At 41.1% G+C, this 57671-nt stretch carries 54 protein-coding genes and 1 pseudogene (2 of these 55 running past the window's edge); 33 read left to right on the top strand and 22 right to left on the bottom strand.

The annotated features are described in order from the left end of the window. A protein-coding gene (gene epmB / locus P3L37_RS16310) for an EF-P beta-lysylation protein EpmB (protein WP_110731654.1) crosses the window boundary here: on the bottom strand, positions 1-151 show its start. It extends 878 nt beyond the left edge of the window; only the first 151 of its 1029 coding nucleotides appear in the window; it begins with the start codon at positions 149-151; its stop codon lies beyond the left edge, outside the window. 43 nt (positions 152-194) lie between these two features. Here epmB and efp point away from each other — a divergent pair, with 43 nt between their 5' ends. Then, entirely contained in the window at positions 195-761 is a 567-nt protein-coding gene (efp, locus tag P3L37_RS16305; protein ID WP_004258667.1) for an elongation factor P, read from the top strand. A gap of 78 nt (positions 762-839) precedes the next feature. Here the strand turns inward: efp and P3L37_RS16300 are convergent, their stop codons facing one another. The 3 genes from P3L37_RS16300 to P3L37_RS16290 form a co-directional block, all read right to left on the bottom strand. Next, the gene (locus P3L37_RS16300; protein ID WP_004908094.1) at positions 840-1037 is read right to left on the bottom strand and encodes a YbdD/YjiX family protein; all 198 of its coding nucleotides are present in this window, start codon (positions 1035-1037) and stop codon (positions 840-842) included. Positions 1038-1285: 248 nt separating this feature from the next. Next, positions 1286-3379: a pyruvate/proton symporter CstA gene (gene cstA, locus P3L37_RS16295; protein ID WP_004908095.1), complete on the bottom strand. Its 2094-nt coding sequence runs from the start codon at positions 3377-3379 to the stop codon at positions 1286-1288. A 339-nt stretch (positions 3380-3718) separates the two neighbouring features. After that, on the bottom strand, positions 3719-4627 hold the full coding sequence (locus tag P3L37_RS16290) for an EamA family transporter (RefSeq protein ID WP_109911641.1): 909 nt from the start codon (positions 4625-4627) through the stop codon (positions 3719-3721). 269 nt (positions 4628-4896) lie between these two features. Between P3L37_RS16290 and sugE the strand changes: the two genes are divergently transcribed. Beyond that, on the top strand, positions 4897-5211 hold the full coding sequence (gene sugE / locus P3L37_RS16285; protein ID WP_110731655.1) for a quaternary ammonium compound efflux SMR transporter SugE: 315 nt from the start codon (positions 4897-4899) through the stop codon (positions 5209-5211). 111 nt (positions 5212-5322) lie between these two features. Here sugE and P3L37_RS16280 read toward each other — a convergent pair whose 3' ends face one another. Beyond that, positions 5323-5532 carry a helix-turn-helix domain-containing protein gene (locus tag P3L37_RS16280; protein WP_004908101.1) on the bottom strand — a complete coding sequence of 70 codons (210 nt, stop codon included), beginning with the start codon at positions 5530-5532 and terminating at the stop codon, positions 5323-5325. A gap of 206 nt (positions 5533-5738) precedes the next feature. Here P3L37_RS16280 and P3L37_RS16275 point away from each other — a divergent pair, with 206 nt between their 5' ends. From P3L37_RS16275 to P3L37_RS16255, 5 genes are all read left to right on the top strand, one after another. Continuing rightward, complete coding sequence (locus tag P3L37_RS16275) at positions 5739-6500, top strand: hypothetical protein (protein WP_109911642.1); 762 nt, start codon at positions 5739-5741, stop codon at positions 6498-6500. Between the two features lie 39 nt (positions 6501-6539). Further along, positions 6540-7733 carry an MFS transporter gene (locus P3L37_RS16270; RefSeq protein ID WP_110731656.1) on the top strand — a complete coding sequence of 398 codons (1194 nt, stop codon included), beginning with the start codon at positions 6540-6542 and terminating at the stop codon, positions 7731-7733. A 15-nt stretch (positions 7734-7748) separates the two neighbouring features. After that, positions 7749-8513 (top strand): helix-turn-helix transcriptional regulator, encoded by a 765-nt coding sequence (locus P3L37_RS16265; protein WP_109911644.1) that lies wholly within the window; start codon positions 7749-7751, stop codon positions 8511-8513. A gap of 162 nt (positions 8514-8675) precedes the next feature. Then, positions 8676-9458 (top strand): helix-turn-helix transcriptional regulator, encoded by a 783-nt coding sequence (locus P3L37_RS16260; RefSeq protein WP_109911645.1) that lies wholly within the window; start codon positions 8676-8678, stop codon positions 9456-9458. 51 nt (positions 9459-9509) lie between these two features. Continuing rightward, positions 9510-10694 (top strand): MFS transporter, encoded by a 1185-nt coding sequence (locus P3L37_RS16255; RefSeq protein ID WP_109911646.1) that lies wholly within the window; start codon positions 9510-9512, stop codon positions 10692-10694. 139 nt (positions 10695-10833) lie between these two features. On the opposite strand, the gene P3L37_RS16250 is transcribed toward P3L37_RS16255, so the two are convergent. After that, positions 10834-11415, bottom strand: a complete 582-nt coding sequence (locus P3L37_RS16250; protein ID WP_110731657.1) for a TetR/AcrR family transcriptional regulator — start codon at positions 11413-11415, stop codon at positions 10834-10836. A 77-nt stretch (positions 11416-11492) separates the two neighbouring features. Further along, positions 11493-12689 carry a Tet(A)/Tet(B)/Tet(C) family tetracycline efflux MFS transporter gene (gene tet / locus P3L37_RS16245; protein WP_196718241.1) on the bottom strand — a complete coding sequence of 399 codons (1197 nt, stop codon included), beginning with the start codon at positions 12687-12689 and terminating at the stop codon, positions 11493-11495. Positions 12690-12770: 81 nt separating this feature from the next. Between tet and tetR the strand changes: the two genes are divergently transcribed. After that, entirely contained in the window at positions 12771-13370 is a 600-nt protein-coding gene (gene tetR / locus P3L37_RS16240) for a tetracycline resistance transcriptional repressor TetR (protein WP_109911649.1), read from the top strand. Between the two features lie 63 nt (positions 13371-13433). Here the strand turns inward: tetR and frdD are convergent, their stop codons facing one another. From frdD to frdA, 4 genes are read right to left on the bottom strand one after another with little or no spacing between them, the layout of a single operon-like run. Continuing rightward, a complete protein-coding gene (frdD, locus tag P3L37_RS16235; protein WP_004258620.1) occupies positions 13434-13787 on the bottom strand; it encodes a fumarate reductase subunit FrdD in 354 nt (117 codons plus the stop codon). A 15-nt stretch (positions 13788-13802) separates the two neighbouring features. Continuing rightward, the gene (gene frdC / locus P3L37_RS16230) at positions 13803-14198 is read right to left on the bottom strand and encodes a fumarate reductase subunit FrdC (protein WP_109911650.1); all 396 of its coding nucleotides are present in this window, start codon (positions 14196-14198) and stop codon (positions 13803-13805) included. Positions 14199-14212: 14 nt separating this feature from the next. Next, entirely contained in the window at positions 14213-14947 is a 735-nt protein-coding gene (locus P3L37_RS16225) for a succinate dehydrogenase/fumarate reductase iron-sulfur subunit (RefSeq protein WP_004258616.1), read from the bottom strand. Beyond that, complete coding sequence (gene frdA / locus P3L37_RS16220; RefSeq protein WP_004258614.1) at positions 14940-16736, bottom strand: fumarate reductase (quinol) flavoprotein subunit; 1797 nt, start codon at positions 16734-16736, stop codon at positions 14940-14942. Before frdA ends, P3L37_RS16225 begins: the two co-directional genes overlap by 8 nt. Positions 16737-17539: 803 nt before the next feature. Between frdA and epmA the strand changes: the two genes are divergently transcribed. Then, on the top strand, positions 17540-18517 hold the full coding sequence (epmA, locus tag P3L37_RS16215) for an elongation factor P--(R)-beta-lysine ligase (protein ID WP_004908119.1): 978 nt from the start codon (positions 17540-17542) through the stop codon (positions 18515-18517). Positions 18518-18616: 99 nt separating this feature from the next. On the opposite strand, the gene glpQ is transcribed toward epmA, so the two are convergent. After that, on the bottom strand, positions 18617-19690 hold the full coding sequence (gene glpQ, locus P3L37_RS16210) for a glycerophosphodiester phosphodiesterase (RefSeq protein WP_004908121.1): 1074 nt from the start codon (positions 19688-19690) through the stop codon (positions 18617-18619). A gap of 103 nt (positions 19691-19793) precedes the next feature. Continuing rightward, on the bottom strand, positions 19794-21143 hold the full coding sequence (glpT, locus tag P3L37_RS16205; RefSeq protein WP_109911651.1) for a glycerol-3-phosphate transporter: 1350 nt from the start codon (positions 21141-21143) through the stop codon (positions 19794-19796). Between the two features lie 435 nt (positions 21144-21578). Here glpT and glpA point away from each other — a divergent pair, with 435 nt between their 5' ends. Genes glpA through glpC form a run of 3 tightly spaced genes read left to right on the top strand, consistent with a single transcriptional unit; the run spans position 21579 to position 25709 of the window. Further along, a complete protein-coding gene (gene glpA / locus P3L37_RS16200) occupies positions 21579-23234 on the top strand; it encodes an anaerobic glycerol-3-phosphate dehydrogenase subunit A (RefSeq protein ID WP_004908124.1) in 1656 nt (551 codons plus the stop codon). Further along, complete coding sequence (gene glpB, locus P3L37_RS16195; protein ID WP_109911653.1) at positions 23224-24519, top strand: glycerol-3-phosphate dehydrogenase subunit GlpB; 1296 nt, start codon at positions 23224-23226, stop codon at positions 24517-24519. Before glpA ends, glpB begins: the two co-directional genes overlap by 11 nt. Beyond that, a complete protein-coding gene (glpC, locus tag P3L37_RS16190; protein WP_109911654.1) occupies positions 24516-25709 on the top strand; it encodes an anaerobic glycerol-3-phosphate dehydrogenase subunit GlpC in 1194 nt (397 codons plus the stop codon). The genes glpB and glpC overlap by 4 nt, the downstream gene beginning before the upstream one ends. A gap of 91 nt (positions 25710-25800) precedes the next feature. Here the strand turns inward: glpC and P3L37_RS16185 are convergent, their stop codons facing one another. Further along, positions 25801-26469: a 7-cyano-7-deazaguanine/7-aminomethyl-7-deazaguanine transporter gene (locus P3L37_RS16185; RefSeq protein WP_004908130.1), complete on the bottom strand. Its 669-nt coding sequence runs from the start codon at positions 26467-26469 to the stop codon at positions 25801-25803. Positions 26470-26637: 168 nt separating this feature from the next. Between P3L37_RS16185 and tusA the strand changes: the two genes are divergently transcribed. Beyond that, the gene (gene tusA / locus P3L37_RS16180; protein ID WP_004908132.1) at positions 26638-26886 is read left to right on the top strand and encodes a sulfurtransferase TusA; all 249 of its coding nucleotides are present in this window, start codon (positions 26638-26640) and stop codon (positions 26884-26886) included. 50 nt (positions 26887-26936) lie between these two features. Here tusA and P3L37_RS16175 read toward each other — a convergent pair whose 3' ends face one another. The 3 genes from P3L37_RS16175 to P3L37_RS16165 all read right to left on the bottom strand — a co-directional run bounded on the left by P3L37_RS16175 (position 26937) and on the right by P3L37_RS16165 (position 31249). Further along, the gene (locus P3L37_RS16175; RefSeq protein WP_110731659.1) at positions 26937-27863 is read right to left on the bottom strand and encodes an Rpn family recombination-promoting nuclease/putative transposase; all 927 of its coding nucleotides are present in this window, start codon (positions 27861-27863) and stop codon (positions 26937-26939) included. Positions 27864-28061: 198 nt separating this feature from the next. Continuing rightward, positions 28062-30461, bottom strand: coding sequence for a zinc/cadmium/mercury/lead-transporting ATPase (locus P3L37_RS16170; RefSeq protein WP_110731660.1), 2400 nt, complete (start codon positions 30459-30461; stop codon positions 28062-28064). 158 nt (positions 30462-30619) lie between these two features. After that, entirely contained in the window at positions 30620-31249 is a 630-nt protein-coding gene (locus P3L37_RS16165; RefSeq protein ID WP_004908138.1) for a lysoplasmalogenase, read from the bottom strand. A gap of 121 nt (positions 31250-31370) precedes the next feature. On the opposite strand from P3L37_RS16165, the gene P3L37_RS16160 reads away from it, so the two are divergent. Next, complete coding sequence (locus tag P3L37_RS16160) at positions 31371-31724, top strand: DUF2500 domain-containing protein (RefSeq protein WP_109911656.1); 354 nt, start codon at positions 31371-31373, stop codon at positions 31722-31724. 5 nt (positions 31725-31729) lie between these two features. On the opposite strand, the gene P3L37_RS16155 is transcribed toward P3L37_RS16160, so the two are convergent. Both P3L37_RS16155 and rsmD read right to left on the bottom strand, forming a co-directional pair. Further along, the gene (locus tag P3L37_RS16155; protein WP_004908141.1) at positions 31730-32026 is read right to left on the bottom strand and encodes a DUF1145 family protein; all 297 of its coding nucleotides are present in this window, start codon (positions 32024-32026) and stop codon (positions 31730-31732) included. 10 nt (positions 32027-32036) lie between these two features. Next, entirely contained in the window at positions 32037-32618 is a 582-nt protein-coding gene (gene rsmD / locus P3L37_RS16150; protein WP_164529175.1) for a 16S rRNA (guanine(966)-N(2))-methyltransferase, read from the bottom strand. 276 nt (positions 32619-32894) lie between these two features. On the opposite strand from rsmD, the gene ftsY reads away from it, so the two are divergent. The 4 genes from ftsY to rpoH all read left to right on the top strand — a co-directional run bounded on the left by ftsY (position 32895) and on the right by rpoH (position 37490). Further along, complete coding sequence (gene ftsY / locus P3L37_RS16145) at positions 32895-34712, top strand: signal recognition particle-docking protein FtsY (RefSeq protein ID WP_110731661.1); 1818 nt, start codon at positions 32895-32897, stop codon at positions 34710-34712. A gap of 6 nt (positions 34713-34718) precedes the next feature. Next, on the top strand, positions 34719-35384 hold the full coding sequence (gene ftsE, locus P3L37_RS16140; RefSeq protein ID WP_004908148.1) for a cell division ATP-binding protein FtsE: 666 nt from the start codon (positions 34719-34721) through the stop codon (positions 35382-35384). Beyond that, positions 35377-36354 carry a permease-like cell division protein FtsX gene (ftsX, locus tag P3L37_RS16135; protein ID WP_109911659.1) on the top strand — a complete coding sequence of 326 codons (978 nt, stop codon included), beginning with the start codon at positions 35377-35379 and terminating at the stop codon, positions 36352-36354. The genes ftsE and ftsX overlap by 8 nt, the downstream gene beginning before the upstream one ends. Positions 36355-36611: 257 nt before the next feature. Continuing rightward, complete coding sequence (gene rpoH, locus P3L37_RS16130) at positions 36612-37490, top strand: RNA polymerase sigma factor RpoH (RefSeq protein WP_004908152.1); 879 nt, start codon at positions 36612-36614, stop codon at positions 37488-37490. Positions 37491-37599: 109 nt separating this feature from the next. Here rpoH and P3L37_RS16125 read toward each other — a convergent pair whose 3' ends face one another. Both P3L37_RS16125 and panM read right to left on the bottom strand, forming a co-directional pair. Continuing rightward, positions 37600-37986, bottom strand: coding sequence for a VOC family protein (locus P3L37_RS16125; RefSeq protein ID WP_004908154.1), 387 nt, complete (start codon positions 37984-37986; stop codon positions 37600-37602). Next, complete coding sequence (panM, locus tag P3L37_RS16120; RefSeq protein WP_109911660.1) at positions 37983-38387, bottom strand: aspartate 1-decarboxylase autocleavage activator PanM; 405 nt, start codon at positions 38385-38387, stop codon at positions 37983-37985. The genes P3L37_RS16125 and panM overlap by 4 nt, the downstream gene beginning before the upstream one ends. A 379-nt stretch (positions 38388-38766) precedes the next feature. On the opposite strand from panM, the gene P3L37_RS16115 reads away from it, so the two are divergent. The 12 genes from P3L37_RS16115 (at position 38767) to P3L37_RS16060 (ending at position 53614) form a co-directional block, all read left to right on the top strand. Then, positions 38767-39876, top strand: coding sequence for a branched-chain amino acid ABC transporter substrate-binding protein (locus tag P3L37_RS16115; protein WP_004908157.1), 1110 nt, complete (start codon positions 38767-38769; stop codon positions 39874-39876). A 102-nt stretch (positions 39877-39978) separates the two neighbouring features. Next, positions 39979-40905 (top strand): high-affinity branched-chain amino acid ABC transporter permease LivH, encoded by a 927-nt coding sequence (gene livH, locus P3L37_RS16110; RefSeq protein ID WP_109911661.1) that lies wholly within the window; start codon positions 39979-39981, stop codon positions 40903-40905. Further along, positions 40902-42173, top strand: coding sequence for a high-affinity branched-chain amino acid ABC transporter permease LivM (locus P3L37_RS16105; RefSeq protein WP_109911662.1), 1272 nt, complete (start codon positions 40902-40904; stop codon positions 42171-42173). Before livH ends, P3L37_RS16105 begins: the two co-directional genes overlap by 4 nt. After that, positions 42170-42949, top strand: coding sequence for a high-affinity branched-chain amino acid ABC transporter ATP-binding protein LivG (gene livG / locus P3L37_RS16100; RefSeq protein WP_272667408.1), 780 nt, complete (start codon positions 42170-42172; stop codon positions 42947-42949). Before P3L37_RS16105 ends, livG begins: the two co-directional genes overlap by 4 nt. Then, positions 42949-43650, top strand: a complete 702-nt coding sequence (livF, locus tag P3L37_RS16095; protein ID WP_004258508.1) for a high-affinity branched-chain amino acid ABC transporter ATP-binding protein LivF — start codon at positions 42949-42951, stop codon at positions 43648-43650. The genes livG and livF overlap by 1 nt, the downstream gene beginning before the upstream one ends. 636 nt (positions 43651-44286) lie before the next feature. After that, on the top strand, positions 44287-45954 hold the full coding sequence (hutU, locus tag P3L37_RS16090; protein ID WP_004908165.1) for a urocanate hydratase: 1668 nt from the start codon (positions 44287-44289) through the stop codon (positions 45952-45954). A 56-nt stretch (positions 45955-46010) separates the two neighbouring features. After that, positions 46011-47195: a CaiB/BaiF CoA transferase family protein gene (locus tag P3L37_RS16085; protein ID WP_004908167.1), complete on the top strand. Its 1185-nt coding sequence runs from the start codon at positions 46011-46013 to the stop codon at positions 47193-47195. Then, positions 47192-48331, top strand: coding sequence for an acyl-CoA dehydrogenase family protein (locus P3L37_RS16080; protein WP_004908169.1), 1140 nt, complete (start codon positions 47192-47194; stop codon positions 48329-48331). Before P3L37_RS16085 ends, P3L37_RS16080 begins: the two co-directional genes overlap by 4 nt. 275 nt (positions 48332-48606) lie before the next feature. Continuing rightward, positions 48607-50046: a purine-cytosine permease family protein gene (locus tag P3L37_RS16075; RefSeq protein ID WP_004908172.1), complete on the top strand. Its 1440-nt coding sequence runs from the start codon at positions 48607-48609 to the stop codon at positions 50044-50046. Positions 50047-50198: 152 nt separating this feature from the next. Continuing rightward, positions 50199-50954: an electron transfer flavoprotein subunit beta/FixA family protein gene (locus tag P3L37_RS16070; RefSeq protein WP_272667407.1), complete on the top strand. Its 756-nt coding sequence runs from the start codon at positions 50199-50201 to the stop codon at positions 50952-50954. A gap of 15 nt (positions 50955-50969) precedes the next feature. Next, positions 50970-51920: an electron transfer flavoprotein subunit alpha/FixB family protein gene (locus tag P3L37_RS16065; RefSeq protein WP_004908175.1), complete on the top strand. Its 951-nt coding sequence runs from the start codon at positions 50970-50972 to the stop codon at positions 51918-51920. Positions 51921-51931: 11 nt separating this feature from the next. After that, positions 51932-53614 (top strand): electron transfer flavoprotein-ubiquinone oxidoreductase, encoded by a 1683-nt coding sequence (locus P3L37_RS16060; RefSeq protein ID WP_110731663.1) that lies wholly within the window; start codon positions 51932-51934, stop codon positions 53612-53614. A gap of 89 nt (positions 53615-53703) precedes the next feature. Here P3L37_RS16060 and P3L37_RS16055 read toward each other — a convergent pair whose 3' ends face one another. Further along, complete coding sequence (locus tag P3L37_RS16055; protein WP_004908180.1) at positions 53704-54417, bottom strand: UTRA domain-containing protein; 714 nt, start codon at positions 54415-54417, stop codon at positions 53704-53706. Positions 54418-54693: 276 nt separating this feature from the next. Here P3L37_RS16055 and P3L37_RS16050 point away from each other — a divergent pair, with 276 nt between their 5' ends. From P3L37_RS16050 to P3L37_RS16040, 3 genes and pseudogenes are all read left to right on the top strand, one after another. Continuing rightward, on the top strand, positions 54694-55947 hold the full coding sequence (locus P3L37_RS16050) for a hypothetical protein (protein ID WP_164529171.1): 1254 nt from the start codon (positions 54694-54696) through the stop codon (positions 55945-55947). Beyond that, a complete protein-coding gene (locus P3L37_RS16045; protein WP_110731664.1) occupies positions 55944-57071 on the top strand; it encodes a hypothetical protein in 1128 nt (375 codons plus the stop codon). The genes P3L37_RS16050 and P3L37_RS16045 overlap by 4 nt, the downstream gene beginning before the upstream one ends. A 537-nt stretch (positions 57072-57608) precedes the next feature. Next, positions 57609-57671: pseudogene (locus P3L37_RS16040) on the top strand (CsgG/HfaB family protein) (it continues 614 nt past the right edge of the window).

The raw sequence follows: 57671 nt of genomic DNA, 5'->3' as shown, positions 1-57671 counted from the left end.
ATAATTTACGTGCCTCACTGCCTTCTTTCGATAAAAGATGATTTTCTAGGTTAAGTATTTGCAGCAATTCATCTGGATTAGTGATTGCTTCAGCAAGTTGTTGTATCCAGACTTCTCTGGATGAGGTATTTTGAGTTACAATATCGACCATTTTTTGGCTATGCCATTTTTAGTTTATAAATTAGAGGATCACCATGGCTACTTATAGTACCAATGAATTCCGCTCAGGTCTTAAAATCATGTTAGATGGCGAGCCTTGTGTCGTTTTAGAAAGTGAATTCGTCAAACCGGGTAAAGGTCAAGCATTCGCACGTGTGCGTATCCGTAAACTGATTTCTAACAAACTGTTGGAAAAAACATTTAAGTCTACTGACTCTGTTGAAGGTGCAGATGTCATGGATATGAACTTAACTTACCTATACAACGACGGTGAGTTCTGGCATTTCATGAACAACGAAACTTTTGAACAGTTAGCAGCGGACGAAAAAACCGTTGGCGATAACGCGAAATGGTTAGTTGACCAAGCAGAATGTATTTTAACACTGTGGGACGGCCGTCCTATCGCGGTAACTCCACCTAACTTTGTTGAGTTAGAAATTACCGATACTGACCCAGGCCTGAAAGGGGATACCGCAGGTACAGGTGGTAAACCTGCAACACTGAGCACTGGCGCAGTGGTTAAGGTTCCTCTGTTTGTTCAGATCGGTGAAGTTATCCGTGTTGATACTCGTTCAGGTGAGTATGTTTCACGCGTAAAATAACGGTTGATCCTATACTGAATCGTTAAAAATAAAAAGCCGTGGTACTCGACCACGGCTTTTTTTGTCTATTTTAAGTGATTAACAGCACTTAAACCCACCTTTGCCACCGTAACGTGCGTCTTGACGCTCTTTGAAAAATTCTTCATAGGTCATAGGCGTTTGGTCAGGGTGTGTTCTTTGCATATGAGCGACATAGTTGTCGTAATCGGGAACGCCAACCATCATTTTTGCCGCTTGGCCTAGGTAGCGGGCCGCTTTTCCCAGTTCTCCAAACATAAATCCTCGTCATATTTTGTGTTGTAGCGGTGTTGGCTTCACTTGTTAACCCTAGTCACATACTGTTATGTATGCTCCTAGTTTCTCCTTCATACTTCACGCTGTTGCTGCGTTGGCTTCATCCGCTAACCCTAGTCACATACTGGAGTATGCTCCTAGGGATTATCTTCTTTGCCGCCTTGCTCCAACGTGAATTATTTTGGAGAAAGAGTATATGTCCTAAACAGTGACAAGCTTTTCCGCGAAAATCAATGATGGCGCGTATTTGCCACGATTTCTTCATAGTTGGCTGGCATGGGTTCATATGGTACTTCATTCGCAGTTGGTTGGTCAGATTTTAATGCCTTCAACGCGGTGCGGATGGAGAATAGAGCCAGTAATACCACGACAATCATAAAGAAAATAGTTAACCCTGCATCTAAGCGGTTATTGAAAATTAACTGAGTTAATTGAGACTCTGTATATTGAACAGGAATATTGCCGCTATCAATCATCGCTTGGAATTTATTTGCTACAGCTAAGAAACCGACGCGGGCATCTTCACTGAAGGTTTTTTCCCAGCCTGCAGTCATCGTGCAGATTAACAGCCATGCTGTTGGTACTAAAGCGACCCATGCATATCTTTGGCGCTTCATTTTGAACAGTACCACAGCACACAGCATTAATGCCATACCTGCTAACATTTGGTTCGCGATACCAAACAATGGCCACAAGGTGTTAATACCACCAAGTGGGTCGACAACGCCTTGGTGGAGGAAATAACCCCAAGCTAGCACACACAGTGCAGTTGCTATCAAGTTGGCGGGTAGCGAATCCGTACGTTTCAAAGATGGAGACACCACTCCCAGTAAATCTTGTAGCATAAAACGTGCTGCTCGGGTTCCTGCATCCACCGCGGTTAAAATAAATAATGCTTCAAATAATATGGCAAAGTGGTACCAGAATGCCACATTCATCAAGCCGCCAAGCGCACCGTGAAGAATATACGCCATCCCAACTGCCAGTGTTGGCGCACCGCCTGCCCGTGAAATAATACTGGTTTCACCCACGTCATTCGCAATGCTGTTGAGCTGCTCAGGAGTGATTTGGAAGCCCCAACTACTGACAACTTGGGCCGCAGAGGCGACCACATCTTGCGTACCTGCGGGAGCTAACATCGCCATGGGACTATTCATGGCAAAATAAACACCCGGGTCAATCACACAAGCGGCAACCAATGCCATAATTGCTACGAAAGATTCCATTAACATGCCACCATAGCCAATAAAGCAAGCTTGGTTTTCATTAGCCAACATTTTTGGTGTGGTGCCTGATGAAATCAGTGCATGGAAGCCAGAAACGGCGCCACAAGCAATCGTAATAAATAAGAATGGAAACAAATCACCTGCCCAAACTGGGCCTGTACCATCAATATATTTCGTTAACGATGGCATCTGTAAGTTTGGATTGAGAATTAAAATACCAATTGCCAATCCAATGATAGTCCCGATTTTTAAAAAGGTTGATAGATAGTCGCGGGGAGCGAGTAATAGCCAAACTGGCAAAACGGCAGCAACAAAGCCATAACCGACTAACATCCAAGTGAGTTGAACACCTGTATAGTCAAAGTAAGGTGCCCAAGTTTCGCTTTCAGCAACCCAACCCCCTGAGATAATTGCAAATACAAGAAAAACTAGCCCAATAATAGAAACTTCACCAATGCGTCCTGGGCGGATATAACGGGTATAAATACCCATAAAAATCGCTAAAGGAATAGTAAAGGCAACCGTATAAGTTCCCCATGGGCTATGAGTGAGGGCTTTTACGACAATCATGGCAAGTACGGCTAAGATGATTACCATAATCATAAAACAAGCGATTAAAGCCAGCACCCCTGCGGTATTGCCCATTTCTTCTTTGACTAATTCACCCAGTGAGCGGCCATCTCGACGTGTTGAGACAAACAGCACCATAAAATCTTGTACGGCACCAGCTAGCACAACCCCAGCGAGTAGCCACAGCATACCGGGTAAATAGCCCATTTGTGCGGCAAGAACAGGGCCAACCAGTGGGCCGGCGCCTGCGATAGCGGCAAAATGGTGACCAAATAATACTTTTTTATCTGTTGGTACGTAATCTAAGCCATCATTATGACGAATTGCAGGCGTCATTCGAGTTGCATCGACTTGGAGTACTTTTTTAGCAATAAAAAGCCCGTAATAGCGGTATGCAATCAGATAAATACATACGGCAGCGACAACGATCCACAAGGCATTGATTTGTTCGCCACGATATAAAGCGATGTAGCCAAGTGAAAAAGCACCGAGCAGAGCGAGCACAATCCAAATAAATTGTTTACCCATAGCCATCCCCATCTGTTCAATGAATGATATTTGTTATTTATTTAAGTGAAACTGAGGAAGATATAGCCATAGTTAAGTTAAAGAAAAAGTAGCTAAAACGAGACACCTAATTGAAATTTGAGATAAATTTAATAATTGTTGTCAGTATCACTAATTTAGGATTATTTATTGGATTTTATCTGGTTTTGAGCTAGCGATTATTTGATGAATTGGTTTTTTATCTGGGTTTTTGATGTTTTTTAGTGATAATGTCTGTTGCGGTGTTTTTGTTGATACGAGAATGGTTAAAGAAAAGAAAATAATCGGAAGCTAAAAAACTCCCGACTATTAATTGGTTAACTAGGCTCGTCTTAATTGTTGGATTATTTTTTTACCAAAAAGCGTGGTAATTAGGCCAAACATGATCAAAACGAGGCCAGCAACTTGTACGCCATTTATATGCTCTCCAAGGAATAAAGCACTGCTGCTTAAACCAAAGACTGGAACCAACAATGAAAAAGGAGCAACACGCCAAGCTTCATAACGGCCGAGCAGGACTCCCCAAAGCCCATAGCCGACAAATGTTGATAAATAAGCTAAATAGATAATGACACCAAAGACTGACCAATTAAAGCCTGATAGCCCTTCAACAATGGCTTCTTCACCTTCTAAAACCCATGAACTAATCAAAAAGGGAATGATTGGGATCAGCGCGCTCCAACTGACCAATGATAGGGCACTGCATTTCTCAGCACCTTCCTGTTTCATTATGATTCTATTGGTAATGTTGCCGCAAGCCCATGATAAACCAGCAATTAAAGTAAATACTAACCCGAGTAATGGAATATCATCTAGCCCACCGACGGTGGCGCCATTGGCTAACACGGTCAGCCCTGCAATTGCGATAAACATACCAAGAAAGTGAGTCGGCTGTAATGATTCTTTTAAAATCATTGCGCCGAGCAATAAGGTAAAAAAGGCCTGAGATTGCAAGATAACAGAGGTAATCCCCGCTGGCATCCCCACTCTAATCGCGCAAAATAAGAAGGCAAATTGACCAAAGCTGATGGTGAGCCCATAGAGAAGCAATAATTTGAACGGAATTTTGGGGCGCTTAAAAATAAAAATAGCAGGAAAGGCTACAAACATGAAACGTAATGCGCCTAATAATAACGGCGGAAGTGCGGTAACGCCGAGTTTAATGATAACGAAGTTAACCCCCCAAATTACGACTACACAAAGGGCGAGTAAGATGTCTCTGAGACTCATGCTATTTTCTCGATGAACTTGCCAGATTAGACATCTACTTTACATGTGTATAATTTTGAGTGCGATGGTTATGATGCTTAATAATAAAAAACGGTATAAAAAGGTTAAATTTTATGGTTGATTTGCGCTTATTTGTTATTTTTCGTTGCTTGAGTCTGGGTCTGTGAATATTTATAATGTATTTATACATCATACGTATTCAGGACGGCCTGAATCAACGTCATTTAAATATGGGGACGACCCCGAGTAATTAACGGGAGCAAGCAATCATGGCTTGGATCGTTCTTTTTTTTGCAGGTTTATGCGAAGTGGTATGGGCTGTAGGTTTAAAATATACTCATGGTTTTACCCGTTTAACACCGAGTATTATTACTGTTGTCGCTATTATTACCAGTATGGGGTTGTTAGCCTACGCCATGCGTGATTTACCGGTCGGCACGGCTTATGCCATTTGGACGGGGATTGGGGCTGTGGGCACAGCAATTGTTGGGATTATTTTCCTTGGTGAGTCAGCAAATATGTTCCGCTTGTTAAGCCTTGCTTTGATTATTACCGGGTTAATTGGTTTAAAAGTATCAAGTTAATTTTCAAATTAATTATTATTTAATTAAAAATGAATAATAAGCGGGAGACAGAGAAAGTTACCCGCTTTATCTTCTTGATATTTTATTGGCATAAAGAAAACTATTCTTATGTTATTTTTCGTTATAACGCGATGGCCAAATTTCAGATGGTGCAACACCCAAAAACTCGGCAATAATACGCTCTCCTTTAGGCCAACGTCTTGACAAGGCGTTATTTAATGTTGATGAGTTTAACCCTGCTGAACGTGATATTTGTGAAAGAGAAGAACCTTTTTTCTTTATCGCTGCAATAATATCAGCCGAGTGCCAATCTTGTTTCATACGATCTCCAATAGTGAATATATAAATATAATTGAAATTATTTAAGTTAGCTGGAACTAAATTTAGATATCAAGATAAAAAAATAATTCTTAATTTTAAATCCCTTTAAATTTTGGTCTTTGAATATTTATTTTTATGTGCTAAAGATATGGGTTAAACGCTTTTATTATCTTTATTTTTATTTAAATAACTATAAGGTGATTTTTATGGATATAGAAAACAATAAGATGGAAAAAATAAGCACTAGAGTAAAGTTAGATCTTTGCAATTATTTTAATTGGAATGATATTGATATCCATTATACGATTATTAATGTTGATGAGGAAAAGATATACACATTATCTAGTAATTATGAGTGGCAGTTAATTTATTGGCATCATGATATGGATTTATCATTAAAAGAACGGTTATTCTCTGGGGTGCAATATTGGAGTAATTATTCAGATGCATACCAGAAAATATTAACCAAACTCGATAAAGGAAATAAAAAAATTGATATTTGTAATAGGTACAATAATTTATTTGAGATATTTTCACTCAATGGAAACCATAAAGTCTCATATGAGTACTTACTTTCATTATATCAATGGCGTTCAATAGTTTCTGATTATGCATATGAAAAATGGTCTGAAAATAAAACGGTGGCATTACCGTTACGCCAAAAAATTGAATTAGATGAACCTGTACCTATTATTTGTAGAAGTAAGGAAACCCCTAATTTTATACGTTTTGGTCAGTTATCATTTTCAAACAAAGAAGCATTAACCATCCGCTTGTTGCTTTCCCACCGAAATATCAAGGAAATTAGCCGTATTCAAGGCTGTTCGGAAGAGGTGGAATATATAAGAGTTAAAAACATCAAGAAAAAATTAAACTGTGAAATGGTCTCTCAAAAGGAATGCTTTTCGGTAATGGAAGGTCACGGCATTACATTAACAAGTTTAGAAAAATTAATGCCTATTAATTAATTTAACTATTGGTTTTCTATAGGGACATGGGATCATTTTATGAAATGGAAATTACGTTTTGGTGCTGTCGCAGGGCATACCTTAGAATTTTATGATGTTGCAATTTTTGCTGCAATTTCATCATATTTAAGTGCAGAATTAACCCGCCTAGGTTATCAGCAAGCAACGGAGCTGGTGTGGGGGATTTTTGCTTTACGTTTTCTTATTCGGCCATTAGGGGGGTATGTAATTGGCCGTTATGCGGATAAAGTCGGTAAAAAACTGGCAATGATTTTGGTCAGCATTCTTACCGGTAGTGCCACATTGTGTATGGCATTTCTGCCTATTGAATTATTAGGGATATATACACCTTTAGCCATCCTATTTCTTCAAATGTTGCTATCTTTTAGTTTTGCGGGTGAAAGCCCATCACTGTCTACCTATTTATATAAAGATTCTAAACCCCAAGAACGAGGTCGAATTTCAGCGTTGTTAACTGGAAGTGCGGTTGTTGGCGTTATTGGCTCGTTAGGAATTGTGTTAATTCTTGAAAATATATTAACCCCTGAAACCATGCAAAGAGTGGGATGGAGAATACCACTGCTATTAGGTTTAGGTAATATACTGATCTGTTTCTGGTTTCGCTATCGCTTACCAGACCAACCCATTGAATATGATGGGCGCCAAAGAATAGATTGGCTTAAGGCATTTAATATTTTACTGATTGTTATTCCTGGTTCGGTTGTTTTTTATACCTTAAATTTTTCATCTTCGTTTTTACTTAAGGAGCTAGAACTAGAAGAATTTAAAAGCATATATTCAATGATATCATCAACGTTATTATTGGTTTTAATGGCAATAGTTGGTTGGCTAACAGATAAATACAGCTACTCTGAGCGGGTGTTTAACTTAGGGGTAAAGCTCGCTGCGATATTATCAATTCCTATTTATTACCTAATGTCTACTAAGGTTTTATCATTAGTACTTATCTCCCAATCGTCAATTATTATTATTTCAGCGATGGTGTTATGCAATTGGAATTATGCGATGGCAAAACCAGCCAATGGGCAAGTTACGACGTTAAGTATGGGGTATAACCTTGCATCGACGATTATAGGTGGGTTAACGCCATTAATTATCAATTACTTAGTCCTCATTGATGTTTCCTTGGTGGGTGTTTTTGTTTCATTGAGCTCGTTAACGCTATTTGCGTCATTTTTATTGAATAAAAAACAAAGGTTATTAACTGCTTAAATTTAAGGGGGATGTATGAATATTGAAAATAAACACTTAGAACTGTCTTGTTCTGGTTTTGGTGATAAGTTTTTAAAATATTTCGATTGGAATGATATGGATGTGACTTACAGTAGAGTGGATGTAACAAATAACGTGGTAAAAGTTATTTCAAATCACTATGAGTGGGTTTTAATGTTTTGGGATGATGACCTAGATAAAAAAGTAAAGGAACGATTAACCCCCGGTATTCAATATTGGAATAATTACTCTGCCGCATTCCAAAAAACATTATCTAAAACAGATAAGAAAGAAATGAAGGTGGATTTTTGTACCCAATATGGTGGTATATATGAAATTACCTCAATAAATTCAAGAAAAAAATTTACAAGTAATGAATTATTAGAACTCTATAAATTAAGAGCAGTTATTTCTGATTACTCCCAACATGCCTGGAAAGATAATGAAAATATTATTTTACCACTTAGGGCTGACATAAGCTTATCTCAAAAAATTGAAGATAATAACCGAGATATTTTAGATGCTCACCACTACATGCGTTTTGGTAATATTCGTTTTACCCGTAAAGAAATGATGACTATCCGATTACTATTATCACATTGCCGGGTAAAGGAAATTAGTTATATCCAAGGTTGTTCGGAAGCGACTGAAAATAAACGTATTCAACGTATTAAGGAAAAATTAGGTTGCTCTTATACTTCACCTAGCGGTTTATTTCAGGCATTAAAAGAAAATGGCATTACCCTTGCTTGTCTGGAGTCTCTGGTAAGTTACCCTTAATTTAAAATATCTATTTTAACGTATTGAATTATTAACCAAATTGAGAGTAGGGATGTGGAGCCTTTAATTCATTAACTTCCAGATACTAATAAGTATACTGTTTTTTAAAAGTATTAATTTTAATCTAATAATTTAAAAAAATAATCAAATTAAGGATAGTGTATGGATATAGAAAATAATTTATTAGAAAAATCCTGTTCTAATTTAAAAAGCCTTTTTTCAAAGTATTTTGATTGGAATGATATAGATTTGTCCATAACCAGAGTTGATCTTAGTAATAAGCAAGTGAGTATTATGTCAAATAATTACGAATGGCTGCTCATATATTGGAATGCTGATTTAGATTTACGTTTAAGTGAACGGTTATCTCCAGGGATTCAATACTGGAGTAATTACTCAGAAAGCTTTATAAACACATTAGCAAAAACTAAAAAAAGAAAATTGAAAATTGATTTTTGTGCGAAGTATGGAAACATGTATGACATTGTCTCCATTAATTCTAGGAGGATAATTTCACTCAACGATATGATATCACTTTATAAGTGTAGGCCAACGATTATAGATTTTGCGTATGAATCATGGAAAAAAGGCAAAGATAATTATGCTATTTTACCCTTGCGCGAGGAAATTAAGTTTCCACAGAATAGAGTTTATAAGCTTAGTGAACAAGAGCTTGAACCTTTAGATATTCATCCTTATATGCGTTTTGGTAATATTCGTTTTACTCGTAAAGAAATAATTAGTATTCGATTGTTATTATCACATTGTCGTGTAAAAGAAATCAGTTATATCCAAGGTTGTTCAGAAGCGACAGAAAACAAACGTATTCAACGTATTAAAGAAAAATTAGGTTGCTCTTATACTTCACCTAGCGGCTTATTTCAGGCATTAAAAGAAAATGGCATTACCCTTGCTTGTTTGGAGTCTTTGGCTAGTTATCCCTGAAGGCCAGAATATTTTGCTACAAGGAAAGTCATTAATAGAAAAGGGACAAAAATGAAATGGAAATTTAGATTTGGTGCAGTTGCTGGTAATGCTTTGGAATACTATGATATTGCAGTTTTTGCAGCTATATCTACTTATTTAAGTATTGAATTAACTAAATTAGGTTATTTTCAAGCGACAGAAATAGTATGGGGTATCTTTGCATTACGTTTTTTAATCCGCCCTTTAGGCGGATATGTTATCGGTCGCTATGCTGATACGGTAGGAAAAAAGTCAGCCCTAGTATTAACAAGCTTGATAACCGGTACGGCAACATTAATGATGGCACTGTTACCCATTGAATTATTAGGGAACTATACGCCATTAGTGATATTAATTTTACAATTGACTCTTTCTTTTAGCTTCGCAGGTGAATTTCCTTCTCTAATTACATATTTATTTAAGGATTTAGATGGAAATATTCGATCTAGAGTTTCGTCAATTATTGTTGGTAGTTCTTTGTGTGGAGTCATTGCATCATTAGCTATCGTTTTCATACTAAAGAATACGTTATCTGAAGATACTATGCAGTCAATTGGATGGAGAATTCCATTGTTAATTGGTTTGGTTAATATTTTTATTAGCTTTTGGTTTAGAGCTAAATTACCTAATTATAAAAATGAGTTAGATAAAAAAGCGATATTTAGTTGGTATCATGTATTTTGGGTGTTCTTATTTACCATTCCAGGTACTGTCACTTTTTACTCTCAAAGTTTGTCAACCTCACTAATTATTCAACAATTAAAGATAGATGAGATAAAAAATTATTATGAAATATTTTCATCCGGTTTATTGCTAGTTTTTATGATGATATGCGGTTGGCTAACAGACAAGTATAGTTCGGCTAAATCTGTTTTTGATATGGGCGTTAAAGGGATGGTGTTGTTTTCAGCGCCACTTTATTTTTTATTACAAATAGATAGTTTGCTTCTAGTCTTTTTTACTCAAGTTGTTATGTCCGCATACTCAGCGATGATATTGTGTAATTTATCAGCGGTACTGATGGGCAAATCTAATGGGCAGGCAACAATATTAGGTGTTGGTTATAATAGCGCAGCTGCCTCTATCGGTGGGATCACCCCTCTGATTGTCAGTTATTTAGGTCACTTTAACCTAGGTTATGTTGGGCTATTTATTACGGTTTGTGGGCTTTTTTACTTTGTATCTGCTTGTTTGCCAAAACCAAACCCTGCTTAGTGTTAACCATGATTTAATCCCCCCGTTAGGGGGGAAATCATCATAAATTATAGAGCTATAGTAATAGAAAATAAGATTGCCACCCTATTGGGTATACAAAAATTTTGCGGATGAAAAATAAAACCCAGTATTAAATGTGTTATTTGATGAGTTGGCTGAAACGTTGGTATAGGATCTCGCCCAGAGTATGTTGATCATACTCAGTACTATTGGCTAAATTATCAACAGCAGCATGCATGGAGTGATAAATCATTGTCGCCATCAATTCATGTGGCAATTCTGGCCATGCTTTGTTTTGCTCACCAAAAGCTAAAATAGCTTTAATCTGTTCAACTGCACGGGTTTCATGATCATTACTGCGGCCGTGGTATTCGTCATGAAATAGCATGTCGTGAATATTTTGTTTTTCAACATAGTATTTGACGCTATTTTCACACCACGATTTCAGCTTGGCAGTGGCACTTTTTTGTGAATCTAAAGCAGATTGAATGTAGCCTAAATACCAGTCCATGTAGCGTGTGCGTAAGGCTTCCATAATGTCATTTTTGGATTGGAAGTAGTGATAAAAAGTACCTTTTGCGACATCGGCAGCGATGACAATTTCACTGACAGTTGTATTGACAAACCCTTTAGAAAGAAAGAGTTTTTCCGCTGCATTCATCAGGTCATCTAACCTTTCTTCCGCAGGTTTCGTTCTTGGCTTTTTAGGTGGTGTTGTCATTGAGTTTTTCTCTTAATGTTCTTTTCACAACAAAGGTTATTCAGGCATCATAGCATTTAAATGAGTTACCCTAACATTTAGCCTGCCGATAGTTTTATTTCTTTTGTTTCTAAAGCTTTTTTAGCACAAAAAAGTAAATAAATGACGATAAGTAACGCATAAAGCATAGCCCCAATCATCCACACCCAACCGTCCCATATCAGCAATGTTTGGCCAAAAATAACGCTAAATAGTAATGGGCCAATTACCCCTGTGGCATTGGTTAAACTCACTAATACTCCTTGTAATTTACCTTGATTAGCGTGATTGACGTGAGCTGACATCAACCCTTGTAGTGCTGGTAATGCAATACTACCACCGGCGAGTAAGATTAATGTAGGGTAAATCATCCAACCTTCGGTGAGTAATGACAAAATAATAAATGCGCTTCCGTCTGCGACAAAGCCGACAATGATTGTTACCTTTTCATTGAATTTTTTGGCAATGGCTCCAGCAATAAAAGCTTGGAATAGGGCATGCATAACGCCTAAGCCCGCCAAAGATAACCCAACTTGCACACTATTCCATTGGAAGCGATTTTCGGTAAATAGCACCCAGGTTGTTGCAGGGATCTGACCAATTAACTGTGCCATAAAAAAGACAAAAAGTAGCAAAATAATGGGTTTTATCAGCTGTATGAAGGGAACTGACAGCTCTACAGTTTCATTTTGATCATTCTGTATGGCATTTTTATTTTTAAAAATAAGCCAGATCACGACAAAAGAGCACGCATTCAAAATAGCCGCAATAACAAAAGGTAAATGTGGGGAAAATTGCCCTGCAAAACCCCCAATCGCAGGGCCGGCGATTAACCCCACGCCAAATGCTGCGCCTAATCGCCCAAACCACTTAGTGCGTTCTTGTGGCGCAGTGTTGTCGGCAATAACAGAAGCCGCTACGGCGCCTGTTGCGCCAGTGATCCCTGAAATTAAACGGCCTAAATACAGCATCCAAAGTGAGCTCGATAAAGCCAATAAACTGTAGTCCAGTACGGCTCCTGCAAGGGAGATCAACAAAATAGGCTTGCGACCGAATTTATCAGACCATCTGCCCAGTATTGGGGCAAAAAATACCTGCATGATGGCGTACAAAGCCAGCAAGATACCGTAATGATTTGCCAAGTTTTCTAGCGTCACATACTCGCGGAGTAAGGCAGGTAAAACAGGCATGATCAAACCGATCCCCATAGCATCAAGGGCGGTGATCGTTAATGCAGTGATCGCAAATTTATTCATTATTCATTTCTCTATCATTGATAGATTTGGAGTGTATCCCTATCAGTGATAGAGTGTCAATAGAAAATTAAGGGGAAAGCGATGGCAAGATTGGATAAAGAAACCATTATTACGGCTGCACTAGATTTGCTGAATGAAGTGGGAATGGAAGGACTGACAACGCGAAAATTGGCTCAAAAGCTCGGGGTTGAGCAACCCACACTGTATTGGCATGTAAAGAACAAGCGCACATTGTTGGATGCATTATCGGTTGAAATGCTAAAACGACATCATGACCATCCATTACCTGTTGAAGGTGAAACGTGGCGGGAGTTCTTGCGCCATAATGCACTAAGTTTTCGTCGAGCCTTACTTAGCTACCGTGATGGGGCAAAGGTACATTTAGGCACGCGGCCTAGTGCAGAGCAATACGCCACGGTGGAAAAACAATTGCAGTTTATGATTGATAGCGGTTTTTCATTAAAAAGTGGCCTTTACGCAGTGAGTGCAGTGGGGCACTTTACATTAGGTTCAGTACTTGAGCAGCAAGAACATTTGGCAGCAATGGGTGAGAGAGATGTTGAACAAGACGGAGCGATGCCATTGTTATTAAAAGAAGCTATTCAAATCATGGATAATGATGATGGAACAGATGCATTTTTGTTTGGTTTAGAATCACTTATTCGAGGCTTTAAGCCCTAAAAAAGAAAAGGTATGACAATGTGCTGTCATACCTTTTATTAAAATAATGTGTGATTGCATTATTTACAGAGTAAATACACCAATAATTGCAATTACACTAATGATTGCTGAGCCACCGTAGAAAACCCATTTTGTCGCAGGGACATGGATTTTAAAGTCGTGCAGCGTATGGTGGATACGGTGCATACCACACCAAACTGGCAAAATAATCATCAGTAATAAGAAAACGCGGCCGATAAAGCTTTGGCTAAATGCCATAATGCGCTCATAGCTCAGCATTTCTGGTGCCACACCGAGAGGAATTAAAATTCCTAACAGAATGATGATTGCAGGGCCAATTACAGCACTCCACATACCACCTGCACCAAATAACCCCCAGAAAATCGGCTCATCGGAACGTTTAGGCGTTAGATTCATCAGATTCTCCTTAGATTAAAATAACAATGCGATTGCTAAGATTGCTGCCGTAACAACAATCGTAAGAGCCCAGAAGCCTTTAACGATAGGCTCCTCAGACATTTTCTTATCTTTTACAATAATACTGACGGCTTTTGGTGCAAGTTTGAACCACGTTGTGGTGTGCAATAATGTTGCCGCCAAAGTAATAATGTTAATGATAAGAATGATTGGGTTGCTTAAGAACCCAACAAAGCCAGCCCATGATTCTGGACCGCTTTTCAGCGCAAATACCCCATACAGGACTAAAATACTGAACCAGACCTGAAGGACGGAGGTACTTTCACGCATGATGTAAAAGCGGTAAAAACCCAGCTTTTGCCACCAATCACCCTTCATTTCTCTGACATAGGGTTTACGTTTCGTAGTCATGACTTCAATTCTCCTTATCGTGGCTTCAGCATGGCGATAACAAAGTCTTGCGCGCTGGCAACTTTCCCTTGTTGGATCGCACCCGCAGGGTCAACATGCTTAGGACAGACTTCAGAACAGTAGCCTACAAACGTACAGCTCCAGACACCATTGTCACCGTTTAATAAGGTCATGCGTTCTTTCGCACCATGGTCTCGGTTATCTAAATTGTAGCGCTCTGCCAATGTGATCGCGGCTGGGCCGATGAACTCTGGGTTCAGTCCAAATTGTGGGCAAGCTGCATAGCACAGACCACAGTTGATACAGCCTGAAAATTGATGGTATTTGGCCATCTGTGCAGGCGTTTGCTTATTTGGGCCTTCAGAAGGTTTACGGTCATTACCGATAATATACGGTTTGATCGCTTCTAAACGCTCAATAAAGTGAGTCATATCAACAACAAGGTCGCGCTCGATTGGGAAGTTACCTAATGGCTCAACTTTCATACCTTGCGGGTATTCACGCAGGAATGTTTTACACGCCAGTTTAGGTACTTTATCCACCATCATGCCGCAAGAACCACAAATCGCCATACGACAAGACCAACGGTAAGACAGGTCTGGAGCGAGGTTATCTTTGATATAGCCTAACGCATCTAACAAAGAAGTTTGCTCGTCGTAAGGGACATCATACGTCACCAAATGGGGCTCACTATCCGTTTCCGGATTGTAACGCATGATCTCCATTTTTAGGTGTTTCATATCATCCATTAGCTTGCTCCTTCTTCGCCTTATCTTGAGCTTCAGCTTCGGCACCGTAAACACGTTTAGCTGGCTGAGATTTCGTGATTTTCACGTCACTGTACTCTAAACGAGGGGAGCCCTCTGGGTTATAGAATGCCAAAGTATGTTTAAGGAAATTAACATCATCACGCTCAGTACAGCCTTCATCGAGACGTTGGTGTGCACCACGTGATTCTTTACGGTTGATTGCAGAGTGAGCCATACATTCCGCCACATCAAGGCCAAAGCCTAATTCAATGGTGTACAGTAGGTCAGTATTAAATACGCTGCTATGGTCGGTAATTTCGACGTGTTTGAAGCGTTCTTTCAGCTCAGCAATTTTATCAACGGTTTTTTGCATTAATTCGGGGGTACGGTAGATACCGCAGCCTTCTTCCATTGAAATACCCATTTCGTCGCGGATCTTCGACCAGCTCTCTTTCCCTTTTTGGTTCATGAGTTTGCTGAGGTCAGCTTCGATATCACGAGTACGGGCTTCGATAGCATTTGCATTGGCTGGTGTTGCTTCAGCAGCATGGCGAGCGGCTTCTTCACCTGCCAGACGACCAAATACAACTAATTCAGCTAATGAGTTAGAACCTAAACGGTTTGCACCGTGCAAGCCAACAGAAGAACACTCACCGACAGCAAATAGGCCTTTGATGCGTGTTTCTGTGCGTTGATCCGTTTCGATACCACCCATGGTGTAGTGAGCGGTTGGGCGAACAGGAATTGGGTCTGTTACTGGGTCAACACCTACGTAGGCTTTCGCCAATTCACAAATAAATGGTAAACGCTCATGCAGTTTTTCTGCGCCAAGGTGACGTAGATCCAGATAGACGACATCACCACGGTGAGTGCTGATCGTACGGCCTGCACGCCATTCGTGCCAGAACGCTTGGGAAACTTTGTCACGTGGACCCAGTTCCATATATTTATTTTCAGGTTTACCCAGTGGAGTTTCAGGCCCCATTCCGTAGTCTTGCAGGTAGCGATAGCCGTCTTTATTGACAAGGATCCCGCCCTCACCACGACAACCTTCGGTCATTAAGATACCTGAACCCGGTAACCCAGTTGGGTGATATTGAACAAATTCCATATCACGCAGCGGCACGCCATGGCGGAATGCGATACCCATACCATCACCGGTTACAATACCGCCATTGGTATTGTAGCGATAAACGCGTCCAGCACCGCCAGTTGCCATCACGATGGCATTAGCACGGATCTGGACTTTTGTTCCTTCCATCATATTTAACGCGACAAGACCACGGACTTGGCCTTCATCAACAATGATATCGAGAACAAAATGTTCGTCAAAACGTTGAATTTGTGGATATTTTAATGAAGTTTGGAACAGGGTATGGAGCATGTGGAAGCCAGTTTTATCAGCAGCAAACCACGTACGCTCAATTTTCATTCCACCAAAACGGCGAACGTTAACTGAACCATCTGGTTTACGGCTCCACGGGCAGCCCCATAGCTCTAGTTGGGTCATTTCTGTTGGGCAGTGTTCGACAAAATAGTCGACAACATCTTGCTCACACAGCCAGTCCCCACCAGCTACAGTATCATTAAAATGATAGTCATAGGAGTCATGAGCCTGAGTAACTGCTGCTGATCCCCCCTCTGCGGCCACAGTGTGACTACGCATTGGGTATACTTTTGAGACCAGAGCAATCTTGATATTGGGATTTGCTTCAGCGGCAGCAATTGCTGCACGTAAGCCTGCGCCCCCGGCCCCGATAATCGCTAAATCGGCATTGAAGGTTTGCACTGCGCTTCTCCATTGTTCAAGTGTAAAATTGATAAATTCTTTTAAATACTTTTGATAATTAGCTACGTCATTTTCAGTTCAACTTAAAGCTAAACTACGAAATATCTGTTTTTTAATAGTAAATAATATAATAGCTAATAATGACTTATCATGCTGTGAATTATAGCGAATAGTCCTCAAGATAAATTTGATATAGAGGGGTGTTTTGGCCAAATTTAGCGATAAAGTGTGAGATAGATCTTCTTTTTATAAATTGTTTTTACATTACTGGATTTTCTAGGCTGTTAACACCGAATAAAAAGGAATTTCAAATGATTATCATTAAATTTACATAGACTTTTAGTGTATAAAACCAAGTGAATTACTCAGGTTTTATCAATAATAAGTGATTAATACTATTATTATAGCTGAAGAGTTTAATTCATATTGAATGCTAATTTGCGAGGAGTCTCACTATTTATTATTTAGAATAAATTTAATTTTGAACAGAAAATTTTAAAATAGATTGAGAAAGCGAATCGTTTCGCTTTTTTAGTAACAGATATGTCACATAATATAAGAATTAATCATGTTTCTGGCTACTTTCATTACTCTTCCCACCTCTGTAGGATAAAGCTAAAAGTAAAGGCTTTGCCTAATCGTATAAAGCAAGAGATAATCAGGCTATCTCTACTTACTCATCATCATGCCGACAGTTGCAAGTATTTACGTTCAGATAAATATGCATTATCAGTGTAAATGCATTGTGTGTTGCCTGTGAGGTGGGTACACTGCACGACTAAGTTTATTTTGGAGTCATCTTAATGAGTGATATAGCGAATTGGCAGCCAACCGCCCCCATCGCTAACCTGTTACAGCGCGCAAAAATAATTGCGGAAATCAGACGTTTTTTTACTGATCGTTGTGTACTTGAAGTCGAAACCCCCGCAATGAGTCAGGCAACAGTCACTGACATTCATCTTGTTCCATTTGAAACGCGTTTTGTGGGCCCTGGTGCAGCGCAAGGTATTAATTTATATTTAATGACCAGCCCTGAATACCACATGAAACGTTTATTAGCGGCCGGTAGTGGTCCTATCTATCAGTTAGGTCGTAGCTTTAGAAATGAAGAAGCAGGGCGACATCATAACCCTGAATTTACCATGTTAGAGTGGTACCGCCCGCATTTTGATATGTATCGCTTGATCAATGAAGTGGATGACCTACTGCAACAAGTTTTAGAATGTGAGAGTGCAGAGCTACTTTCATACCAACAAGCGTTTTTACGCTATTTGGATATTGACCCGTTATCTGCTGAAAAAAGTGAATTACGTGAGGTTGCAGCCCGTTTAGATTTGAGCAATATCGCGGATCAGGAAGAAGATAAAGATACCTTACTTCAACTGCTATTTACCATGGGCGTTGAGCCTCATATTGGTAAAGAAAAGCCTGCAGTCGTGTATCATTTCCCTGCAACCCAAGCGTCTCTTGCCGTAATTAGCACGGAAGATCATCGTGTTGCTGAGCGTTTTGAGGTGTATTATAAGGGAATGGAACTAGCAAATGGTTTCCATGAACTCACTGATGCAAGCGAACAACGCCAGCGATTTGAACAAGACAACCGTAAGCGAGCGGCAATGGGGCTACCTACTGCACCTATTGATGAGCACTTGCTCGCGGCTTTAGAGCATGGTTTACCTGATTGTTCTGGTGTCGCTGTTGGGGTTGATAGGCTGATTATGATTGCTTTAAATGCAGATAAAATCAGTGATGTGATCGCATTCCCTGTCACTATCGCGTAATTTATTTTCAAAACCGATTAGACTTGCTGCCAAACATAATATGTTTGTCAGCAGTCTGAATGCAGCCAAATGGCTGCATTCTTATTTTGTCCCAGAAAACTATTTTTGTTTCTGCTGTTCTAAGAACTTAACCCCTAAGTCAGGGAAGTCTGTGAAGGCGCCGTCGACATCGGCTTGGTTATAAATAATGTCATAAAGCTGTTGCCCATCTTTGGCGTATTTTGGCAGCTTATCAACACGGATAGTGAACGGATGCACTGCCATTTTGTTATCATGAGCTTCTTTAACCATGCCATTCACTTTGATATTAGTTGGCGTGGATTCTTCACTAATTAGCATATGATAGTCAGGGCCAATGCCATCTGCATAGGTTGCAATTTCTTTCATTGCACCCGGTTTCATCATCCAATCATAATTGTAATTAACCCAAGTTCCGTCAGGTTTTTGCTCTTGAGTTTCGTTCCAATCGGTGTAAGCAATCAATTGAATTAATTTAAGATCTATCCCCATTTCTGGCATCAAAGTATTTTTGATACGTTTTAGGTCATTAGGGTCAAATGACTGTAGATAAACGTTGGAATCCTTGGTGGTATAGCCATACTCTTTAAGGACTTCGAGTGTTTTTTTGGTGATATCTTTGCCTTCTTGTAAGTGGAACCAAGGGGCTTTAATTTCTGGGTAGATACCAATATTTTTACCCGTTGATTTGTTTAGTCCTTGAACAAATTCAATCTCTTCTTGGAAGGTATGAACGCGGAAGTCTGATTTGCCCATTGGGAAGCGGTTCGGATAGCTTTGCACTTTTTTACCATCAACAATATCAAATCCTTCTGTAAAATTGAGTGATTTGATTTCATCAAGGGTAAAGTCAATCGCATAGTAACGGCCATCTTTACGGGCGCGATCAGGGAAACGTTCAGCAACATCTGTCACGCGATCGAGATAATGGTCATGTAAGACCACGAGCTCGTTATCTTTCGTCATAACTAAATCTTGCTCAAGAAAATCAGCACCTTGTGCGTAAGCCATTGCTTTTGCAGGTAGGGTATGTTCCGGTAAGTAACCACTTGCACCACGATGTGCAATGACAACTTTACTTGAAGCTTGAGCTACAGCAGACACTGACATCACTAAAACCATACTAGCCACCAATGTTTTTAATGGAAAGCTCATGATTATATCTCCTTGGCACTTTATTTGGGTAAAAAAATGGGCTACATCATTTTTTGATATAGCCCACGAGTCTAGCGATTAACAATGAACATTTGATGAATGTTTATTGTGAGTTTGCTAATTCACGTTTATGTTTGCTTTCGCTCAACATCACGATAAACAGTAGAACAACGGCCAGTGCTGAACCACCGATCATGACTGCGAAGCCACCGTCCCAACCGAAGTAGTCTACGGTATAACCAACGATAGCACTTGCTGCTACAGAACCACCGAGGTAGCCGAACAAGCCTGTGAATCCTGCGGCTGTACCTGCTGCTTTTTTCGGTGCAAGTTCAAGGGCGTGCAAACCAATCAACATAACAGGACCATAGATTAGGAAACCGATGATCAACATACATGCCATATCAACATTTGGGTTACCAGCTGGGTTCATCCAGAACACGATAGTTGCAATGGTTACCAGAACCATGAAGAACACACCAGTGGCTCCACGGTTACCACGGAAGACTTTATCCGACATCCAACCACACAGTAACGTACCTGGGATACCTGCGTATTCATATAAGAAGTAAGCCCATGAAGATTTGTCCATTGCGAAGTGTTTAACTTCACGCAGGTAAGTTGGAGACCAGTCCAAAACACCATAACGCAGTAAGTAAACGAACACGTTAGCAATCGCAATCATCCATAATAGTTTGTTAGGGAAAACATACTTCATGAAGATTTCTTTTGCAGTTAACTCTTGCTCATCTGATGCTTTATAGTCAGTTGGATAGTCGTTTTTGTACTCTTCAATTGGAGGAAGACCACAAGACTGCGGGGTGTCGCGCATTAATGCAAATGCAATGATTGCAACAAGGATAGCAGCCAATGCAGGCATATACAGCGCAGCTTTCCAGTCGTTAAACCATGCCATACCTAACATGAACAGTAATGGAGGGATACCACCACCGACGTTGTGCGCACAGTTCCAAACCGAAACGATACCGCCACGTTCTTTTTGTGACCACCAGTGAACCATGGTACGTCCACAAGGAGGCCAACCCATACCTTGGAACCAACCACAAAGGAACAGTAATACGAACATTACCATGATGCTCGATGTTGCCCATGGCACGAAGCCCATGACTAACATCACCGCGGAGGCGAGAATCAAACCTGCTGGTAAGAAATAACGCGGGTTTGCACGGTCGGAAAACGACCCCATAATAAATTTAGAAAATCCGTAAGCAATTGAGATCCCTGATAATGCAAAACCAAGGTCACCTTTAGAGAAACCTTGTTCAACAAGATATGGCATCGCTAACGCAAAGTTCTTTCGGACTAGATAATACGCTGCGTAACCAAAGAAAATACCCATGAAGATCTGCCAGCGAAGCTTACGATAGACAGGATCTACCTTATCAGCTGGCAGCCTCTGTATATGAGGTGCTGGTTTAAAAATGCTTAACATATACGCCTCCGATGGCATGCTAATTTTTATTTACACTTCCATTCTCTACTTCAGAGAAATATTGAGTGTTTATTATTGGTGAAGTAACAAAAACGAAAATAATCGAGTAATTTAAGAGTCTTTATTTTCTTAATTGCTCTAAATTGTAGTCGTTAAAAAACAATTTATCTGTAATCCAACGCACAATTATTGATTTTGTTTATGAGGTTGCATAGTAAATGACATTTGTGAATGGAATGGAACTAGAAATGTTAATTATTTTGTGATTTTCATCACGATTTTGCTCTTTAAAACACTGAAAATGGATCTATTGCTTTCGTTTTTGTTCCTTATCAAACATTGATCGCGTTTCTGGACTATATTTAATAATAGATTATAAAAATAGAACCTATACTTATCTATTATAGAAACGTTTATTAATGTGAGGAATGCGACATGAATGGCTCATCTGTGACTGAAACGGATGTCATCATTATTGGTGGTGGCGCAACAGGTGCAGGGGTCGCTCGTGACTGCGCTCGCCGAGGTCTAAGAACCGTTTTACTCGAAAGGCATGATATTGCGACTGGTGCGACCGGGCGTAACCATGGATTACTTCATAGTGGCGCGCGCTATGCAGTCACTGATGGTGAGTCTGCCAGAGAATGTATAGAAGAGAACAAGATTTTAAAGCGTATCGCGCATCACTGTATTGAGCGAACAGATGGTTTGTTTATTACCCTCCCTGAAGACAGCTTAGAGTATCAGCAACAATTCATTACGGCTTGCCAAACTGCAGGCATTGATGCGACGGCGATTGACCCTAAAGAGGCGATTCGTCTTGAACCTTCCGTTAACCCACATCTAATCGGTGCGGTTCGTGTTCCTGATGGCACGGTTGACCCATTTCGTTTGACTGCAGCAAATATGTTAGATGCCAGAGAGCATGGCGCGAAAGTGTTAACTTATCACGAAGTCATTGGTTTGATTCGTGATGGTGATACTGTACGTGGCGTGACGGTTTATGATCACCATGCCAAAAAACAGTATGATATTTATGCAGAAATTGTCGTTAATGCAGGCGGGATTTGGGGACAAAAAATCGCAGAGTATGGCGAATTAAAAATTAAAATGTTCCCTGCAAAAGGGGCATTATTAATTTTAGGCCACCGCTTGAATAACATGGTGATAAACCGCTGCCGTAAACCTGCAGATGCCGATATTTTGGTTCCCGGCGATACGATTTCCCTGATTGGCACCACATCGACTCATATTGAATATGATCAAATTGATAATATGTATGTCACCCCTGAAGAGGTGGATATTCTTATTCGCGAAGGTTCAATGCTGTCTCCTGCACTTGCGACAACGCGCATTTTACGTGCGTATGCAGGCGTTCGACCATTAGTTGCCAGTGATGATGACCCATCAGGGCGTAATGTGAGCCGTGGTATTGTGTTGTTAGACCACGCTAAACGTGATGGCTTAGAAGGTTTCATCACCATTACGGGTGGCAAGTTGATGACTTATCGCCTGATGGCGGAATGGGCTACAGATAAAGTTTGCGAAAAACTGGGTCATAGCGCCAAATGTACAACCGCAGAAGCGCCGTTACCGGGCTCGCAGCACAGCGCAGAAGAAGCCTTACGTAACGTTGTTTCTATTCCTGCTCCTATTCGTGGCTCAGCGGTTTACCGTCATGGCGATAGAGCTTCTGCCATTCTCAGTACGGATAGGCTCGATAAAAGTTTAGTTTGTGAGTGTGAAGCCGTTACTGCTGGTGAAGTACGTTATGCTGTTAATTCATTGACGGTCAATAACTTGCTTGATTTAAGGCGTCGTACCCGAGTGGGGATGGGAACTTGCCAAGGTGAATTATGTGCTTGCCGGGCTGCAGGCTTACTTAATCGTTTTAATGTCACAACACCTCATGAAACAGAGCAACAACTGGGCCACTTCCTGAATGAGCGATGGAAAGGTGTACGTCCAATTGCTTGGGGGGATGCACTGCGTGAAAGTGAATTTACCAGTTGGGTATATCATGGATTATGTGGCATGAACGAAGCGACACTAGGTAAGGGTGCACAGAAGGAGGCTGATAATGAAATATGATGCTGTGGTAATGGGCGGCGGCCTAGCCGGGTTACTTTGTGGTATTCGTTTAACACAATCAGGCCTGTCTTGTGCAATTGTTAGCGCCGGGCAAAATGCGCTGCATTTTTCTTCAGGTTCATTAGATTTACTTACACACTTACCGGATGGGCAAGTTGTTGAAAAGCCATTAGAAATGTTAAATGCTTTACAAGCGCAGGCTCCGACTCACCCTTATAGTATTATTGGTCAGGATCAGGTTAGCGAATTGGCGAATCTGGCTCAATCCTTATTACAACAAAGTGGCGTTCGTTTAAAAGGCAGCAGTAAAGAAAATCATTATCGCATTACACCTTTAGGCCATAAACGCATGACGTGGCTTAGCCCTGAGTCTGTCCCAACGGTGGGTTTACACCAAAAAATGGCAATGGGGAAAATTGCAGTTGTTGGTATCGAAGGGTTTTTAGATTTCCAACCACAAATGGTGGCGGATGAACTACAGCGTGATGGGATAGAAGCCAGTTCTCATTATGTTCATTTACCTTTACTTGACCGTTTGAGAGAAAATCCGAGTGAATTTAGGGCAATTAATGTCGCTCGTTGGTTGGATAGGCCGGAGAATATGGCGCAAATGGTTGAAGAAATTCTCCCGTTAGTGGCTGATGCCGACACCATATTCATGCCTGCTTGTGTAGGACTTGATAGTGATGAGCCATTAATTGAGTTACAAAAACGGTTAGGTAAACCCTTATTCTTACTGCCGACTTTACCGCCATCATTATTAGGTATTCGTTTACATGAGTTGCTATTGCGTCAATTTCGTCGCCAAGGCGGTATTGTGATGCCTGGTGATAAAGTCACTTCAGTGAATTGTATCGATGGGGTAATTGATTCGGTACAAACTCGCAATCATGGTGATATCTCTTTAAAAGCTAAGCATTTCGTTCTAGCGACAGGGAGTTTTTTCAATAATGGGTTGGTAGCCGAATTTGACCGTGTCTATGAGCCTTTGATGCAATTGGATCTGTGTGAAATTTCAGAACGTGCAAAATGGACCAATAAAGAGTTTTTCGCTTCCCAGCCTTATATGGCTTTTGGCGTGAAAACCGATGAAAAACTACGCGCACAAAAAGAGGGAAAAGCCATTTCTAATCTTTATGTAGCAGGTGCCGTATTAGGCGGTTTTGATCCTCTTACTCAAGGTTGTGGTGCGGGCGTATCAATGATTAGCGCATTATATGTAGCGAATCAAATAATTAATGAAATGAGTAAAAATAAAGCGATGCAGGCGGAGGTGGCGCAATGAGTATTCAAGATGCAAGCTTTGAAAGCTGTATTAAATGCACTGTGTGTACCACTTATTGCCCTGTTGCAAAGGTTAACCCTCTGTACCCTGGTCCTAAACAAGCGGGGCCTGACGGTGAGCGTTTACGTTTAAAAGACCCAATGTTATATGACGAGGCACTTAAATATTGTACTAACTGTAAGCGTTGTGAAGTGGCTTGCCCATCTGATGTAAAAATCGGTGATATTATCGCACGCGCACGTAATACTTATAGCCAGCAAAAACCTAAAATTCGTGATGCAATATTAAGCCACACGGATTTAATGGGCTCGTTATCGACACCATTTGCACCCGTGGTGAATACCATTACAGGGTTAAAACCGGTTCGTCAAATTCTTGATAAAGCATTGAAAATCGACCATCGCCGTGAATTACCTAAATATTCGTTTGGGACTTTCCGTCGTTGGTATGCAAAACAAGCTGCTGAACAAGCCAAATATGAAGAACAAGTTGCATTCTTCCATGGTTGCTATGTGAACTATAACCATCCTCAACTTGGGAAAGACCTGATCAAAGTCTTCAATGGGATGAATATTGGCGTTCAATTACTTAAACGCGAAAAATGTTGCGGTGTTGCGTTAATTGCCAATGGGTTCATGAAACAAGCGAAACGCCAAGCGAATGTTAATCTTGAATCATTACAAGAAACGATTCTTGAGAAACATGTACCTGTGGTGGCGACATCATCAACCTGTACCTTTACTATCCGTGATGAATATACCCATGTTTTAGACGTCGACACTTCAGCGATGCGTGACAACATTGAGCTGGCAACACGTTATATCTATCGCCTACTTGAAGAAGGGCGTGAATTGAAGCTCAAACACACACCGTTAAAAGTGGCCTATCACACACCATGCCACATGGAAAAAATGGGTTGGACTTCCTACACGTTAGAGTTAATTAAACGTGTACCAGGTGTTGAGCTGATTGTGCTGGATTCACAATGTTGTGGTATTGCTGGAACATATGGTTTCAAAAAAGAAAACTATGAAGTTTCTCAAGGGATTGGCGCAGGATTATTCCGCCAAATCGAAGAAAGTGGCGCTGATATGGTGATTACTGACTGTGAAACCTGTAAGTGGCAAATTGAGATGTCGACAAGTAAGAAGTGTGAGCACCCGATTTCACTCCTAGCAAGAGCGTTATAGCATGTAATTAATTGAATTGTAGGGTTGTTATTCTTTGTTTTAGCTCAGTTAAACTTATTTGGAGATAGCATTTAGCTATCTCCTTTTTTGTTTAGTGCTGATTGACTAACTGTTTTTTATCTGAGTTTGCAAAGAAATATTTCAAGATAAAATTCAAAAGCACACCATAAGCAGGTAAGAAAAATAGCATGCAAATAAGTAACTTGAAAACATAGTCAACTAACGCGATTTCGACCCAGTTTGCGGCCATAAAGGGGTCGCTACTGCGGAAAAATGCAATAAAGAAGAATGCGATAGTATCAATTAAGTTACCAAAGAACATAGCGCAGGCAGGTGCCACATACCAACGTGCATTTTGGCGCAACTTATTGAATACGCTGACATCTAATATTTGCCCAAGTACGTAAGCCATAAAGCTTGCCGCGGCGATACGAGCAACGAATAGGTTGAACTCAGATAAAGCGGTAAAACCTTGCCATTCACCTTGGAAAAACAACGCTGAAATAACGTAGGAAATCAGTAATGCAGGCAACATGACCGCAGTTATAATTCGGCGAGCCAGCGGTGCACCATAGATACGTACGGTTAAGTCAGTAGCAAGGAAAATAAATGGAAAAGTAAAAGCACCCCAAGTGGTATGGAAGCCAAAAATATTAATTGGCAACTGCACGAGGTAGTTACTAGAGGTAATGATTAAAATATGAAATAACGAAAGCCAAATTAACGCAGTGGCTTTTTGCTGCGCAGTAAAATTAAACATATTGTACCTTTTTAGTCACAATGGGGTGAGGGAACCCATGAAATACATCCCAACATTTGGGAACAGCGCATCATACGCTCGTTGCGCAACAAAAGCAAAACTGTTCATTTATCAATGAGCGTTTTATTATATAATCAGTCTATTGATTCCTTTTAGAAGTGTTTTTTAATGTCTGATTTATTTGCTAATCCAACGAAAACCCTTGATACGCTAGGGTTACGATGCCCAGAGCCTGTGATGTTAGTGCGCAAAACAGTTCGTAATATGGCTGATGGGGAAACGTTGTTAATTATTGCTGATGACCCAGCAACCACACGCGATATCCCAGGTTTCTGCCGCTTTATGGAGCATGATTTATTAGCGGTAGAGGCTGAGAATGCTCCGTATCGTTATTTGTTACGTAAAAAATCGAGTTAACCGCCATTAGCTAATTGCATTGTATCAATCCCTGCCAAAAGGCAGGGGGATTATTGTAGATTTAATACTTCCTGATGAGTTAACCCAGTGAGCTGACAGATAAGCTCAATACTTGTACCGAGTTGTAAACCTTTCAGAGCAACTTCATGTTGTTTTTTGTTTGCTCCAATATCTATGCCTTTATTTACACCAATATCAATGCCTTCTTGTATTCCTTGATTTTTTAATCGTTGCGCAATGTTCATAATCGCCTCTTGGTTATTTTCAATTTGATCAATAAGTTGGTTAACCACTATTTCAAAGTGAGGTGAATCCATAGTAATAAATAAGTAATTGAAAATAGTGATGATGTCATCGCTATGATGATAATTTTGATTCATCGCTTCAGCTAGCAACTGCGTGACTTTTTCTATGTTATCTCTTAAGTCCCTATGCTTCATCGCGAGTTCCATAACCGCAACTTTGCGATGATTTACGAGTTCATTATCATCAATGACAGTAATATCGACGAGCGGAAATGGTTGACTATATAAGTTTGATGCAATTTCTGGCCACGGAAAACAGTGTGTCCACGGCTTAGCATATGGATAAGGCGTTACCTTTCCATGATAAAATAAAACTGGCACAACCAGTGGCAAATCGTGATGGCCTTGTTGTAAATGTTGATTCATGGCAAGGAACGAATAATGCATCATCCGCCAACCCATTAGCTTATCGGGTGTTGATTGGTGTTCAACTAACGTATAAATATAGCCTTCACCTTGCTGTGTCTCGACAGTGTAGAGCATATCCGAAAGACGAGTTCGTAGCTGATTATCAATGAAAGAAGAATTTGTTATCGCTAATGTTTTGAAATCACATAATTGCTTAATATGGCTGGGTAAGTGAATATCAAAAAAGTCACGTGCATTATCAAGTTTAGACATAAACCCTTTAAATGCAGCGTCATGTGGCGTTGAACTGTGATTTTTTACCATACCCAATACCCGCTAATACCTTGCCAAAAGAGTGATTTTCAAAATGAATTTTAGCGGAATCTGGGGTTGATGGAGAAAAAGTTAGTCCTAATTCTTAAGTTAAAATTGTATTTAACATATTGTAATAACAGTATTTATTGGAAAGGTTGTAAAAGAAAAAACGCCACTTATTGTGGCGTTTAAATCAGTTGATATAAATTACTTTTTCACTTGAGGTAATTTAACGCGTAATAGGCGCACTGCGTTTGCTGTTACGAGTGCTGTTGCACCGGAGTCAGCAAGAACGGCGACCCAAAGCCCGGTAATTCCCAACAAACTGGTGACGAGGAATACGGCTTTTAACCCTAAGGCAATCGCAATATTTTCACGAATGATTTTTCGTGTTGCGCGAGATAGCGCAATAATCTCTGCGAGCCCAGTTAAACGGTTATGAGTTAACGCGGCATCGGCAGTCTCTAATGCCACATCCGTACCACTGCCCATGGCAACACCGATACTAGACGCTTTCATTGCTGGAGCATCATTAATGCCATCACCGACCATCATCGTGCTGTGGTTTCGGTTAAGCTCCATAACCGCAGTGACTTTATCTTCCGGTAATAACCCTGCGCGGTATTCCATGCCTAATTGGCCTGCAATAGCACTTGCTGCTCGAGGGTTATCACCTGTCAGTATCACGGCATTCACGTTGAGCGCTTTTAGCATGCTCATCGTATCCGCAGCATCTTTGCGCAATGTATCTTGCAGTGCGGTTAAACCAATCACGCGGTTATTTTCGAGTGTGACAACAACGGTTTTCCCTTCTGCTTCTAGGGTTTCTACTTTACTTTGCCACTCACTGTTTAATGGCGTATCAAGGCGGTTTGGTGCGCTAACAAGGATATGTTTGTTATTAAGGTATCCTTCAATTCCTTTTCCTGCCAGTGCCTTACGCTCTTGCGCTTCAGTGACAGTCAAAGAAAGTTCTTCCGCTTTATTAACTACTGCTTTAGCAAGTGGGTGGTGAGAGCCAACTTCAACAGATGCGGTGATTTGTACTAATTCACTTTCTGACAAGCCTTCAACAGGGACTAAGTTAGTGACATGGGGTTTACCTTCTGTCAGTGTGCCCGTTTTGTCTAAAGCAATGGTCGTGATAGTTCCCAGTTGCTCCAATGCGGCTCCCCCTTTAATTAAAGCACCGCGCCGTGTAGCAGTTGCTAATGCGGAGGTGATTGCTGCAGGGGTTGAAATCACTAATGCACAAGGGCAACCAATCAATAACAGTGTTAACCCGCGATAAATCCATGTTTCCCATGGTGCGCTGAAGAAAATAGGTGGAATAACAATCACTAATGCGGAAATCAGCATGATGATTGGTGTGTATACACGGCTAAAGCGATCAATAAAACGTTCTATTGGTGCGCGACGTTCTTCTGCTTCTTCAATCAGCTGTAAAATGCGGTCAATCGCATTTTGACCCTGCTCTGATACCACCTGCATTTGAACGGCTCTATCAACAGATAAGCAACCTGCAGCCACTTTATCTCCAACATTACGTTCGACAGGTACAGACTCACCCGTTAACGCACTTTCATCAAAGCTGGCAAAACCAGATACTAACACGGCATCGGTAGGTAAACGCCCACCTGGTGCGATTTCGATAATGTCCCCGGGACGTAACTGCGCAACAGGAATAGTTGTTTTTTGCCCATTTTTGATTAAAACGGCATCTTCTGGAACCAGTGCCATTAAGGCGCTAACACCTCGTCTGGCCCTTCCGGCAGAATAAGATTCCAACATTTCGCCTAACATAAACAGTAAGATAACCATTGCGGCTTCTTCTGTTGCTTGAATAAAGATTGCGCCTATTGCGGCAACCGTCATCAATGTTTCGATGGCAAAAGGTGAACCCGTTCGCATTAAGCGTAATGATTTACGGGCAATTGGGTATAACCCAAACAGGGTGGTTAAAATAAAGGCAATATTACCCAACTGTGGATTGATAAATTCAATCCCCCAACTAATAGCCATTAAAATCGCTAAAATAATGACGGGCTTAGCTTCACTAATTAAGCTTGGTGGAGCTGCTGCCGCACTATTGCTACCGACTTCAAGTAATTCATAACCCGCAGTTTCAACGGTAGAGCGAACTGCCACACTAATATCTGTGTTGGCATCAACCACAAGTTTTTCTGTGGCAAATAATACTTTGGCTTGTTTTACTTCACTGATTTGCTTAACTGCAGTTTCAATTTTATTTGCGCAACTTGGGCAATCCATACCACGGATTATCCAGCTAAAGCGCTGGCTAGCCGCTTGGGTAGGCTCAACTTCATTCGCGACATCCGGAGTTAAACCACAGCTATTACCATGCTGGTGGTTATGTCCCTTGTGATGATTGTCATTTACTGCATGCTCATGTGCAGAATGGCCCCCGATATGATGATGAGCTTCTTCATCGTCATCAGGGTTTTTCTTCACTGTACTGTGCTCGGAAGTATGTGAGTCGTTACTCACTTTTTTGTCATTTTCAACGATAGCAGATGAGCAAGTACTGTTACTAGAGCAACAAGAACTGCTATGTACATGATTTTCTTTATGAGAGTGTGAGTGCATAAGCGCCCCCTTATCAAACAATGATTCGTTTTATCATTCATTGTTGATAAGTCTACACTCTGGAGTCTACTCCAGAGTCAAACCAAAAAGGGGGAGCCAATTGATAAAATTCTCAAATAGCACTTTTAGTCAATTGGCTTAGTCTTTGCGGGTAGTAATTACAAGTAAATTGCCCGCACAATAAAGAACTGCCCAAGGAAATAGAGCGCTGCAACAACAGCTTTTGAAGCTTTAAATGGAAGACGGAATCGAGCAATTAGCCAAACACAGTTAGAAAGAAATAGCAGAGATGCACCAACCATGATTGAAAAATTATATTCACGGCCGAGACCAAAATATTGGTCACCAGCAACCCATGCCATAATCATACACATTATTAGTGATGCAAAAACAATGGCTTGAAGATTTTCAAGTTTGCCCCAAATAAACACTAAAGTAATGGCAGCGACAATCAGAGGGGCGGCTAGCCAAGGTAGATAGAGCCCGAAATTTAGCTGCATTCCAAAGCTGATGGTGTAAATCAAATAACTTAAGAACATCAATGCGACAGAAGCTAGTAAGTGCTCACTTGAAAGCATACGAGAAAGATCTGCAACAAGAGAAACTAGCAATCCAGCAAGAATGAGGTAGTTTTGCAGGTTAAGATCATCGGAACTCCACCCCCAAAGTAATAAAAGCAGCAGTGTGATCGGGCGAAATAACCAACGTTGCCACCCAGGTCCTCGGTAGGCGGCATCGACATATAACCAACCAGAAAAGAGTACTGCGAGGAATGGCCAACTAATCATATACACATCCTTATATGTTCAATGAATGACACGGCAGTGGTCTGGCAACTTAGAAACGTGTCCTGTTTAGTTAAATAAGATAAACTATCATGACGGATTTTTTAAGTGAAAAGCATACATTATGAACAAGCCCATACTATTGATCATTGTTTTAGCGGTTATTGCGGTTCTTGCTACTAAGCGTTTTTTTGACCAACGCAAGCAAAATGAAATTAATGATAACTCTTTGCTGGTGAGCTATTTGGTCAAGGTGGATAACAAAAAGGATTACCCTTATCCTAATATGCGTTCTCGTGAACGAGATGTTGTTTCCCCTGAAACCTTCCGCTATGAAATTTATTTCAAAACGCGCTCAAGCGGCGAAATTATCAAAACGATTGTGACAGAAGAACAATACCAAAGCGTAGCGTTAGGCAGTGAAGGAAAACTCACGATGCAAGGAACTCGGTTTATTCGTTTCGAGCCTGCATCATAAAGTTTTTACTGGTCTGATTGCCTTTTCTTTGCTTCTTCTAAAGCGGCTTTGGTTTTTTTCTGCATGGCTAACATTTCGAATACGCCAAAAAAGAAAATGCGTAGTTGAACTAAACCAGAGATTTTTTCCCCTTTAGGAAGCGTTGCTTTTAGGAAAATAGTTTGCAGTGCATGCATAAATACCATGAACACCATTGCAATATCCATGAAATATTTCAATGGCTTAGGGAATGGATGGACGAGGTTAAAGACCATAAAACCCCAAACGCAAATCATGAGCAGGCGTCCAATATTGATAAACATGTTTTTGTCCCTAAAGTGAAGTTCGAATAAAAAGGCGATATGCGACTTGCCCAGCTATTTTTTCGCGATGAAGTTGCCAGTTAGCTGGAATGTCAGTAAGTGGTGACTCCGCTTCTGACTCAACGTATATCCAGCTTTCTTCAGCTAACCATTGATTTTTTTCTAACAATTGAATGGTTTCATTGAGCAGTCCTTTGCGAAATGGTGGGTCAATGAAAACGACATCAAAAGGTGTACCTGCTTGGCTTAAAAAATTTAGGCTGTTGTGATTCACTACGGTTGCGTTATCAGCTTGTAAGCGAGTTTTATTTTCAGTCAATAATTGGGCGTTGTGTTTATCGAGCTCAATAAAGGTGACTGTTTCTGCAAAACGAGAAAGTGCTTCAAAGCCCAGTGAGCCACTGCCTGCGAAGCAATCTAAGCAACGCGCATCTCGAATGATTGGCATCAACCAGTTAAATAACGTTTCTTTAATTCTGTCTGTAGTTGGGCGTAAGCCCTCACTATCACGAACTGGCAGCTTTCTTCCGCGCCATTTTCCACCGATAATACGAATTTGCCCTAAAGAGGGGGATTGTGGTTTTTTTGCCATAATGTTTATTGCTGCTTAACGGGTTTATGTACTTAAATTTGATTGTTACTATTGTATACCTGTCAGGCGATAAGTTGCAGTGTTGTTATCTCTGATTGGCCGTATTTCAATTATAGTGCTTCATTTTCACAGTTTTAACACGAAAATTCAGATTAAATTGGCAGGATTTTTCTTTCAGATATGTGTTGCTGAGCGATGAAATGGTAGACTGCATATAATTTTATTGCGATTTGATTATCGAGTGCCATATTTTTACCGCGAGGAGTGTAGTGGCAAATGGCTAAAGACAAGAAAAAAGGTTTTTTTTCATGGTTGGGGTTTGGGCGTAAAAATGAAGAAGAAACCCAGCAACAAGAGCAACAACAAACTCAACAAAATGATGTGGTTAATGACGTCGAAAACCAATCAACCCATGAAGCTGCGGTTGATGCCGCAACAGCCGAAGCGGAACGTCAACATCAAGCTGAGCAAGCTGCTATTAAAGCGGCAGAAGATGAAGCTCAGCGTCAGTATGAAGCACAACAAGCTGCGATTGATGCGGCAACCGAGCAAGCAGAACGTGAGCGGGAAGCTAAACTAGCAGAGCTTCAAGCTGCCGAAGAGCAAGCGGAACAAGCACGCCAAGAAGCCGAAGAGAAAAAACTGGCGGAAGAAAAAGCCGAGCGTGAACGCCAAGAAGCGGAAGCAATGCGTCTTGCTGAAGAAGAAATGGCACGTCAGCGTCAAGTTGAGTTAACTGCGATTCAAGCGGCAGAGGAAGCGGAAGAGCAGCGTCGCCAAGCAGAGTTAGCTGCAATTCAAGCTGCCGAAGAACAAGCCGAACGCGAACGTCAAACAGCAGAAGCGGCGCGTTTAGCGGAAGAACAAGCCGAACGCGAACGCCAAGCAGCAGAAGCGGCACGTTTAGCGGAAGAACAAGCCGAACGCGAACGCCAAGCAGCAGAAGCGGCGCGTTTAGCGGAAGAACAAGCCGAACGCGAACGCCAAGCAGCAGAAGCGGCGCGTTTAGCGGAAGAACAAGCTGAACGCGAATGCCAAGCAGCCGAAGCAGCCCGCTTAGCGGAAGAACAAGCCGCCGAAGATGCGAGAATTGCAGAGGAAGAAGCTGAAGCTGAGCGCTTACGTTTAGAAGAAGAAAAAAATAATTTACCAACAGAGCAAGAAAAACCTAAAAAAGAAGGTTTCTTTGCTAGGCTAAAGAAAGGGTTATTAAAAACTCGCCAGAATTTAGGTTCAGGTTTTTTTGGGCTGTTTTCAGGTAAAAAAATTGATGATGACTTATTTGAAGAGCTTGAAGAGCAGCTATTGATTGCTGATGTCGGGGTTGATACCACTCGCAAAATCATTGATAACTTAACGGCACATGCGAGCCGTAAAGAGCTCAAGGATGCAGAAGTGTTATATGGCAAATTGCGTGAGGAAATGTCTGATATTTTAGCGAAAGTGGATAAACCACTCGTGATTGAAGACAAAAAACCCTATGTTATTCTTATGGTTGGTGTTAACGGGGTCGGGAAAACGACAACAATTGGTAAATTAGCACGTCAATATCAGTCGGAAGGGAAAAGCGTCATGTTAGCCGCGGGGGATACTTTCCGTGCAGCAGCCGTTGAGCAACTTCAAGTATGGGGAGAGCGCAATAAGATCCCTGTGGTCGCTCAACATACTGGCGCAGATCCTGCATCGGTTATTTTTGATGCGATTCAATCAGCGCAGGCGAAAGGGGTTGATGTTTTAATTGCAGATACCGCTGGGCGCTTACAAAATAAATCGCACTTGATGGAAGAGTTGAAAAAAATTGTCCGGGTGATGAAAAAACTCGATGAAAATGCTCCCCATGAAATTATGTTAACGCTAGATGCAAGTACTGGACAAAATGCGGTAAGTCAGGCAAAACTTTTTGATGATGCGGTCGGTTTAACAGGTATAACATTGACTAAGCTCGATGGCACAGCAAAAGGTGGCGTAATTTTCTCTATTGCCGACCAATTTGGTATTCCAATTCGTTATATTGGTATTGGTGAGGGTATTGAAGATTTACGTCCATTTAAAGCAGATGACTTTATCGAGGCTCTATTTGCCCGAGAGGAATAATTTTCGATGATTCGCTTTGAACACGTTAGTAAAGCTTATCGCGGTGGCCGCCAAGCACTCCAAGGGGTTGATTTTCATCTTCAACCTGGAGAAATGGCATTTCTAACAGGCCACTCAGGCGCAGGTAAAAGTACATTACTTAAACTGATTTGTGGAATTGAACGCCCAAGTGCGGGTCATATTTTATTCAATGGTCATGATATCAGCCGCTTGAAAAATCGAGAGATCCCGTTTCTGCGCCGGCAGATCGGGATGATTTTTCAAGATCACCACCTGTTATTTGATCGAACGGTATATGACAATGTCTCAATGCCGCTAATCATTTCTGGTGCTAGTACCGAGGATATTCGTCGGCGAGTTTCCGCTGCATTGGATAAAGTTGGGTTATTGGACAAAGCGAAAAACTTCCCAATTCAGTTATCTGGTGGGGAGCAACAACGTGTCGGTATTGCCCGAGCGGTGGTGAATAAACCAACGATGTTATTAGCGGATGAACCAACAGGTAACCTTGATGGTGAATTGTCTGAAGGAATCATGCGTTTATTTGAAGAATTCAATCGTGTAGGGGTGACCGTTTTAATGGCGACCCATGATATTGCATTGATTGAGCGTCGTAACTGCCGTGTTCTTACATTGAGTGAAGGTCGTATGCTTGGAGGTCAACATGGCTAAGAATGTCCGTAAAAGCAAGCCGGAACGAGCCAAGCAATCGAAAAGTAAAGCATTAAAAGGCGGTTGGAAAGAGCAGTGGCGTTACTCGTGGTTGAATGCGCTCGCTGACATGCTAAGACAGCCTTTGGCCACCTTTTTGACTATCATGGTTATTGCGATTTCACTCACATTACCGAGCCTTTGTTATATTGTGTGGAAAAACGTTTCGCAAGCCGCGGAGCAATGGTATCCAACACCACAACTCACTGTTTATCTTGATAAATCTCTTGATGAACAAGGTGGGCAAAATGTAGTAACACAACTGCAGGCTCTTGATGGGGTTGACCATGTGAATTACCTTTCACGTGACCAAGCCATGAGTGAGTTTCGCAGTTGGTCCGGTTTTAGTACTGCACTCGATATGCTAGAGGAAAACCCACTGCCTGCAGTCGCAATAATTACGCCTAAAATTGATTTTGAAGGTTCTAATGTATTAACAACACTGCGTGATAGAGTCAGCCAAGTCGATGGCATTGAAGAAGTTCGCATGGATGATAGCTGGTTTGCGCGGTTAGCTGCACTAACGGGTTTGGTTGGGAAAGTTGCTTCTGTCATTGGGGTTTTAATGATTGTGTCACTATTCCTTGTGATAGGTAATAGCGTACGGCTCAATATTTTTGCTCGCCGCGATACGATTAATGTGATGAAGTTAATTGGTGCTACTGATGGGTTTATCATGAGGCCATTTTTAAATGGTGGCCTTGTATTGGGTGCATTAGGTGCCATTATTTCCCTAATTATGACCTTTCTACTTGTTTGGCAGTTAGCGGACGGTGTGGCAAAAGTAGCCAGTGTATTTGGTACGCAATTTCAGATTGAAGGATTGTTATGGGAAGAGTCTTTATTGATTCTACTGTTATCCGCTATGGTTGGTTGGATAGCGGCATGGTTGGCAACACTTCAACATTTACGACACTTTACACCTGAGTAATATGTTGTTTTTTCATCATTTTTATTCAAGAGTCATGATTTGATTATATCATGACTCTTTGATTCTATTGCAAATTTTCGTTAAAAATGAACTTAGTCTGAATTGTTTTGTCCTACATTGACCTACTGTTAACAAATTTTGTATATAATTTATTTAACGCGGTTAAACTGGTAGACTAAAAATGTTTACCTCATGGCTAACCAATGCGGTTATCAATACAAACTAATCTGTTTCCTATTATTTTATTGAGGATCTGAATGACCAAAGACATGCAATCATTAGCTCTTGTTCCACAAGGAAGTATTGAAGCCTATGTTCGGGCTGCTAATGCTTACCCGATGCTCACCGCTGAGGAAGAAAAGGAACTTGCTGAACGGCTGCATTACCATGGTGATCTGGATGCTGCAAAGCAACTGATCTTATCGCACTTGCGCTTTGTTATTCATGTTGCTCGTAGTTATGCAGGGTATGGTTTACCACAAGCTGACTTAATTCAGGAAGGTAATATCGGCCTGATGAAAGCGGTGCGTCGTTTCAATCCTGAGGTTGGCGTTCGTCTTGTTTCCTTTGCGGTTCACTGGATCAAAGCTGAAATTCATGAATATGTTTTACGTAACTGGCGTATTGTCAAAGTCGCGACAACAAAATCGCAACGTAAGCTATTCTTTAACTTAAGAAAGAATAAAAAGCGTCTTGGTTGGTTTAACCAGGACGAAGTTGATATGGTTGCCCAAGAGTTAGGGGTAAGTACTAAAGATGTGCGTGAAATGGAATCACGTATGGCTGCACAAGACATGGCATTTGATATGTCAGATGACGATGACAGCAGTGATTTTGGTGGCCCTGTAGCCCCAGTCTTATACTTACAAGACAAAGCATCAGACTTTGCTGGTTCAATTGAAGATGATAACTGGGAAAGCCATGCAACTGACCGCTTAGCAGATGCGTTGGATTCTTTGGACGAGCGCAGTCAGGATATCATCCGAGCTCGTTGGTTAGACGATGACAACAAAACGACGTTGCAAGAACTCGCTGATAAATACGGTGTTTCTGCAGAGCGTGTTCGTCAGCTTGAAAAGAACGCAATGAAGAAGTTGCGTTTGGCGATGGAAGAAGACGAAGATAGCGAAATGTAATTTATGACTGGCCAATTCGTTGTTCACTAAAATTATCTGCATTTATTACCCGTTAAGAGGTGGATAAATGCAGATAATCATTTCTACTTTTACATTTTTTATTGTTCAATTAATCACCGTATAACTCTAGCGGTAAGCCATCGGGATCTGTGAAAAATGTAAAACGCTTTTGGGTATAGGGGTCGATGCGTATGGCCTCACAAGCCACACCTTGCTCAGTTAAATAAGCTACCCATTTATCTAAATCATCAACACTGAAGGCTAAATGGCGCAGCCCCGTGGCTTCAGGATAACTCAACCTTGCTGGCGGATTAACAAAACTGAATAATTCAATTTGGTAATGTTCACCAAAGGCTAAATCCGCTTTCCATGAATTATTTTCTGGGCGGAAATGTTCTTCAAGTAGATTTAACCCCAAAATACGGCAATAAAAATCCTTACTGACCTCAAAATTGGATGCAATAATAGCAACATGATGAATTTTATTTAACTTCATGCTGTTTTTCCCCATATATCAGGTTGTGCGGTGGTATTGAAGCCATTAGCAGCCAAGAATAGCCGCACCGCTTCTTTTTCTTGTAGGGCTACCCCGCTAATATCAAATTTCCATAGTGTAATGTCAGGAATAGCTTGGCAAATTTCTTCTAATAAATATGAGCCAACACCGCGTCGGCGAGTGACCTCTCGTACGCAAAAATCCTGCAAAGTGGCAGTGTTATGATCCACCGTAACTTTTGCAGCTCCAAGAAGGCGTTCATTAAAACGGGCGGCATAGAATAGGTCACCTGCTTTGCACATTTTGGCTAGTTCAAAAGGACTCTGGTCAGGCCAGATTTTATGTAAGTCCAGATATTGTTGCTCAGTAGGATTGACCAGCGGGATAATAGTAAGTCTCATGATATTTTGTTTGTTTCCCTGTAAGAGTTGCAGTCACTCATCCTGCCAGAGTGATCTACAACCGATTTTTTGATTTTAGAGAGAAAAATTTGGTGATACTGAATTTTCCGAATTTCACTCGGATTAATTTAAATTTAACCCGAATATAACACTAGTATTTACAAAAAACCTACTTTAACACATCAGTTTTTTATTCTGCTTCTAATGTAAAAACCTGCCATATACATTTGCTATTTAGCATAATTATCTTGTTTAATGTTATGAAATATATAGCCTTATTCGCTGTATTTTGAAATCTCAGGCATTGTACCTGTCAACTATAATAATCTACTACAAATCAAACACAAACACTCAGAACCACGAAGACGGGGACGATAAAATGAAGAATATGAATAAAGCATTATTAGCGGGCTGTATTGCGATGGCATTCAGTTCAGCAGGATGGGCAAAGGAAATTAAAATAGCGGTTGTTGGCGCGATGTCAGGGCCTGTAGCTCAATATGGTGATATGGAATTTACAGGGGCACGCCAAGCGATCGCAGATATTAATGCTAAAGGTGGCATTAATGGAAACACATTAGTGGCAGTAGAATATGACGATGCCTGTGACCCGAAACAAGCGGTTGCGGTGGCAAATAAAGTGATTAACGATGGTATCCGCCATGTTATTGGGCATTTATGTTCCTCTTCAACACAGCCGGCATCCGATATTTATGAGGATGAAGGTGTCATTATGATCACCCCAGCTGCAACTAATGCGGATTTAACCACACGTGGTTATCAAATGGTTCTGCGTACAACCGGTTTGGATTCGGACCAAGGACCCACTGCAGCTAAGTTTATTATGGAAGATATCAAACCAACTCGTATTGCTGTTGTGCATGACAAACAACAATATGGGGAAGGTTTAGCCCGTTCTGTACGTGAAAGCCTCAATAAAGCTGGCGTTAAAGAAGTGATGTTTGAAGGGGTAACGGCGGGTGACAAAGACTTTTCCGCTTTAGTGGCAAAATTGAAGAAAGAGAATGTTGATTTTGTTTACTTTGGGGGATATTACCCAGAGATGGGGCAAATTTTACGCCAAGCGAAGCAAGCTGGCTTGAATATTCGCTTTATGGGGCCTGAAGGCGTCGGTAACTCTTCATTATCAAATATTGCAGGTGATGCCTCTGAGGGCATGTTGGTAACTTTACCAAAACGTTACGACCAAGTTGCGACTAACCAACCAATTGTTGATGCCATCAAAGCGAAGAAAGAAGACCCAACAGGGCCATTTGTTTGGACAACTTATGCTGCTATCCAAGGTTTAACGACGGCAATGGAGCGTACTGGCAGTATTGAGCCTGAAGATTTAGTGAAAGACCTGAAAGCAAATCCGGTCGAAACTGTCATGGGAACATTAAGCTGGCAGCCAAACGGTGACCTGAAAGGGTTTGAGTTTGGTGTATTTGAGTGGCACAAAGATGGGACTTCCACCTCTGTAAAATAGTACTCAGCAGTGTTCCAGCATAGTGAATAAGAACCGGAAGTAAGTCACTTGCTTCCGGCTTCTGTTCTCTATAGAGGACAAGTAGTTCGAAAGGATAGTCTTATGTCAGATCAAATTCTGTATTTTATTCAGCAACTTCTGAATGGTTTAACCCTCGGTAGCACTTATGCACTGATAGCTATCGGCTATACGATGGTGTATGGCATCATTGGGATGATTAACTTCGCCCACGGCGAAGTGTACATGATTGGTAGCTATGTCTCTTTTATTGTGATCGCAGGCTTAATGATGCTTGGGATTGATATCGGTTGGCTCCTTGTTGCTGCGGCCTTCATTGCGGCAATTGTGGTCTCTAGTGCCTATGGTTGGAGTATTGAACGGGTTGCTTATCGGCCGGTCCGTCATTCTAAGCGATTGATTGCATTGATCTCTGCGATCGGAATGTCTATTTTCCTGCAAAACTATGTCAGTTTGTCACAAGGTTCGCGTGATTTAGCCCTACCCAGTTTGATTACAGGGCAATGGGTTCTCGGTGAAAGCGATGGTTTTGAAGCCACGGTGACTAAGATGCAATTGACCATCTGGGTGGTTACCGTGCTTGCGATGTTAGCTTTGACGCTATTTATTCGCTATTCAAAAATGGGAAGAGCCTGCCGAGCTTGTGCAGAAGATCTTAAAATGGCTAGCTTATTAGGCATTAATACCGATCGCGTCATTTCATTGACCTTTGTTATCGGTGCCGCAATGGCGGCTGTAGCGGGTGTGCTATTGGGGCAATTTTATGGTGTGATTAACCCCTATATTGGTTTTATGGCAGGAATGAAAGCATTTACTGCGGCGGTATTAGGGGGAATTGGGAGTATTCCCGGCGCCATGTTAGGTGGTTTAATCTTAGGTGTTGCAGAAGCGATGACCTCTGCATATTTAAGTACAGAATATAAAGATGTTGTGTCATTTGGTTTATTGATTGGTGTGTTGTTAATCATGCCAACCGGCATTCTGGGACGCCCGGAGGTCGAAAAAGTATGAGAAAAGAAAATTGGATTAATGCCATTGTGGCTTCAGTGACTTTTTTCGTATTGGCTCTGTTCATGATGGGGTTGCAGCTCGCTCTTGATGGCACAAAACTGGTTGTTACGGTTGGGGATTCTGTACGTTGGAACTGGATCATTGCGGGTATTATTGTCATCTTTGTTTACCAGTTGGTTCGTCCGACATTAAATAAAGTATGGCAAGGAGTTCCTAAAAAGGCGTGGGCGATCCCTGATTTTGATGGTTCGACAGCCAAGCAAAAGATTCTTGCAGCTGTAATTATTATTGCCGCAATTATTTGGCCGTTTATTGTTTCTCGCGGAAGCGTGGATATTGCCACCCTGACATTAATTTATGTGATGTTAGGCTTAGGGTTAAATGTGGTTGTTGGGTTATCTGGGTTACTGGTTCTTGGGTATGCCGGCTTTTATGCCATTGGTGCTTATACTTTTGGTTTATTAAATCATTACTATGGTTTTGGTTTCTGGGAAAGTTTACCGATTGCAGGGTTAACCGCTGCGTTAGCCGGTTTTTTATTGGGATTCCCTGTTCTAAGGTTGCGGGGGGACTATCTTGCAATAGTGACGCTCGGCTTTGGGGAAATTGTTCGTATTTTATTACTGAATAATACCGAAATCACTGGCGGGCCAAATGGGATCAGTCAATTACCGAAACCGACTTTCTTTGGTTTGGAATTTAGCCGTACCGCTAAAGATGGCTGGGATACCTTCCATAACTTTTTTGGCTTAGATTACAGCCCTGGTGACCGTATTATTTTCCTGTATTTTGTCGCCTTGTTATTAGTAGTCTTAACTTTATTTGTTATCAATCGCTTACTGCGTATGCCATTAGGTCGTGCATGGGAAGCATTACGCGAAGATGAAATTGCCTGTCGCTCATTAGGGCTAAGCCCAACTCGAATAAAATTAACCGCATTTACTATTAGTGCGGCCTTTGCGGGATTTGCAGGGACGTTATTTGCCGCACGACAAGGCTTTATCAGCCCAGAATCTTTTACCTTTGTGGAGTCGGCATTTGTGTTAGCCATCGTCGTTTTAGGGGGAATGGGCTCACAAACTTCCGTGATTTTAGCCGCAATTATCTTAGTCGTATCACGGGAAATGATGCGTGACCTTAACCAATACAGCATGCTGTTATTAGGGGCATTGATGGTGCTGATGATGATCTGGCGACCACAAGGCCTATTACCGATGAAACGTCGTCAAATGCAGGTGAAAAAAGTCCCTGAAGGGGAGGGCGTATGAGCCATATAACAACGCCTTTGCTACAAGTTAATGGCTTAACAATGCGTTTTGGTGGGTTACTTGCCGTCAACAATGTTGAGTTAACCATTAATCAAGGGGAAATAGTTTCACTGATTGGCCCGAATGGGGCGGGTAAAACCACCATTTTTAACTGTTTAACGGGGTTTTATAAGCCGACCAGCGGCACGATTTTATATCGTGAAAAACACCTTGAAGGGCTGACAGGGCAGTCTATTGCTCGCCTTGGCGTCATCCGAACATTTCAGCATGTGCGGTTATTTAAAGAAATGACGGTGATTGAAAATTTACTTGTGGCGCAACATCAACATTTAAAAAGTGGTATTTTTTCTGGGCTATTGAAAACCCCTGCGTTTCGTCGGGCAGAGGCTGAAGCGCTTGATAATGCGGTAAAATGGCTTGAGCGTGTTGATTTACTCCCCTTTGCCAATCGACAAGCGGGTAATTTAGCCTATGGGCAGCAGCGTCGGTTAGAAATTGCTCGCTGTATGGTCACTCGCCCTGAAATATTAATGTTAGATGAACCAGCAGCAGGTCTTAACCCTAAAGAAACCAATGACTTGGATGACTTGATTGCTGAGTTACGAACTCATCATAATGTTTCAATTCTCTTAATTGAACATGATATGAAATTAGTCATGGGAATTTCAGATCGCATTTATGTCGTGAATCAAGGAACGCCATTAGCGAATGGGACACCGAGTGAGATCCGTCAACATCCTGATGTGATAAAAGCCTATTTGGGGGAAGCTTACTGATGCTAGAGTTTAAAAAAGTTTCTACCCATTATGGAAAAATTCAAGCACTACATGAAATTAGTTTGAATATCCAAAAAGGTGAAATTGTGACCTTAATTGGAGCAAATGGTGCAGGGAAAACCACCTTGCTCAGTACGCTTTGTGGCGATCCACGTGCATCGGAAGGCCAGGTCATCTACCGAGGTGTGGATATCACCCAATTGCCCACCTCGAAAATTATGCGTGAAGATATTGCATTAGTACCTGAAGGGCGACGTGTATTTTCTCGTATGACAGTGGAAGAAAACCTCGCAATGGGGGGCTTTTTTGCCGATCGCCAACAGTACCAAGAACGTATTGAGCGAGTTTATAAGCTATTTCCAAGGTTGTATGAGCGTCGAAGCCAGCGTTCAGGAACGATGTCTGGCGGTGAGCAACAAATGCTAGCGATAGGCCGTGCTTTAATGAGCCAGCCAGAGTTACTCTTACTTGATGAGCCATCCTTAGGCCTTGCTCCCATTATCATTATGCAAATTTTTGATACGATTCAGCAGCTACGCGAAGAAGGAATGACAATTTTCCTTGTCGAACAAAACGCCAACCAAGCGTTGAAACTCGCAGACCGTGGTTATGTGTTGGAAAATGGGCATATTGTGTTGGAAGATAGTGGCAAAGCGTTGCTAGCGAATGAGGCAGTACGAAGCGCCTATCTAGGCGGCTAAAATTTTCGTCATCCTTCACGCTGTGGCGTTGTTGGCTTCACTCGGCTGTTTGGGTCACATACTTATGTATGCTCCCCAAGCTATCCTCATTTTGCCGCCTAGCCACAACGCGAATGATTTAGAAAATTAAATCATCATTCACTTTTTCTGATTGCTCGGGTTATCTGTTGATGCAGGTAACCCGTTATTGTTTCTGGTGTACACCATTTTGAGCGGTACGCATGGGTTTTCTTGCTATACATCGTTGCAACGTTCTGTGAAGTGACTCGCAATTTCGCTATTTACTTGTTTCTATGCATAAAAACAAATGTATATACAACTTTTTCTCTAGAAACATACAGCTACTTGTTGTTGTATAACTTCTCTTGTGTTCCAACCTTCACACTTCCTACAAAATTTCAAATTTAAATGTATATACTTTGTGACGTAAATGTATATATATTTGAGCCATAGATAAATACCCTCAATGAATAGATAGTCTCGAGTAAGTTGATATTAAATTAATCTATTGATTTTTAATCAAATAATTAATTTTAAAACACAGGTGCATCGTCACTAACTGGGTATCTCGCAGATTATTATAAATAAAATTGTTAATTTAAAGTTAATTAAAAATGGATGATAGGGGATACAACCATGTTAAATCGTACTGACTCAACTCGAGTGATCCGCGCACCACGTGGCAGTGAGAAAACCTGTAAGAGCTGGCTGACAGAAGCGGTATATCGCATGATCCAAAATAATTTAGACCCTGATGTTGCTGAGCACCCTCAAAGCTTAGTGGTCTATGGCGGTATCGGTCGAGCGGCACGTGATTGGGAATGCTATGACAAAATTTTAGATGTGCTGACCACACTGGAAGATGACCAAACATTACTCGTGCAGTCAGGTAAACCCGTCGGAGTGTTCCCTACCCATCCAGATGCGCCCCGCGTATTGATCGCAAACTCAAATATTGTTCCTCACTGGGCGAATTGGGATCACTTTAATGAGTTAGATCGTAAAGGCCTAATGATGTATGGCCAAATGACGGCTGGTTCTTGGATCTACATTGGTTCTCAAGGGATCGTCCAAGGCACCTATGAAACGTTCGTTTCACTGGCCAAACAACACTTTAATGGTAACGCAGCAGGGCGTTGGATCTTAACGGGCGGTTTAGGTGGAATGGGCGGAGCACAGCCATTAGCAGCAACCATGGCGGGCTTTAGCATGATAGCGGTGGAATGTGATGAAAGCCGTATCGATTTTCGTTTAAGAACTCGTTATGTGGACAAAAAAGCGACGACATTAGATGAAGCACTGCAATATATCGAGGAAGCCAAAGCAAATGGCCAGCCAGTTTCTGTTGGGCTATTAGGTAATGCGGCTGATGTTTACAGTGAATTGGTGAAACGCAATATCACTCCTGATTCCGTCACTGACCAAACTAGCGCCCATGACCCTGTACACGGCTACTTACCACAGGGTTGGACACTCGACCAATGGCGTGAAAAACAACAAACCGCACCTGCTGAAGTGACCAAAGCAGCGAAAAAAAGCATGGCAGTCCAAGTGGATGCGATGTTAACGATGCAAAAGCGTGGCTCAGCGGCTTTTGACTACGGCAATAATATTCGCCAAATGGCAAAAGATGAAGGCATTAGTAATGCCTTTGATTTTCCAGGCTTTGTTCCTGCTTATATTCGCCCTCTGTTTTGTGAAGGTATTGGCCCATTCCGTTGGGTTGCGTTGTCAGGTGACCCAGAAGATATCTATAAAACAGACCAAAAAGTAAAAGAATTATTACCAGATGACAAGCACTTACATAATTGGCTCGATATGGCACGTGAGCGTATCGCATTCCAAGGGCTTCCTGCACGTATTTGTTGGGTTGGTTTAAAAGACAGAGAAAGATTAGGCCGTGCTTTCAACGAAATGGTGAAAAGTGGTGAGTTAAAGGGCCCAATCGTGATCGGCCGTGATCACTTAGATTCAGGCTCTGTGGCTAGCCCTCACCGTGAAACGGAATCTATGAAAGATGGCTCTGATGCGGTATCAGACTGGCCTTTATTGAACGCACTATTAAATACCGCAGGTGGAGCAACATGGGTCAGTTTACATCACGGTGGTGGTGTTGGTATGGGTTTCTCACAACATTCAGGCGTCGTCATTGTGTGTGATGGAACGGACGCCGCTGATAAGCGTTTAGCTCGTGTTTTACATAATGACCCTGCAACGGGCGTAATGCGTCATGCAGATGCAGGTTATGACATCGCCATTAACTGTGCGAAAGAGCAAGGCTTGAACTTGCCGATGGTGAAGTAATGTCCTTTGCCAGCTGAAGTTGAGCTGGCATCTTTCTGGAATAAAAGGAATTCAGTATGAATGCTGCGTTGACTCAGAAAAGACAAGGGCCACTGGCGGGGATCAAAGTGATCGATTTAAGCCGAGTGTTAGCTGGCCCTTATTGCACAGGTATGATGGCCGATCTTGGTGCTGAAGTGATCAAAATTGAAGTGCCTAACCACGGTGATGACAGCCGCCATTTAGGGCCATTCATTGATGGGGAAAGTGTTTATTACGGTTTAATTAACCGAGGTAAACGCAGTATTGAATTGGATCTTAAAGCGGATGAAGACCGAGCGATTTTATTCCAGCTAGTCAAAGAAAGTGATGTGGTGGTTGAAAACTTTCGCCCTGGTGTGACTCAACGACTCGGTATCGATTTTGAGAGCCTAAAGCAGCACAACCCTAAATTAATCTACGCCAGTATCTCTGGATTTGGGCAAAACAGCCCACTCGCCAGTTATCCCGCTTATGACATCGTGGCACAAGCGATGTCAGGCCTAATGAGTGTCACTGGTTTCCCAGAAACAGGGCCTACACGCAGTGGTGAGTCAATTGGCGATGTGTGTGCAGGGATGTTTGCCTCATGGGCGATAAGTAGTGCGTTATTTGCGAGAGAGCGTCATGACGAAGCAGCACAGTATATTGATGTAGCGATGGTGGATGTCTTACTGAGCATGCAGTTAACTGGGCTTTCAAACCTATTTGCTCATGATAAGGCTCCGAGCCTAGTGGGTAACCGCCATCCAGTATCTACGCCATTCGATACTTATCAGGCAAAAGATGGCTTAGTGGTTATCGCGATTGCGAGTGAAAAGCTATTCCAACGCTTTTGCGAATGCATGGAAAAACCAGAGTTATGCCATGACTCACGCTACCTTAATGACCCGAGTCGAACACAGCACCAAGCTGAACTTAGAAAAGAGATTGAAAGTTGGACACGCCAAAAAACCGTTGAAGAGGTATGTGACATTTTATTAAACGCGGGCGTTCCTGCTTCACCAATTCATAATTTACACCAAGCAACACAAAGTGAGCATGCCCAAGTGAGGCAAGTTCTGACGCACCTGAATGATGGGGGAACGCCTTTGGTTTCTCAACCGGTTTTTTTCAATGGAAATAAACCTCATTCAACCCGCCGTGCACCAAAATTAGGTGAGGCAAACTTAGTGTATAAGCCAGCGAGAACAACCATTAAAAATGCGGAGACGATGCAATGAGTTTTGATATTAATGAAACAGAACAAGCGGTTGTGGATGCGATAGAAAAAGTTTGTCATGACATTTTACAGCCGAATGCACAAAGATACGATGAGACAGAAACCTTTTGTGCGGAAAGTTTACAAGCGTTGGGGGAAATGGGCTGCTGGGGAATTAATTTACCTGAGCAGTATGGCGGTTTTGGTATTGGCAGTGTGGCGATGAGTCAGGTAGTCGAAGCTGTTGCTGCCGCTTGTGCTTCGACTTCATCGGCTCTAACGGCACATTTTTTGGCGACAGATTCGATTTTAATTGGTGGTACTGAAGAGCAAAAAAATTATTGGTTACCAAAAGCCGCTGCAGGGGAATTATTAGGTGCATTTGGCTTAACTGAGCCGGCTGCAGGTTCTAATCCTGCAGATATGCGAACCGTGGCAACTCGTGAAAATAGTGGCTGGCGTATTCGGGGTAATAAACACTATATTACTAACGCCAAAGAGGCTGACTTTATCGTGTTGTATGCGAAAACGGATGTAGAAGCGGGAGCCCGCGGGATCAGCGCATTTATGATCCCTAAAGGCACGGAAGGCGTGGCATTTTCTCAACCTGAAAAAACCATGGGATTACGGGGTAGCACGATTTATGAATTAGCGCTGAATTGTTGGCTACCGGAATCGGCATTATTGGGAGAGGAAAATAAAGGGTTCCATACCGCGATGGAAGTTTTAGATAAAGGGCGTGTTGAAGTGGCCGCAACGTCACTCGGTATAGCTCGGGCTGCGATGGAAAGTGCTTTAGGTTGGGTAAAAGAACGCCAAATTGGTAAAAAGCCCTTAGCCGCATACCAAGGAACTCAATGGCGTATTGCGGATATGCACACGCAATTGGAGGCTGCTCGCATGTTGACTTGGCAAGCTGCAGAATTGCGTGATTCAGGGGAGCGTTTTAGTTTGCAATCTGCGACGGCGAAATTGTTTGCCGCTGAGTGCGCGGGTTTTGTTACGGATGCAGCATTACAGCTTCATGGCGGCTACGGCTATATTCGTGACCTTCCCCTTGAACGTTATGTGCGTGATGCACGGATTTTACGGATTTTTGAGGGCACATCAGAAATACAAAAAATTATTATTTCACGTGCCGTTTTAGATGCCCACTAAGTTATTTTAAGTATTGAGCCGAGTAAGCGGGACAGGCGTTTACTGGTTTATGGAGCACCATAGGAAGCACTACCTGACAACAGGATCATGGAATTAAAAACACAACAACAATCAGGTTTAAGAATGTATTTCAATTAGTTATTTAGGGTGAATAACAGATAAAACATCACCCAGCGTAATGCTTAATAACTGTACCTTACAACTGTAGTTATTGCGGTTCCATTACGATTAATTGGTTCATTCTTTAAGCCAGCCTTGCTTAAAGAGGAGTTACCATGACAGTTTCAAACGACATCGCTACAGGGCAAAAAAACCGGCAGGAGAATGTACCTTTAATCGAAGCGCGTTCCATCGATTACATTCCAGAGTCCGAGCGCCACGGCACTTTATCAAGCCAATTCACACTTTGGTTTGGCTCTAATTTACAAATAACTGCAATTGTAACCGGAGCCTTGGCAGTCGTACTGGGTGGGGATGTATTCTGGTCATTAATTGGCTTATTTATTGGCCAACTGTTAGGTGGTGCCGTGATGGCCTTGCATGCGGTGCAAGGGCCAAAATTGGGGTTACCACAAATGATTTCGAGTCGTGTACAGTTTGGCGTATACGGTGCGGTCATCCCTATTTTATTAGTTTGCATGATGTATGTCGGGTTTTCTGCCAGTGGTACCGTGCTGGCAGGGCAAGCGGTCGGTCAGTTATTACATGTGACGGATTGGGTTGGAATTATTATTTTTGGTGTGGTGATTATCGGCATCACAATTTGTGGTTATCGCATCATCCATATTTTAGGGAAAGTAGCGAGTGTTATCGGCATAATTACGTTCTTCTATCTATTTTTCCGTCTATTTTATATGAATGATGTTTCGGTTTTACTGGAAAACCGTCATTTTAGCTGGACTAACTTTTTATTAGCGATGTCATTGTCTGCTTCTTGGCAAATTGCATTTGGGCCTTATGTTGCGGACTATTCACGTTATTTACCGACTAAAACTCCGACAATCAAAGCCTTTTTGGCCGTAGGTTCAGGTACAGTCATTGGTACGCAAGCATCAATGATTTTAGGGGTTTTTGCCGCAGCGCTTGCCGGCAATAAGTTTGCGGGTAACGAAGTCTCGTATATTGTGGGCTTAGGTAGTACTGGTTTGATAGCGGCTCTGTTATATATCAGTATTTTCTACGGAAAAGTGACGATAACTGCACTGAATGCTTATGGCAGTTTTATGTCTATGGCGGCAATTTGGTGTGGCTTCCGTGGGAAAAGCCAAATTTCTCGTGGGCAAAGGTTGTTCTTTATTATTTTAATGGTCAGTTTCTCAACCTTACTTGGACTAGCGGGCCAGCATTCATTTTTAAAACTCTTTTCTGCTTTCTTATTGTTTTTGCTTGCATTCTTTACCCCTTGGAGCGCAATCAACTTGGTTGACTACTATTGGGTCACTAAAGGCCGCTACGACGTCCCTGAACTTGCAAACCCAAATGGCCGCTATGGGCGTTGGAATAAAGTTGGGATATTCACTTACATTGCGGGTGTGTTAATACAGTTACCCTTTATTTCAACAGGGTTTTATACCGGGCCTTTAGTCGAAAAACTCGGTGGTGTTGATATCTCATGGATTGTGGGCTTGGTGGCAACTAGTGTTATTTACTATGTTGCGATTAAAAAATGGCCTATGTCAGTGGCAGACCGATTGATATTACCCACAAGTAAATAACCATTTCATCAAAAACTAGCATTAAAGATAGTAAAAATTGAGATAGCCAGTAGCAGTGTGAATATCACTGTTACGGTTTCTCTCAACCTAAAAAACGATTTTAGAACATCATCATACCCAATAATCGTTGAAGAATTGGGATAGGAGTTGCTATGAAAATTTTAGTCGCAGTGAAGCGAGTAATAGACCATAACGTCAAAATAAGAGTAAAAGCCGATGGCTCAGGCGTTGAATTGGCGAATGTCAAAATGGCCATCAACCCCTTCGATGAAATCGCTGTCGAAGAGGCTGTACGTTTAAAAGAGGCGGGAAAAGCGACAGAAGTTATTGCTGTTTCCGTTGGTGATATTGGCTATCAAGAAACATTATGCAGTGCGATGGCGATTGGGGCTGACCGTGGCATTTTAGTCCAAAGGCCTGGAGAATTAATTTTAGAACCACTGGATATTGCACGCTTACTTCAACGAATCGTGGAAAAGGAACAGCCGGATCTTATTTTATTAGGCAAACAAGCTATTGATGATGATTGTAATCAAATAGGCCAAATGCTTAGCGCATTATTGGATTATCCGCAGGCGACATTTGCCTCACAAATTAAGCTTGAGGGCCAACTACTGCAGGTTACAAGGGAAATTGATGGCGGGTTAGAAACGTTAGAGATGCCATTACCCGCGGTTATCACAACGGACTTAAGGCTCAATGAACCTCGTTATGCAACTTTGCCTAATATCATGAAAGCTAAGAAAAAAACGTTAGATATTATCGATATTGCTGATATGAATTTTGCTCTATTAGGGCAAATTAAAACGCTTAGTGTCTCAGAGCCTAAAAAACGGGCAGGGCAATGTACATTGTTAGGCAGTGCGACAGAGCTAGTCAGTGCATTGCAAGCGAAAGAAGTGATTTAATCGAGGAAAATATCCATGAGCCAAATATCTGTATTAGTGGTTGTCGAGCATGATAATCAAACAATAAAAAACTCTACTTATCATAGTATTAATGCTGCAAAACAGCTTCTTACCGCAGGTGATCATTTGCACTTATTAATTGCAGGAGATGAGACGGAATTGGTCGCTCAGCTAGCTGCGAGTATACAAGGCGTGAGTAAAGTTCTAGAAATACAATCAGATAACTTGAAAAACCAACTCGCAGAACCGATGGCTCACGCCGTGGTTAATATTGCAAAGGAATATACCCATTTACTGTTTCCTGCGACGACATTTGGGAAAAATATAGCCCCACGGGTTGCTGCAACGTTAGGGGTAGCACAAATTTCAGACATTACTCAAGTTATTGATTCTCAAACCTTCATTAGACCTATTTATGCAGGAAATGCGTTAGCAACAGTACAAAATAATGGCCAACAAGTCGTGATTACGGTGCGTAGTTCGGCATTTTCAGGGGGATATGAAACACAAAATAATGCTGAAATTGAAACCATTTCCCTTGCCGATATTCCCTTGCGCAGTCAGTTAAAAAGCCAATCTCTAACCCAAGTTAGCCGTGCGGAATTGAGCTCTGCAAAAGTGGTTATTTCAGGAGGGAGAGGTTTGAGCTCTGGTGAAAATTTTGCACTATTGGAAACAATAGCTGACAAATTGGGCGCTGCGGTTGGTGCCTCACGTGCTGCGGTCGATGCAGGTTTTGTTCCGAATGACTATCAAGTCGGACAAACAGGAAAAATTGTCGCGCCAGAATTATATATTGCAGTAGGAATTTCGGGTGCTATTCAGCATGTTGCAGGCATGAAAGAAAGTAAAGTAATCGTTGCGATTAATAGTGATCCTGAGGCGCCGATTTTCCAAGTTGCGGATTACGGCATTGTTGGCGATCTGTTTGAGATCTTACCGGAATTTGACAAAGCATTAGCGTAAGAGGTGGACGAATGGCTATCGACAAGATTGATAAGATAAACGAGGCTCCCGAGCGGGAATCGATGGAGTTCGATGTCCTGATTGTCGGTGGTGGACCCGCAGGGTTATCTGCAGCAATACGATTAAAACAGCTAGCCGCAGAGAAAGGAACAGATATCTCGGTTTGTTTAATTGATAAAGGCGCACAGATAGGTGCTCATGTTTTATCTGGTGCAGTGATTGATCCACGGGCTCTCGATGAATTGCTGCCAGGCTGGCAGCAAAAAGTTTCAGGCCCCTTAACACCTGTAAACCATGACCGTTTTTTATGGTTGAAAGAAAAAAAAGCAAGTCATTTACCCCTATCTTTATTACCAAACTGTTTGAAAAATGATGGTAATTTCATTGGCAGCTTAGGGCAGGTAAGTGCGGCTCTTGCTGTTGAAGCTGAAAGATTAGGGGTTGATGTTTTTGCTGGTTTTGCTGCAACTGAAGTGCTATTTGATGAGACAAACCAAGTAATTGGCATCACCACCGGAGATATGGGGCTTGATAAATCAGGTAACCCAACGGCGATGTATCAACCGGGTATGAATTTACTTGCGAAAATGACCTTTTTTGCGGAAGGGTGCCGAGGTCAACTCGGTAAACAATTAATCAACCATTTTAATTTAGCCGCAGAGAGTGGCAAACAAACCTATGGTTTGGGAATTAAGGAAATCTGGCAAATTCCAAAAGAGCAACACCAAGCAGGGTTAGTTGTCCATTCTGTTGGTTGGCCACTAGATAACCACACCTATGGCGGTGGTTTTGCTTATCACTATGGAGATAACTTAGTCGCAGTGGGTTTGGTCGTCGGGTTAAATTATGAAAACCCTTATTTATCGCCATTTGATGAGTTTCAACGCTTAAAAACTCATCCCGCTTTTAGTGATTTTTTATTGGGTGGAGAGCGGATCAGTTATGGTGCTAGAACGATGGTGGCGGGGGGATTAGCCGCGTTACCTGAATTAAGCTTTCCTGGTGGGGTGCTAATTGGCGATGATGCAGGTTTTTTAAATGCGGCCCGTATTAAAGGTACCCATTGTGCCGTTAAAAGTGGCGCACTAGCGGCAGAAGCGTGCTTTAGTGCTACCCAGAATGGAATGGTTGATTATTTACAGTTTAAAAAGCAGTTCCGCCAACTATTTGAAGAGAGCTGGTTATATCAAGAGCTTTACCAAACACGGAATTTTAAGCCTTATATGAAAAAAGGGTTAGTAGTTGGTTCAATGCTATTTGGTGCAGAACAACTGTTATTAAAAGGGCGTAGTCCGTGGACGTTGAAATTAAAACAATCGGACCACGAAGGAATAAAAGAAGCGAAAGGTTTTACACCGATAAACTACCCAAAACCCGATGGTAAATTAATTTTTGATAAGCCTTCTTCCGTGTTTTTATCGAATACCAACCATGAAGAGGAACAACCCTGTCATTTAAAACTGGCTGATACTAATGTCCCTATCCAAATTAATTTAATGAAATATGCCGCACCTGAGACGCGTTATTGCCCCGCTGGAGTCTATGAAATTATAGGGAATAAAAGTGAAGAAAAACTGCAAATTAGTGCACAGAACTGCCTGCATTGTAAGGCTTGTGACATAAAAGATCCGTTACAAAATATCACCTGGACCGCTCCCCAAGGAGGGGAAGGGCCTATTTATCAAGGAATGTAAAACGAATTTATTGTGATGTAGATGTGCTTGATATTTTTTGTTTTATCAGTCGCTTTGGGGCAATTTTGCCCCATTTTTTTATTTCTGCATTAATTCTCAATTCGCGAATGTAATTTTAATTTGTAGCGCGAACCAGCGGTGATCATTTTAACATAGCTAATTAGGGTACTACCCGTCCAAGTGCGTCGACTAAGTTGTAAGCAAGGTGAGCTTTCTTTAATTGATAATGATTGAGCGATGGACTTTGTGGCTAATGCGGCTTCAATGGTATGTTCCATTTCACTGACAGGAAAATGGCGTTGCAAATAACCGCTAGGTGTTTCTGTATCGCCATATTTTTGCTTCACAAAGTCAGGCACAATGGCGTGGTTAACATAACGTTCTTCTAACATTAAAGGAATATCGTTTTCAAAATGAAGAACTTTACAGTAGCCCACATCACTTCCTTCGCTAATTCCGAGCTGTAGCGCGATTTCTGCTGATGCGGAAATAGTTTTAAGTTGTAATTGGTGACCGCTATATTTGTTACCGCTCGTTGAGATCTCATCAAAAATATCAAATGCTTTTGTAACCGGAAGCTCATGTTTTTGGGTGGCAACAAATGTGCCTTTCCCTGCAATACGATTTAGGATCCCTTTTTGGCTTAACTCTGAAATGGCTTTATTCACCGTCATACGGCTTACATTAAATTGAGCGCATAGCTCTAATTCTGTCGGTATTTGAGTTTCAGGCTTAAAAATACCTAAATCAATACTGCGTAAAATGTAAGACTGAATTTGCTTATATGCAGGTTGTGATGTCATCGCTATTATTCAAAATTATTGTTAAAGGAAGGAGTGGTAAAATTGCTTTATTGCCACATTTCACTCACAAACTTTGTATTGAATGCAAGTTTATCAGTAATTGCCGGCTTTGCTAGTAGGAGACACCTATTTCTAATGATTAACCTGAGTTAAATAACAGTTTAGGGTGCTCGTCATTGTCTGAATTTTTTTATTATAAGGTAAGTTTTACTAGGGCTATATACCTTTATTTATTATCATAATGTTAAATTTACTTAGCGAAATAGGCATTTACTCATGCGAGTTCAATATTTCCATGTCAGTCTTACTCAATGTGATTATCAAAATGTCAGTCCAATGGGGATGGTAAGATTGATTGCCTCTGAAAAAGTATTTTTCTTTAATCAGGATGATTTTTCAAATAGCCAAATTTTTTTAGAGCGCATACAGCAAGGTGACTCTTTGGTTATTTGTGCAGAAGAGATGAATGATGGAAGCTATTGGGTTGAATGGGTTTACCATGCAGAGCATGGCCGGCTTGAACCTGATAGAACCGTTAGCTTCAATCGTTCATTAGGAAAACAATACTTAATTTCGTTAGCCTTAATGGCCCTGATACCTGCGGTGTATTACTGTTTTACTGAGGCAGACGACAGTTTCTTGATGATCATATTAGTGGCCATTTTGGGTTGTGCTGCTTTCTCTGGGATCGTTCTTTTTGGCTTAGCACTCGCACAAACAAAGCATATTTTAAGTCCAAAACGAAAGTTAATTTTGAAAGCGCTAGATTCACTTATTGCTGGGAAATATAAACTGTTTGAAGAAACTTCATATATTGAAATCGACGGTATCAAAAATCCTAAATCTAAGCCTGTAAAGTTACATAAAGCCGCTGAAATTAATGTTGATAAAACATCACTATCAGTTACAAAAGGCAAGGTAAATATCACTGCAAATTACAACCTTACGATCGCTGCAGGAGATACTCTCCAAACACTCAATAAAGTTAATTTACAGATTAATAAAAAACACATGGGAGTTTTAGTCTCAGCAAATGAGCCTCTTTTTAATAATCATAAACTATTTATTGCGCAGGGGGATGAACTTGAGGTTTTACATAAAAACATTCAGGAAAATTCAAAGGAACAAGTGGTTTTTGGCATTCTCAATCATCAAGACGGACTAGCATATAGTCTGATTGGTAAAGGTGCTCCACAAGAAAGAGGGTTCTATATTGGTTTATGGGGTTTTATTTTTTGTATTCTAGCGCTTTTCATTCTAGTTGCTGGTTGGGCATCTATTAGTGAAACCTTTGAAAAAGGCGGCTATTGGGATTATTGGGACTGGATGAATATTATTGATACTGGTGTCATGTTTATCAGTTTCTCAGGAACTATTTTACTCGGAATAAGCTTCCTTATTGCTTTATGTGTGGCGATTTATTTTAAAGTGTCAAAACGCGGTAATGCCTATTATCAATCTCAATATTTTTTAAAACAACTTCGTCGGCAGCACGGTAAAACAGATTATGTGACGGAGGTGCGTTCATGAACCCATTTCTCAGTAAACGATTCCTTATTTTAACGTTTATTTTCTCATTCAGTTTATTGTTAACTCTTTTTATTTTTATTCGTGGTGGCACGGAAGATTGGCAATGGCAAAACCATAATGAAAATAGTGTAGCAATAGGTAGCTATGATTTCGCAACGACATTTCCATCTGAAAAGGGGATGCTAATAATAGCTCAAAAAAGCAGCCGTTCTAGCTATTATTATTCTTATAGTCCTTATGAAACGTTGAGTGAATATGATTACCAGATATTGTTTGCAGATAATCAAGGTGTCCATTTTATTACGTATGGTGACCAAAGCTTCTATAATGCTGTTTGTGAAAGAAATGAGTGCTTAATCATGCTAAGGGATGGCTACCGTACTATTAATTTAACCAACTTTTCGGTAAGTGAATTAATTCCTTGGGGAGATAAGCCCAGTACTCTATTTTCGACATTAATTATGGGTAAAATTTATCAATCTAAAGGTTCTCCTTTTTATGTGGTTGCGGATAATGAAAATATCTTTATTAGCACAGATAAAGGAATGACATGGGAACATTTTATGAATGTTCGTGATTTAGCTAAATCATTATTCCCTGAGGAAATTGCGGGTAATTCAAATTTCTCCTACGCGACTTATCGAGATAAAATCGTAATGTGGTACAGCTATGGTAATCAAATGGGATCGCTAGAAGTTATTATGGATATCCCCACTAAACAGGTTATTAGTAGTAAATGGCTACCTGTCAGAATTAATGAATCAGCACAAAATCGTCATGGCGATATTTTTGTGGTTGCTCAGGAGCCTTCACGCCGTTTATTTTCTTTGATGCAATTCCAGACTAATGGTGATTTTGACGTTATTGCAGAAAGCGGTTATAACCATTTGAACAGCTTAAAAGTTGGTAATCAGGGGGTAATTGTTTCGAATTCAGTTAGAGGTTCACAACAATACTTAATGATGGATATTGCAACGAAAGAGATCCGTTATCGCCCTGAATATCCTTTGTATAACAAAATATATAATATGACGGACCAATCCTTGATTGAAATAGAAAGTAGTTATTCTAATGAAAGTAACCTGACTAAGGGAACGTCTATTACTTATCAATCTTTGCATTGATATGCGATTGTGATTTAGCGTGTTCTCATTCAAGAAGGATAGGGGAAACTCTATCCTTTTTTATATTGGTTACTTAAAAGGTTGATTTAATGCGGAGATGGGGATAGCTTGCGGTAAAAATCTTCGAGTTAAGATGAGTAAGAGGGCCTTTCAATGGTAGATTGAAAAATAGATAAAAATTAATCAATTCTAATTAATTATATGGAAATATTACCTTTAATCAGAAAAAACAAATAAAATAAAAGAAATATAGATAATAATATATATTATTATCTATAGAGGGTGATATTCGATATCATCACTAAAGATTACTAATTAAATTATTTTTTTAAATTTATCCATGTTTAATCAAACGGTTGATTTTATTTTAGTAAACCTTAGTGACTTTATGAATATTATCGTAATTGAAAATTAAGCTAAACATAAGGTAAAAAATAGGTAGTATTGACTAGATCCTATTCTTCATTTAATGCAAAATAACAGTGCAAAAATTAATTCTAATTCTAATTCTAATTTTATTTTAATTGAGATAGCTAAATGAATATATCCAAAATCAGTATTGCATCTATTTTTATTGCAAGTGCATTATTAAGTGGTTGC

It is taken from the genome of Providencia sp. PROV114, assembly GCF_032704305.1.
In the GTDB taxonomy this organism is placed as follows: domain Bacteria; phylum Pseudomonadota; class Gammaproteobacteria; order Enterobacterales; family Enterobacteriaceae; genus Providencia; species Providencia rettgeri.
Note: the sequence above shows the minus strand (reverse complement) of the source record. Positions and strands in the feature narration are given on the sequence as shown.

Excerpts from the sequence above, each read along its gene's own strand:
- efp (WP_004258667.1), top strand. The coding sequence starts at position 195 with ATGGCTACTTATAGTACCAATGAATTCCGCTCAGGTCTTAAAATCATG.
- P3L37_RS16300 (WP_004908094.1), bottom strand. The coding sequence starts at position 1,037 with ATGTTTGGAGAACTGGGAAAAGCGGCCCGCTACCTAGGCCAAGCGGCA.
- cstA (WP_004908095.1), bottom strand. The coding sequence starts at position 3,379 with ATGGGTAAACAATTTATTTGGATTGTGCTCGCTCTGCTCGGTGCTTTT.
- P3L37_RS16290 (WP_109911641.1), bottom strand. The coding sequence starts at position 4,627 with ATGAGTCTCAGAGACATCTTACTCGCCCTTTGTGTAGTCGTAATTTGG.
- sugE (WP_110731655.1), top strand. The coding sequence starts at position 4,897 with ATGGCTTGGATCGTTCTTTTTTTTGCAGGTTTATGCGAAGTGGTATGG.
- P3L37_RS16280 (WP_004908101.1), bottom strand. The coding sequence starts at position 5,532 with ATGAAACAAGATTGGCACTCGGCTGATATTATTGCAGCGATAAAGAAA.
- P3L37_RS16275 (WP_109911642.1), top strand. The coding sequence starts at position 5,739 with ATGGATATAGAAAACAATAAGATGGAAAAAATAAGCACTAGAGTAAAG.
- P3L37_RS16270 (WP_110731656.1), top strand. The coding sequence starts at position 6,540 with ATGAAATGGAAATTACGTTTTGGTGCTGTCGCAGGGCATACCTTAGAA.
- P3L37_RS16265 (WP_109911644.1), top strand. The coding sequence starts at position 7,749 with ATGAATATTGAAAATAAACACTTAGAACTGTCTTGTTCTGGTTTTGGT.
- P3L37_RS16260 (WP_109911645.1), top strand. The coding sequence starts at position 8,676 with ATGGATATAGAAAATAATTTATTAGAAAAATCCTGTTCTAATTTAAAA.
- P3L37_RS16255 (WP_109911646.1), top strand. The coding sequence starts at position 9,510 with ATGAAATGGAAATTTAGATTTGGTGCAGTTGCTGGTAATGCTTTGGAA.
- P3L37_RS16250 (WP_110731657.1), bottom strand. The coding sequence starts at position 11,415 with ATGACAACACCACCTAAAAAGCCAAGAACGAAACCTGCGGAAGAAAGG.
- tet (WP_196718241.1), bottom strand. The coding sequence starts at position 12,689 with ATGAATAAATTTGCGATCACTGCATTAACGATCACCGCCCTTGATGCT.
- tetR (WP_109911649.1), top strand. The coding sequence starts at position 12,771 with ATGGCAAGATTGGATAAAGAAACCATTATTACGGCTGCACTAGATTTG.
- frdD (WP_004258620.1), bottom strand. The coding sequence starts at position 13,787 with ATGAATCTAACGCCTAAACGTTCCGATGAGCCGATTTTCTGGGGGTTA.
- frdC (WP_109911650.1), bottom strand. The coding sequence starts at position 14,198 with ATGACTACGAAACGTAAACCCTATGTCAGAGAAATGAAGGGTGATTGG.
- P3L37_RS16225 (WP_004258616.1), bottom strand. The coding sequence starts at position 14,947 with ATGGATGATATGAAACACCTAAAAATGGAGATCATGCGTTACAATCCG.
- epmA (WP_004908119.1), top strand. The coding sequence starts at position 17,540 with ATGAGTGATATAGCGAATTGGCAGCCAACCGCCCCCATCGCTAACCTG.
- glpQ (WP_004908121.1), bottom strand. The coding sequence starts at position 19,690 with ATGAGCTTTCCATTAAAAACATTGGTGGCTAGTATGGTTTTAGTGATG.
- glpT (WP_109911651.1), bottom strand. The coding sequence starts at position 21,143 with ATGTTAAGCATTTTTAAACCAGCACCTCATATACAGAGGCTGCCAGCT.
- glpA (WP_004908124.1), top strand. The coding sequence starts at position 21,579 with ATGAATGGCTCATCTGTGACTGAAACGGATGTCATCATTATTGGTGGT.
- glpB (WP_109911653.1), top strand. The coding sequence starts at position 23,224 with ATGAAATATGATGCTGTGGTAATGGGCGGCGGCCTAGCCGGGTTACTT.
- glpC (WP_109911654.1), top strand. The coding sequence starts at position 24,516 with ATGAGTATTCAAGATGCAAGCTTTGAAAGCTGTATTAAATGCACTGTG.
- P3L37_RS16185 (WP_004908130.1), bottom strand. The coding sequence starts at position 26,469 with ATGTTTAATTTTACTGCGCAGCAAAAAGCCACTGCGTTAATTTGGCTT.
- tusA (WP_004908132.1), top strand. The coding sequence starts at position 26,638 with ATGTCTGATTTATTTGCTAATCCAACGAAAACCCTTGATACGCTAGGG.
- P3L37_RS16175 (WP_110731659.1), bottom strand. The coding sequence starts at position 27,863 with ATGGTAAAAAATCACAGTTCAACGCCACATGACGCTGCATTTAAAGGG.
- P3L37_RS16170 (WP_110731660.1), bottom strand. The coding sequence starts at position 30,461 with ATGCACTCACACTCTCATAAAGAAAATCATGTACATAGCAGTTCTTGT.
- P3L37_RS16165 (WP_004908138.1), bottom strand. The coding sequence starts at position 31,249 with ATGATTAGTTGGCCATTCCTCGCAGTACTCTTTTCTGGTTGGTTATAT.
- P3L37_RS16160 (WP_109911656.1), top strand. The coding sequence starts at position 31,371 with ATGAACAAGCCCATACTATTGATCATTGTTTTAGCGGTTATTGCGGTT.
- P3L37_RS16155 (WP_004908141.1), bottom strand. The coding sequence starts at position 32,026 with ATGTTTATCAATATTGGACGCCTGCTCATGATTTGCGTTTGGGGTTTT.
- rsmD (WP_164529175.1), bottom strand. The coding sequence starts at position 32,618 with ATGGCAAAAAAACCACAATCCCCCTCTTTAGGGCAAATTCGTATTATC.
- ftsY (WP_110731661.1), top strand. The coding sequence starts at position 32,895 with ATGGCTAAAGACAAGAAAAAAGGTTTTTTTTCATGGTTGGGGTTTGGG.
- ftsE (WP_004908148.1), top strand. The coding sequence starts at position 34,719 with ATGATTCGCTTTGAACACGTTAGTAAAGCTTATCGCGGTGGCCGCCAA.
- ftsX (WP_109911659.1), top strand. The coding sequence starts at position 35,377 with ATGGCTAAGAATGTCCGTAAAAGCAAGCCGGAACGAGCCAAGCAATCG.
- rpoH (WP_004908152.1), top strand. The coding sequence starts at position 36,612 with ATGACCAAAGACATGCAATCATTAGCTCTTGTTCCACAAGGAAGTATT.
- P3L37_RS16125 (WP_004908154.1), bottom strand. The coding sequence starts at position 37,986 with ATGAAGTTAAATAAAATTCATCATGTTGCTATTATTGCATCCAATTTT.
- panM (WP_109911660.1), bottom strand. The coding sequence starts at position 38,387 with ATGAGACTTACTATTATCCCGCTGGTCAATCCTACTGAGCAACAATAT.
- P3L37_RS16115 (WP_004908157.1), top strand. The coding sequence starts at position 38,767 with ATGAAGAATATGAATAAAGCATTATTAGCGGGCTGTATTGCGATGGCA.
- livH (WP_109911661.1), top strand. The coding sequence starts at position 39,979 with ATGTCAGATCAAATTCTGTATTTTATTCAGCAACTTCTGAATGGTTTA.
- P3L37_RS16105 (WP_109911662.1), top strand. The coding sequence starts at position 40,902 with ATGAGAAAAGAAAATTGGATTAATGCCATTGTGGCTTCAGTGACTTTT.
- livG (WP_272667408.1), top strand. The coding sequence starts at position 42,170 with ATGAGCCATATAACAACGCCTTTGCTACAAGTTAATGGCTTAACAATG.
- livF (WP_004258508.1), top strand. The coding sequence starts at position 42,949 with ATGCTAGAGTTTAAAAAAGTTTCTACCCATTATGGAAAAATTCAAGCA.
- hutU (WP_004908165.1), top strand. The coding sequence starts at position 44,287 with ATGTTAAATCGTACTGACTCAACTCGAGTGATCCGCGCACCACGTGGC.
- P3L37_RS16085 (WP_004908167.1), top strand. The coding sequence starts at position 46,011 with ATGAATGCTGCGTTGACTCAGAAAAGACAAGGGCCACTGGCGGGGATC.
- P3L37_RS16080 (WP_004908169.1), top strand. The coding sequence starts at position 47,192 with ATGAGTTTTGATATTAATGAAACAGAACAAGCGGTTGTGGATGCGATA.
- P3L37_RS16075 (WP_004908172.1), top strand. The coding sequence starts at position 48,607 with ATGACAGTTTCAAACGACATCGCTACAGGGCAAAAAAACCGGCAGGAG.
- P3L37_RS16070 (WP_272667407.1), top strand. The coding sequence starts at position 50,199 with ATGAAAATTTTAGTCGCAGTGAAGCGAGTAATAGACCATAACGTCAAA.
- P3L37_RS16065 (WP_004908175.1), top strand. The coding sequence starts at position 50,970 with ATGAGCCAAATATCTGTATTAGTGGTTGTCGAGCATGATAATCAAACA.
- P3L37_RS16060 (WP_110731663.1), top strand. The coding sequence starts at position 51,932 with ATGGCTATCGACAAGATTGATAAGATAAACGAGGCTCCCGAGCGGGAA.
- P3L37_RS16055 (WP_004908180.1), bottom strand. The coding sequence starts at position 54,417 with ATGACATCACAACCTGCATATAAGCAAATTCAGTCTTACATTTTACGC.
- P3L37_RS16050 (WP_164529171.1), top strand. The coding sequence starts at position 54,694 with ATGCGAGTTCAATATTTCCATGTCAGTCTTACTCAATGTGATTATCAA.
- P3L37_RS16045 (WP_110731664.1), top strand. The coding sequence starts at position 55,944 with ATGAACCCATTTCTCAGTAAACGATTCCTTATTTTAACGTTTATTTTC.